Source organism: Sporomusa sphaeroides DSM 2875 (genome assembly GCF_001941975.2).
Taxonomy (GTDB): Bacteria; Bacillota; Negativicutes; order Sporomusales; family Sporomusaceae; genus Sporomusa; species Sporomusa sphaeroides.
In genome coordinates this window covers 807,501-865,171 of record NZ_CP146991.1, presented here as the reverse complement: position 1 = coordinate 865,171, position 57,671 = coordinate 807,501, and the positions used below count along the sequence as shown (strand labels likewise).

The following is a 57,671-nucleotide window of genomic DNA, read 5'->3' as shown; positions in this document are numbered from 1 at the left end:
TAATGATTTCACCCAATAATGCCGCAATGATGATCGCCAGGACCATCGGCCAGTAAACGCCCAACAGCAAGAGTACCGTTCCCTGTAAAATACCGCTGAGCAAAAATGTGCCTGTTTTGGCAACCTTGGCCATCAGCAGCATAAATACCGTTCCCAATGGTACGGCCACCGCCGCCGGCATAAACAGATACATGACCGGAAGCACACCAAGGAGCATCCCGCCAACAGCAAAAATAACAATAAATACCGTCGTAAGCACACCTAAGGTAACCAAATCCTTAACCTGAAGCCTGTTATTTCCTCCTGCAATCATAATACAATCCTCCATTATAGAAATTGATAATCATTTTCATTTATATTATTATAGCGAATCCTGGTTTGATTGGCAACCCTTTCCATTTGACAGGTCAAAAAAAGCCGCTGAGGTGCGCAAAACTTATACATTCTGTTAGGACAAAAAAAGTACTGTTTGCCGATTGGTAGACAAACAGTACTTTTCTTTTGTAATTCCGCCGCTAAATTCCTTTTGCCTACCCCAGCCGCCACCCTTCGGCAGCCTGCCGGACCGATAAGAAACGCCGGTATACACCTTCCTGCCGGCTAAGTTCGGCATGGGTGCCGCGCTGAACGATACGGCCATCGTCGACGACAAGGATCTGGTCGGCGTTTTGAATGGTGGCCAGCCGGTGGGCGATGATAACCATAGTTTTGCCCGCTACCAGCGCGCCGATGGCCTGCTGGATCATATGCTCATTCTCCGGGTCCACGCTGGCAGTGGCCTCATCCAGAATGATAACAGGCGCATCTTTCAGGATAGCCCTGGCAATGGAAATGCGCTGCTTTTCCCCGCCGGACAGCGTAGAACCACCCTCGCCGATAACAGTTTCATACCCCTGAGGCAGTTTGGAGATAAATTCATGACAGCAGGCCTGCCGGGCCGCCGCCACCACTTCTTCCATGCTGGCGGCAGGCTTGCCGAAGTGAATGTTATTCAGCACCGTGTCCTGAAACAAATAGACTCTCTGAAAAACCATGCTGATATGTTTCATCAGACTGTCGCTGGTCAGGTTCTTCACATTGACGCCGCCGATCAGCACACTGCCCTGATTCACATCGTAAAAGCGGGACATCAGACTGCAAATGGTCGATTTACCACTGCCTGACGGACCGACAATGGCGGTTGTCGTATTGGCCGGAATCAGGAAAGATACTTCTTTCAGGACAGGCTGCGCTTCATAGGCAAAGGTCACATTCCGGAATTCAATATCATAGGAAGACAGAACGATATCCCGGCCGTCCTTGTCAATAGGTTCGGCTGTGGTGATAGAGCGCAGCTTATCCTGCGTCTGATCAAGAATCTCCAGGATATGGGTCCCTTCGTTCAGGGGTTTGACCGGATCAAAAATACTGAACGAGAAAATCGCCACAAGCAAAAATGTCGGAAGCGTCATATCACCCTGCAGGGTAAAGAGCGCTGCTGTCAGCATGACGGCCACCGAGGCGGCTTTCAGGAAAAAGAGATGCAGGCAATTATACGGAACATAATTTTTTTCAATTTTGATATTAATGATTTTGCTGCTCCGGCAGGCGGCGCAAATGCCTTCCCGGGCCGCACCGGCCTGTTTGAAGGCCTTGACGACCGGCATGCCCCGGATATATTCGATGACGGCCGCCGCAAGGCGGCTATGCGCCGCCAGTTGCACCGGCGCGTTGGCTCTGCTTTTGCTGCCCAGCAGTTGCAACGCCCAGGCCGACCCCAGCAGCCCGGCCAGCGCCGCGACGACTACCGTCCCGTTGTAAAACAGCAGGCAGACCACTATGACCAGGGCGCCAACGTAGCCGTTGACAATCAGATCAATCATTTTCATGCCGAACAGTTCTATAAAAGATAAGTCGGTGGTAACGGCCGCCGTGATTTCACCGGTGTTCCGCCGGCGGAAAAATCCCAGGGAAACCCGCTTCAAGACTTCGCCGATAGCGATACGCTGTTCGGCCGCCAGTTCATAGCCAATACTCTCCTGGGCAACGGCCCGCAGATAACCGAACCAGAACCGGCCGGCCACCGTCAGGAGCATAAAGCCCAGCATATAAAACGCCCTGTCCGGGGTCAGGGTAATAAGTCCCTGCCGGTCGGCCAGAATCAGGTGCAGGCCGTAAACAGCCCCCAGCACGGGCAAAGCTGTAAACAGATTATAAAAAAACGAATAAACAAACCCCAGATATAAGCGCCGCCGGTAGGGGCCGGTCCAGTCTATCAGCCGCTTAACCGCACGAAACATGTTCCCCACCTCCCTGCTGCCGGCCAGCAGCCCAGCTTTTGGCTCCCGTATGCGCCGCCCACATCTGCCGGTACAGCACGCAGCCTGCCAGAAGCTCGGCCTGGGTGCCGGCCTGGACGATCTGCCCGTGGTCCAACACGACAATCCGGTCGGCCCGGGCGATGGTGGATAAACGGTGGGCAATCACCAGCAGCGTTTTCCCTCTTGTCAAGGCGGCAATGGACTGCTGGAGGGCGGCTTCATTCTCCGGATCGGTAAAGGCTGTCGCCTCATCCAGAATCACAACCGGCGCATTCTTTAGGATGGCCCGGGCAATGGCCAGCCGTTGTTTTTCTCCCCCGGACAAACGGCCGCCGGCCTCACCGGCCAGAGTGTCATAACCCTGTTCCAGCCGGCTGACAAAGCCGTCGCAGCAGGCCGCCCGGGCGGCGGCCCGCACTTCCTCATCTGTCGCCAGGGGCTTGCCCAGCCGGATATTATCCTTAATCGAACAATTGAACAGAAAATTATCCTGAGTAACAAAACTTACCGTGTCAGCCAGCTGATCGAGCGGCAGGTTTTTGATATTTTCCCCGCCGATAGTGATTTCCCCGCCGGTTACGTCCCAAAAGCGGGCAATCAGCCGGGCGACGGTGGACTTGCCGCCGCCCGACGGGCCGACCAGCGCCGTAAACGTTCCCTCAGGCAGTGTAAGATTCAGGTTGTGCAGCACGCTGTCTGCTCCTGGTTTTGCGCTTTTATTTCCGTCACCGTAAGCAAAACAAACCTGTTTGAGTTCTACTGTGTGATGGGCCAGCCGAACCGGCTGACCGGCTTCGTCCAGTACCGGCAGTGCCAGCAGGGTGGCTGCATCTTTCACGGCATATTCAATCGACTTGGCCTCATTGACGAATATCGCGAAGTTTCTAAGCGGTGTCACCAGCCCCAGCGACAGGATAAGGCACATCGTCAGGTCGGCCGGCGTCAGTGACCCACTACTGTATAGATACATGCCCAGCGGCATGGTGCCTAACAGGGATGACGGCAAAACCGCGCCGCCCAGATTCATCAGCTTCCAGGTGCTGTGGAACCAGTTCAGCGTATATTCTTTAAAAGTGCTCACAGCCTGGACATACTTTTCATAGGATGAGGCCGACTGATTGAAAGCCTTAATGACCTCGATTCCCTCCACATATTCGACAATGACACTGTTCATATGATTGCTGGCCGCCATGTAATCGGCGTACTGCCGGTTGAAGGCCTTCATCATGACGGCATAGATAAAGGCGGCGGCCGGGATAGTGACCAGGGATGCCAGTGCCATCCGCCAGTCGATCAGCAGCAAGTAAATAAATACACCGACCGGCAGCAGCAAGCTGGAAATACCTTCCGGAATCATATGGGCCAACGGCACTTCAATGGCTTCCACCCGGTCAACCATAATGTTTTTCAGGCGGCCGGCCGGCTCATTCAGCACACTGCCCAGCGGTGCCCGCATCAGCCGGTCAGCAATATTAAGCCGCATATTCTCCAGGATACTGTAGGCCGAAAAATGCGCCAGCATGGTGGACAAAGCATAAAACAGCAGCTGACCGGCATGCCCGCCCAGGCATACCGCCGCCCAGAACCAGATATCTCCGGGCGTCGCCGCCCCGTTCAGGAATAAAAGCAGAATCTGGTATACTCCAAGATACGGTACCAGCCCGCCGGCTACACTAACAATGGCAAACAGCACCGAAGCGGCCATTTTCCCTTTGCACTCCGCCGCAAAGGTGAATACAGTTTCCGGCCAGGAAATTGTTTTCATCAACTCATCCTGCCTTTAGAGCCGTTGCTCGATGCCAAAAACAATCTGCCGGCCTGCCATTGGATAAAGACCGGTAAAACCGCTGGCATCCCCGTACGAGCCATGCAGCTCATACGCTTCATTGGTCAGGTTATAGGCTTTCACATAAACACGGGTAAGGGAATCAGGCCGGTAATTGACCCCCAGGTCGGTCACCCAGTAATCAGAGGCGGAAAAGGCCTGCCGGCTGCGGCCGGTTGCGCCCCGGAGTGAAAAGTCGGCATTCCATTTGTCCTGGCCGTACTGCAGTCCCAGTCGATAGCCATGCGGTTCATTATTACTGAACTCATCCCGCCGGGTCGCCCCCTCTTCCTTGACATCGGTGTACGAATAGCCGGCTGTTACCTGCCACTGCGGTGATAAACGGTGTTTCAGGCTTAAATCCAATCCCTTCCTTTTCAGTTCATTGACATTTCGCCACTGGTACTTGTTCGTGCCGACCATGATGTAGTCAAGCGCGTCGTCCAGCCGGCTGCTGAACAGGCTGGCCTGAAGCTCGGTCCCGGACGCCAGACGGGTGTTCAGTCCAAGGGTAATCACGTCACCGGTTTCCGGCTTGAGGTTCGGGCTGGGCACCATGAACCCGCCGCCATAGACATCGGCGATAAACGGGGTTTTGAATATCTGCCCCCAGGAGGCATAAACATTGGTAAACTCATTAAGCTTGCGGTTGGCCGTAACCCGGGTCGTGGTTTTGGAGCCGAACAAGGTATAATCGTCATAGCGGGCCCCGGCGGATAGTGACCAGTCCTTGGGCAGACGCCAATTATTTTCCAGGAAAAAAGCCCGGTTGGAAATCTTTTTGTCACTGTAAGTATAGCCGGGAACATTCATAAAGGGAATGGCGTACTCCAGCGAATCGGCGGTGACCTGGCGCCAGGCAGCACCACCCAGCAGGGTGTGGCGATCACTGATTTTCCAGGTCTGCTGCCATTCCGCCCCGTCGGCCTGATTGGTATAGGACAGGCCGTTGAAGTAATAGTCCGGATAAGTCATATCCATATGGTTATTGTAGTCATAAGTCAGATAGTTGCGATACAAGCGGATAAAATTATTGGCCTGTTCGCCCTGGTTCCAACTGTAAGTCAGAGAAACATTATTCTCCACATAGGTCTGGACAATGTTGGCGAAATAATTGGTACCACCGCCGGAATCCAGAAAAGCATGGTAGTCCGGCATGACGTTAAAACCTTTCCTGCCGTCGGTATGGTCAACGGTCAGGGTAAGCGACCGCTCTCGGCCAAAGTCTTTATCCAGGCGGAAGTTCAGCTTATCCTGGTTCAGGTCCGTGTTGACGGCCCTGGCGTCCTTGTCGCCGCTGTAGCCGCTGTGATAGTAATAGTCATCCTGGCGTTCCCGCTCCAGATTGAGCCGGAAGCTCCAGTCGCCTATTTTGTCCTCAGTCGCCAGCTTATAGCGGCGCAGCCCCCAGCTGCCGGCTTCCGCCGTATAGCGGACAGACGGACCTGAAGCTTGCCGTGTAATAATATTGATAACGCCGCCGACCGCATCGCTGCCGTACAGGGCGGAAGCCGGCCCCCGCACGATTTCAATCCGTTCGATGCTGTCCACATTGGGCAGATAATCGAGATTGGCACCCGACTGGCCCATATGCATGCCGCCGCCTTTCCAGTTGACTTCCCGGCCGTCGACCAGGACCAGCACGCGCACATCGCCGTTAAGAGTCGGCACGCTGGCCGTCCGGTCATTCTGGATGGTCACGGTGGTATTTTTTAGAATATCGGGAACATTGACCGCGCCGCTCCTTTCAATCTCCTCCCGGGTGACCACCGTTACACTGGCCGCCGTTTCCGTCTTTTTCACCGGCATCCGGCTGGCCGTCACCACATATTCGTCCAGGCTGAACTCCTGTTCCTCGGCATACGCCGCCGGCGCGGCCGCCAATAAGGTGCCGCTTAGCAGAATGCCGACAAGCCGCTGCTTTTGCTTCTTCTTCAATAACCTCACCTCATTCATTGTGTTGATGCAACTTCCACCCGATAATGATCAGGCAATACCGGCTTTGGTAAAATGCGTGCGTAAAAGCCGCCTGCCCCATACGCAGCCCGCATAGGCTGTCAGTACGGTAGTCAGGCAGACCACGGCAAACATGGCCGGATTCATCAGCGCCAGGCACTGCTCTAATATAGCCAGTTGTTCCGCGCCTTTGGTTGCCTCCTGGGCAAGATAGGCTTCCTTCATAAAGACCAGCGGAAACCCTTCGCCCACGGCAAAGCCCAGCATGTAGCAAATAAAGCCGCCGACCGCCGCGGCAAATTTTTCCCGGCCCAGCCAGTTAAATACCAACTCACCCAGGATGCCGCCCCCCAGAATGCTCAGGCCGAATATGCCGGCCGGAGCCATATTCAAAAAAAATAGTCCCAGCAGAGCGCCGCTAATGACGAAACTGCCGCGCAGCGGCGCTTTGGCCAGCATCAGCATAAAGATAATGCCGCCCGGCACCGCCAAAATTGCCGGCATAAAGACTAAAACCGGCGGAATCAGGCCGATGGTAAAGCCTAAGAGAAAAAAAACTGCAATCATCAGGGCATTGAAAACCCCGATGGTAATCAGATAGCGAACAGTCTGGCTGCTATTCGGTGCCGCCTTAATAGAAATCCCCTCCTTATATGCCGGCCTGCTCAGGCCTGCCGGTCAGTGTGCCGTCTGCGCCCATAAGCAGGATGATGTCACAGGTAGCGGCGGCAAAGGCGGCATCATGGGTAATAACAAAAATGCAGCGCCCCTGCCGGGCCAGCGCTCTGATCAACCGGCTGACTTTGTCCATATTGTCCCCATCCAGGCCGCTGGTCGGTTCATCGAAAAACACCAGCTCCGCCCGACTCATCCAGGCCAGGGCCACAGCCAGGCGCTGCTTCTGCCCGCCGGACAAAGCGGCCGGATGGCACTCCCGGTAGTCGTCCAGTTCGAAAAACCGCAGACAATACTCTGCCTGCACCTCCCTGTCCGGCGACACCGGCCCGCCCAGCAGCAGTTCTTCCCATACGCTGGGCGCAAACAGCTGATAATCCACATCCTGCATAACATAGAACGACCTTTGCCGGCGTTCCCGGCGGCCGGCCGCCCGGCCCGCAAGGCAGATTGCGCCGCTGCCGGCTTTTTCCAGTCCCATTAGGATTCGCAATAGCGTGCTCTTGCCCACACCGTTTTGCCCCATAATACCAGTAACCTCCCCGTGTCCGGCGGTAAGGGAAACTGCATGCAGCACCGGCTGGTCCTGTTGGTAAGCAAACGATATGTTCGCGGCCTGCAAGAAGGGAACCGTGGCGGCCATACGCCGTCCGGCCGCCGGAGGCGGTGACCCACTGGTCGGAGGCTGCAGGCCCTGCTCCCGGAACCAGCCATCCGGCCTGGCAAAAAAATCCTGACCGCTGAATTCTGCCTGGAATTGTCCATCCTCCAGGAAAATGACCCGATCCGCCAGCCCCTGCAGGTAGCCGAGCCGGTGTTCGGCAATAATAACCGTGCAGCCTTTGCTCTTAAGCGCCTTAAGCACAGCCCGCAGTTGGGCACTGCCGTCGCCGTCCAAATTGGCGGACGGCTCATCCAGAACATACATGTCCGGATCCAGAGCATAGACCGACGCCACGGCAACTTTTTGTTTTTCCCCGCTGGAAAGCGCAAAAATGGATTTGGCGAGCAGTTCGGCCAGTTCAAGTTCCTGAGCTGTTCTGCTGATCCGCGCCTGCATAATGTCCGGCGCAATCCCGTAATTTTCACTGGGAAAGGCAATTTCGCTCCGCACATGCAGAGTGAAAAACTGGGAGCGCGGGTCCTGAAAAACAGACCCTGCCTTGCGGGCAAGATCGCGCAGGGAGGCTGTTTTGGTGTTCAGCGCACCAACTGCAATCTCGCCCTGCAGGTCGGCATCAAAAAAATGTGGGATCAGACCGTTGATCAACCGGGTCACGGTCGTTTTGCCGCAACCGCTTTTTCCGGTCAACAGCACAAACTCACCCGGCCTAATCGCCAGGTTGAAATTGCGTAAACTGGGCCGGCGCCTGTGCCGGTAAGTTACCTGGACATTCTGAAACTGAATCACGGGTGTTAGGGATTCCCCTTTCTAACCGTTCAGCAATGTGAGCGGATAATAGTGAAAACAGAGTAGCGCCGCGGCCACCGCTCCGCACAGCACGCACCAGGCGGCGTCCTGCCGGCGGAAGCGGACATCGCTGCAGGAACTTCGCCGCTGCCCGGCGTCCAATCCCTTACACAGCGCTGCTGCCGCCAGTTCATCGGCCAGTTTGCCGCTGCGAATCAGCAAGGGAATCATAAACCTTTCGACAGTGGCCACCGGCTGCAACATCAGGCCGACCGGAGAGAACCGCAAACCTCTCATTTTCAGACTGTCACTGATATGCCCCATTTCCCGCCGCAGGGTGGGAAGATAACGATAAACCACCGCCAGGGGGATAATCAGCGCGGACGGCACATGCATTTGTTCCAGAGCGGTGATAAGCTCGTTCATCTGCACTTTCTCCAGCAAAATGACGCAGGCCATATAAACGGGGATAAGCCTGCCCAATAACAGCGTCAGCATACCAACCAGCATTTCGGCCGGCGGCCAGGGGATAAACCGGCACAGTTCTGCCGCCAGCAGCAACAGGGTATATATTGCCGCAAAACGGACAACCGCTGCCGTCATTTGCTGTCCGAGCATAATCAGAGCCAGCAGGGTAAACATAATAAAAAGTTCCAGTCGGCTCCCGCAGGGAAAAGTCAGCAACAGTATGCAGACAACCAGAAACAGCCATACGCGCGGATCCGGCCTGGCCGCCTTAAACGAAATTATCCCCGGTTTCATCTCCACCTCCTGCAGATTATTTCTCGAATTGATAATGATTCTCTATCTCGTACTAAAGCATACTACACAAATTTATTTTATCTCTACCTGTAAGCGGATTTTATGAACAGTAAACGGATTTTTTATAAAGAAAACACGGCTTGCACCAAGCCTTTGGCGAAGGTGGAAGCCGATGTTGATCCTGCTTTTAAAAAAGTTATACTTTCTGTTAGGATAAAAAAGGCTATACCCCTTATGGGTACAGCCTTTGAAAATCTGTTCATTTTTTCTGCGCCAGATATTCGCTCGGACTCACGCCGAATTTCTTGCGGAAGACCGCGGTAAAGTAACTGGCATTGGCATAGCCGATATAAGCGGCGGCTTCGCCGACATTCAATTGCTTTTCTTCAAACAGATACCTGGCCAGTTCCAGCTTCTTGCTGATAACGTAGGCATGCACCGTCTGGCCGAACAGCTGCTTAAAGCCATGTTTCAACTTAAATTCATTCAGGCAGATGATTTTGGACAAACCGGCCAGAGTCGGCGGAGCGACAAAATGCTGATCCAGAAACTGCCGGGCTTCATGAATACTGGCGATATCCTGGCGGGAAAGGCCGGGATAACCGCCGGGCGCCGTCTGCCTGTACAAGATTTCATCGGCATAAACGGCCAGCAATTCCAGCAATTTTCCCTGCCGGTAAACGGTTCTTACCGGCTCCCGGCAAGGAGAGTGGATTAACTGGTACAGAAGGGTTTTCAGCGCCGGCGACAGCTTGTAGGTGGAAAAAGCCGCCTGCGGCCTGTCGGCGTCCGGCAGGTATTCGCCGGTAAAGGCCCGGAATATTTCCGGATAGACTTCCACCGTGACAATCCGGTACTGAAAGTTGGGTTGGAAGGTAACCCGTCTGATACCGTTGGCGTTAAACGCCAGAAAATTCTCGGTATCCACCACAAGTTCTTTCTCTTCCAGCGCGAAATCCCCTGCCAGGCAAAAATACAGCAGCATGCGCGGCCCGCTGAAATCAGCGCCGCCGCATATTCGCTCGGGAAAAACAAATTCCGATTCTTTAATCTCCGCAAAGGGACAACGCAGCAGCTGTTTCACCTGTCCGCTGCCGAACCGGTGGGAAACCTCGCTGCTGCTGTCTGCATCCCGTGGAGAGTACAGGAGATATTTGCAATTGTTGTACAGTACCCAGTGTTCTTCGGCCCGGTTATTAACACCTGACGGGTTCCATCCGTTCATGTCCTGTTCCCCCCGTATGCGGCTGAAACAATTAAGCTAGTCGCGTCATGTGATGAAATGATATGTAGTATATATAAAGATTATCATTCTCATTTATCGATTATAGCTTATATCTCTCAATAACGCAATTATTTCCGAAAAAATTCCATTTTGCAAAATATAAAAGACCTGCTGTGTGTCTGCAGCCAGACGCACAGCAGGTTCTAATGAAAACAAGATACAACAACTTTCTGTTCACACTACCTGAACCTTATACTCGCGCAGCCAATGATCTGCCTGGATAAGGTAGGCAAACAACTGCGGCCCGCTCATCAATTGACCAAACCAGGGAATATTTGCGGCAGTCATAGGAGCCTGAGCCAGTTGTTTAAGCTTTTCAACATTCAGAATTTGCTGCAAGGGGGATGCCGGGTCGTGCAAAATAGCCAAGGCCTCCCCAACAACCAGCTCGGTATAGGCAGGGTTATGCGTTTTGGGGTAAGGACTCTTTTTCCGCCATAGCACATCGTCCGGCAAAACTCCCTCCATAGCGTGGCGCAACAGGCCTTTTTCTCTATTTTGATAATGCTTCATGCTCCAGGGGACATTCCACACATATTCCACCAGCCGGTGATCGCAGAAGGGTACTCTGACCTCCAGGCCAAAGGCCATACTCATGCGGTCTTTGCGGTCCAGCAGGGTGGGCATAAATCGCGTAAGGCTGAGATAAAATATTTCACGCATTCTGGCCGAACGCGCATCCTCTCCCGGCAGGCACGGCACTTCCGCCAGCGCCTCCTGATACCGCTGAGCTACATAGTCGGCTGGCTTAATTCTGCTGTGCAGGTCTTGATTTAGCCAGGAAATGCGAAATTCCGACTGGAGCGACCAGGGAAAAGTCGTTGCCTGAATCATCTCTTCCCGTTGAAACCAGGGGTAACCGCCAAACACTTCATCGGCACATTCACCGGATAAAGCCACTGTGGCTCTTTTTTTGATTTCACGACAAAACAAGTATAGTGAAGTATCAATATCGGCCATGCCCGGCAGGTCCCGGGCCAAAACAGCAGGCTTCAGACTGGCTGCCAATTCCGGATTATCTAATACAATATTGTGGTGGCAGGTGCCAAAATGTTCGGCTACTCTTGTGACCCAAGGAGCATCCGCATTGGGCTGAAAGCTATTTGCCTTAAAATATAGATCATTGTCCAGATAATCTACCGAATAAGTAGGCAGACTGCCTAATCCTTCCTGTTTAAAAGAGTTGGCCGCTAACGCCGTAAGCACACTCGAATCAAGGCCGCCGGACAATAATGTACAAACAGGTACATCTGACACAAGCTGACGTCTGGCAGCATCAAGCAAAAGCTCCCGAACCTGAGCCGCCGTTGCGGCGAAATCCTCGGTATGAGGTTTGGATACCAGCTGCCAGTAGGGTTTAATCCATTGTCCCTGCCGGTTGTAAACCATAAAGTGTCCAGGCTTTAATTCCCTGACACCGCGGAACACGCCATGTCCCGGTGTCCGGGCCGGCCCAAGCATAAACACTTCCGCCAGTCCCTCTTCATCAAGCTCCGGCCGAATCAGAGGATTGGCAAGCAAAGTTTTTAACTCTGAACCAAAGATAAAACTGCTGCCACGTTCAGCGTAAAACAACGGCTTAACTCCAATACGGTCACGGGCTAAAAATAAGCTTTGCCTGGCTTCATCCCAAATACCAAAGGCATATATACCGTTAAACTTCTCAAGACACGCCGGCCCCCATTCAATAAAAGCCTGCAGCAGTACTTCCGTATCACAATGGGTACTGAAGGTATACCCCTTTGTTTCAAGTTCCTGCCTGATTTCCGGCGTGTTGTACAGTTCACCGTTATAAGTAATGACAAATTGCTGCGCACCGCGACAACGAATCATCGGCTGCGCACCTCCCACAGGGTCAATAACGCTAAGCCGCCGATGCCCAAGTGCCGCATGTGGCGTAATATAGGTCCCCTGCGCATCCGGCCCGCGTGCAGCCAGTGTAGCAACCATAGCTGATACAATATGGCTTTTCTCTGTTAGATTTCCATCCCAGTCAATCCAGCCGGTAATCCCGCACATATATTCATCATCTCCCTAAAAAAGTATTGCCTGTGGCGCCAAGCCGGTAAACCGGCACGCTCCACAGGCAACTTTGCCTCACATATTACATTACCTGCTTATAGATATGCATTAAGGCAAACAATTGTCACTATCGGTAAAAAAATATGTATGGTACGGCGTATCCGCGGATACGCTAGTTTTAATCACCCGATTCAATTAGGGAGGAATTGCTATGAACGAAACCAGACAAGCTTCCGAAGCAGTCACAACATCACAGACAACTGCACAGTCTGATGTTCAAGGCGCTGATATTGATAATGCCGGTAACCTCTACCAGGAAAGCGGTCTTGACGCCACCCAGGATACCCTCCGGACAAGCCATCTAAAGGCAGGCAATCAGCATGCCACAAATAATTTAGTAGCCAGAATGCTGTGGGGACATGAAGAAAAGGTCAATCTTAATATGCGGGTGTCCGAAGATGGCTCCTTAGATTTAAATGATGATGTAAGGTAAAGAAAACACGGCTTGCGCCGAGCCTTTGGCGGGCCGAATTGCTATGCCATCCAGGCGCGTCGCAGCGGAAGCCGATGTTGACCCTTATCCTGTTCTTAAGAAATACTTTCTGTTAGGGTAAAAAAGTCGGAAAAACAGGCCTGTACGGCCTGTTTTTTCCGCGAACAGTGACTTTTGTCACAGCTTATAGTGCATTTATTTGCTAAACTAAGTACAAAGATAACCAAAATCCCCAAATATAAGGAGGTTCTTTGCATGGAAAAGCAATTCATAAAAAATATCGAATTCAGTAAAGCCCTGGATATGGTCAACCTGGTAGACTATCAGCCTGGCAAAGTTGTGAGCCTGACCTTATCACAGAATAAAACCCTCAGTATGACACTGTTCGCCTTTGCCAAAGGTGAAGCCATCAGCAGTCACTCGGCTCCCGGCGATGCTATGGTGTACATCCTTGACGGCAAGGCGGAAATCACTATCGGTGGCGAGACAGTCACTGCAACAACCGGGCAGGTGGTTGTTATGCCAGCCGAAGTTCCTCACGCATTAGACGCTGTCGAGAACTTCAAAATGCTGTTAGTACTTGTTATGTAACGTCAATTGACAAAAACCCGCATTATTTCCCAGGAAATAATGCGGGTTTTTATGTTGAAATAAGGTTACTGTGACAAAACGTCGGCCAGGCGGTACAATTCCGGGTCAATATCTTTCTTCTTGCCGACAGCATCTGCAATCGGCACTTCCACACATTGTTGATTATGATAGCCAATCATAATACCACTCTTCCCGGCTAGCAGTGATCTGACAGCTGTTTCGGCCAGCCGGCTGGCCAGCAGCCTGTCGGCAACCGTGGGCGCCCCGCCGCGCTGAATATGGCCAAGTACCGATACCCTGGTTTCCAAACCGGTTTTAGTACGAATGTATTGACCTAATTCAATAGCACTGCCTGCCCCTTCGGCAACCACCATAATGCTGTATTGCTTGCCCTTAGCTCTCGATTCCAGCAATTGCTTGCAAATGTCCTCCCGGGAAAATGGCACTTCCGGAATGAGGATACTCTCAGCACCGCCCGCCAAGCCGGCAGTAAGGGCAATCCAGCCGCAATTTCTCCCCATAACCTCGACCAGCATGACCCGGCCATGGGCAGAGGCTGTATCCCGTAATTTATTAATGGCTTCAAGCGCAGTATTTACCGCCGTATCAAACCCAATAGTATAATCGGTGCCCCAGATGTCATTATCAATACTGCCTGGGAGGCCCACCATCTTTATTCCCATGTCGCCCAACTGCTTAGCGCCGGTCAGAGAGCCATCACCGCCAATTACAATAAGCCCCTCAATCCCATGGGATTGTAAGTTAGCCACCGCTTTCTGACGTCCGGGTAATGTTTTAAATTCCTCACTGCGGGCTGTTCCCAGGAACGTCCCGCCTTTTTGAATAATATCACCCACTGAGCGCGAATCCAATTTTGTCATATTATCCGCAATCATGCCGGCATAACCGTTTCTAATTCCCCAGACTTCAACCCCATGGGCTAAAGCCACACGAACTGCCGCACGGATAGCCGCATTCATTCCCGGGCAGTCGCCGCCACTGGTAATCACTGCAATTTTTTTCACATTACCCCTGCCTCTCCATACCAAATTGCCGTGGATATCTGTTGTATTATTTCTGCAAGCCGGTTCTGATTGCCTGCTTTTCCGCAAAAATGTACAACTTATTTTATCCGTTATTTATATATGTATTGCATGAAATGAGAGGCTTAGTACTGGTAACTGTTTTATACTTTGAATTTATTAACCGCCTGGATTAATTCTTCAGCCATTTTTGCCAGTGCCTGACTGGAAGCGGCGATTTCTTCCATGGACGCCGATTGCTCCTCTGTTGCGGCAGAAATAGTTTGGACCTGAGCCGCCGCTGCTTTACCTGCCTCATCTATATGGATAGTTGCCGAGCTAACCGTTGCGCTGTCCGTCGACACGATTGCCAACGCCTCGTTTACCTGATTTATATTGGTTACTATATTGCCGACAAGGGCTGTAATCTCCGCAAATGCGTCCCCGGCTTTATTTACAGCCTCGGTACTGTTATTTACGATTACGCCGGTTTCGGACATTCCTTCTACAGCCGCCTTAACATCAGCCTGATTGGCATTGATGAGCTCTTTAATGTCTTTTGCCGCATTGGCAGACTGCTCTGCCAGTTTGCGTACCTCATCGGCAACTACGGCAAAGCCTCTGCCATTCTCGCCGGCACGGGCGGCTTCAATAGCCGCGTTCAGTGCCAGCAGATTGGTCTGCCCGGCAATATCTGTTATGACATTAACAATTTCGCCGATTTGTTTAGAGCTTACTGCCAGCTTGTCAACAGCCATCCCCACATGCTTGGTGCTTGTCCTCACAAGCTCCATCTCTTGTACGGCATTTGTTACGAATACAACTCCGTTTTTAGTGGCAGCCAGTGCAGTATCAGCCCCCGTGGTAATGGTTTGGGCCGATTCGGCTACCTGGTCTAAGCTTGCTGCCATATGCCCAACCGCGACAGCGGTCTGATCCAAAGCTTTACTCTGAGTTTCAGTGCCTGCAGCTACTGCCGAAATAGACTCAGCCACATTGTTAGCTGTTTTGGCTGTTTGATCAGCACTGGCAGTCAACTGCTCCGACGAAGCAGCCACCTGTTCTGCAGCCTGCGATACTTGCCGTACCAAGTTACGAATATTTCCTGCCATTTGCAAACAACTGCCAGACAACCGCCCGACCTCATCATTACTATTAATACCTGCTTGGTTTACATTAACTTGTAGATTGCCATTAGCCATTTCCTGCATAAATCTGCTTAGCGCATTCAGCGGGTTGGAAATCCTGCCGGCAGCCAGAACGATTATAAATCCGAGAAGCGCAATAGTAACTATGCCAATACCTATACTGTAGTTGCGCATAGTTACCAAATCTTCGAAGAATTCACGCGTTGGAGCGGTTGTTACAAACAATAGCGGCGTCCCTTCGATAGCCGTCGCACAATAGGACTTGTCCTCACCTCCAAAAGCACCTGTTACAATCGTGCCGGGTTCAGCCTTGAGGTGATTGTAAAGCGACTCCAACACACCGTTATCAAGCTTCTGCATATATTCACCGGCTTTTACTGTCGGATGAATAACAAACATTCCGTTGCTGTCCAGAATAAAACCATAGCCGGTCTTAGCCACCTTTGTCGCCAATACCAGCTCCTTAACCTCATCAAGATTAACCTCAATAGCAGCAACACCCACGGTCATGCCGTTACGGACAACCGCCTTGGCAACGGTAACAATCATCTTGCCGGTTGTCTGACTTACATAGGCGTTGGTTACCAAAAATTTATCCGGGTTGGCAACCGCATTCGTATACCAGCCTCTCACCGTAGGGTCGTATCCGGGAGGCATAGAGCCTGGCGCCGATTTGATAAAGCGCTTATCCGCATAACCGACACAGACGTTATCAATATTGTCGGCGCTCTTATGTATGCGCTTGAATAATGCCTCCGCTTCGTTATCAGGCACAGGTACAGCCAATACCTGCACCAGCGTCATCGCCAGCCCTTTTATCCGCTCGAATTCGGCTTCGGCATCCTTAGCCCGCTGGAGACCGTCAGCAGTCATAGAGGAGTTTACATACTTGACCACTGCCTCATCGGCAATGTAATAGGATACTACGGAAGATAAAGCAAAGAAAACGATCACCGGAGTCAGTACAAACAGCAACATCTTCGACCTAATTGAGTCAAGCTTGATGATATTATCCAGTTTGCAAAACATGAGTCCACCCCTTTCTTATACGTTTGATATAGGTTACAGAACACCGCTGTTGCAGTAGACGACCTGGCTGCAACAGCGGCTCTTATTTTGCAGCTTTAAGGTGTGTGAGGTTTAATAACAAGGAGTATAAAGGAAGTTCCGCGCTCCGCTTGGAACTAAGCGATTCACACAAGTTCCAGCGTCGCGCTGCTCCTAATAACCTGGTTTACTTATGCTTGGGATGATAATGGGTATGCAGCAGCTCATGGGATTTGTGACTTAAGGGTTTACCCAGGAACTCATCATACAGCGCCTTCACTGCCGGATTTTTGTGCGACTGCCTGATAGGCAGCTCGCGGTCAGCCTGATACAGACCGGCCATCCGGGCTTCCTTGGTAGCCTTGGTGGTGCCCCAGGGCTGACCGCCGCCGCCAATGCAGCCGCCAGGACAGCACATGATTTCCACAAACTGATACTCACAGTCGCCGGCGCGGATTTTATCCAAAATGACCCGGGCATTTTTCAGGCCGTTGGCAATGGCCACTTTGACTTTCTTGCCGTCAAGGTCCACTTCGGCTTCTTTAACGCCGGTGAGGCCGCGTACGCCTTCGAAATCGACGTTGGCCAGTTCTTTGCCTGTGACTACTTCGTAGACGGTACGCAGCGCGGCTTCCATAACACCGCCGGAGGTGCCGAAGATGACGGCGGCACCGGTGGACAGGCCAAGGGGTGCGTCAAATTCTTCTTCGGTCAGTTTATTAAAGTCAAAGCCGGCTTGTTTGATCATTCTCGCCAGTTCACGGGTGGTTAAGACGATGTCGACATCCCGGTAGCCGCTGCCGTTCATTTCGGGACGGGCGCTTTCATATTTCTTGGCGGTGCAGGGCATGATGGAGACAGATACGATTTTGGCGGCGTCGATACCGGCTTTTTGAGGGTAATAGCTTTTGGCTAAAGCGCCAAACATTTGCTGCGGCGATTTACAGGTGGAGACGTTGTCCAGCAGGTCGGGATAGAAGGTTTCGACAAAGTTGATCCAGCCCGGGCTGCAGGAGGTGATGAGGGGCAGGGTGCCGCCCTGGCTCATTCTTTCGAGGAGTTCGCTGCCTTCTTCCATGATGGTGACGTCGGCGGCAAAGTCGGTGTCAAAGACTTTGTCAAAGCCTAAGCGGCGCAGGGCGGCTACCATTTTGCCGGTGGTGATGCTGCCTGGCGCGAGGCCGAATTCTTCGCCGAGGGCTACCCGGACAGCGGGGGCGACTTGGACGAGTACATGGTTATCGGTGTCGGCAATGGCTTGCCAGACTTTTTCGGTTTCGTCGTTTTCGTAGAGGGCGCCGACAGGACAGACGGCTATGCACTGACCGCAGTAGACGCAGGTGCTGTCCTGGAGCGGCCGGTCGAAGGCGGTGGTGATTTCGTAGTCCACAGACCGGTGGGCGGTGTTGATGGCGCCGACGGTCTGGACTTCCTGGCACATTTCGACACAGCGGCCGCATTTGACGCATTTGGACATGTCGCGGACGATGACGCCGTTGGAGGCTTCGACAGGGATTTGTTTGGGCTGGTTTTCAAACAGGGGCTTAGCTATGCCAAAGTCACGGGCCAGCTGCTGGAGTTCACAGTTGGTGTTTCTGATGCACTGGAGGCAGTCCTGGGGATGTTCGGCCAATATGAGTTCAAGCACGTCTTTTCTGGCCTGGCGGACAGCCGGGCTGTTGGTGATGAATTCGGCGCCGTCCCAGACTTCGTTGCTGCAGGCGGTTTTGAGTTTTTTCTGGCCTTTAAGCTCGACTACGCACAGGCGGCAGGTAGCTCGCACTTTAAGGTCCGGATGGTAGCAGAGTACGGGAATGTCGATGCCGACCATTTTGGCGGCATCTAAGATCAGGGTAGTTTCAGGACATGATACGGGGATGCCGTCTATGGTAATGTTGACGATTTTGTTGGGATCGGATGCATGATGACCCACACTACTCACCTCTTTCCTGTTCAGTAAAGCAAATTTGTGCCGGACATTTCTGGTTCAGGTGATCTTCGAATTCGGCTTTAAAGAGCTTCCAGCAGGTGTTGAGGGCTACGGCTGCCGATTGGCCCAAACCACAGAAGGAGGCATTGGTCATGGTGTCAATTAACCGCCGCAGCACGGTCATGTCGTGCTGGGTTGCCTGACCTGCGGAAATTTTGCCCAGTATCTCATAGATTTGCTTGTTGCCTTCGCGGCAGGGGGTGCATTTGCCGCAGGATTCATGGATGAAGAATTCGGTTACGCCTTTGAGGTAATCGATGACGCACACGTCTTCGTCCATAACGACGACGGCACCGGAGCCAACGCTTAAACCGGCATTGCGGAGGGCTTTGTAGCAATAGGGGGTGTCAAGCTGGGCTTCACTGCCAATGGGGCCGGACTGGCCGCCTAAATGGAAGAATTTAAGTTTTTTGCCGTCAGGGATGCCGCCGCCCAGTTCAGGGTCATAGATGACATCGCGCAGGCTGACGCCAAAGGGGATTTCGTATACGCCGCGGTTAACGACGTTACCGGACAGACAGACGAGCTTGGTGCCGCCGCTGTCTTTGGTACCATAGCTTAGGTATTTGTCGCCGCCTTCTAAGACGATGGTGGGGATGTTGGCAATGGATTCTACGTTGTTTACGAGGGTGGGCAGGAGGAACAGGCCGACTTCGGCCAGATGGGGCGGTTTGATGCGCGGGCGGCCGGCCTTGCCTTCGATGGAGTTTAGGAGGGCGGAGTTTTCGCCGCAGACATAGGCGCCGGCGCCGGTCATGATGTGGATGTTGAATTCAAAGCCGCTGCCCAGGATGTTTTTGCCCAGATAACCGGCTTTGACGGCGTTGTCGATGGCGCTTTGGAAGACTTTCTGAATGGCGCGGTATTCGCCGCGAATATAAATATAGCCGTCGTGGGAGTTGAACACATAACCGGCAATGGTCATGCCTTCGATGACCCGGAGCGGATCCTGGCCTAAAAGGATTTTATCCTTAAAGGTGCCTGGCTCGCCTTCGTCGGCGTTAATGACAATGTATTTGGGGAATTCGGGGATTTCCAGCAGCTGTTCCCATTTGGAACCGGCCGGATACGCCGCGCCGCCGCGGCCTAAGAGCTTGGCCTTTTTCACTTCGCCGATAATGTCTTCCGGTTTCATGGTAAAGGCTTTTTTCAGACCTTCATACCCGCCGGACTTTACATAGGCTTCGGTACAGTCAGGACGAATGACGCCGCAATTGCCGGAAATGAGTTGGTTTATTTTTGACATGACGACACCCCCCGGTAACTTGTCACAATTTCGGCTACCTTGGCTGCGGTCAGGTTACCATAGACTTCATCGCCGATTTTGGCTACCGGACCAATATCACAGGCGCCTACACAGCTGGTGTGCAGCAGGGTAAACTGATTGTCAGGAGTGGTCTCACCCAGCTTAATGCCCAATTCTGCTTCAAACAGGGCCACTACGGCATCGGCTTTGGTTACATGGCAGGGTGTGCTTTTACAGATTTCAATGACATATTTGCCCCGGGGCACCGTACTGAACATGGCATAGAAGGTAAGAACATCATGGATTTTGCTGATGGGCACATCCAGTTGGCAGGCGACGACTTCGGCCCATTCTTCGGCTACGTAGTTTTCGCCGGAGGTTGCCTGAATATCTAATAGTATTGATAACAACTGCTCTTTGGCTTTACCATATTGATTGATAATGGCCAAGACTTGCTCGTATCTTCTGATGATTTCCAATGCCTGATCTTTTGTTACTTTTGAACAACACATGCTTGTTATCTCACCCTTTCCTGAAACTGACTGGCACCCTAGCCAGACTGGCTATTAAAAGAAGCCGTTCTTATGCAAAAAGGCCCCAGGGTTGTCCGATCGTTTAGCGACTGCATAAACCCAGTGGCCCGCCTACGCGGAAATCATAATGACTTCACGGGACTTTTCCCGCAAACGCCTTTACCCTTTCAACGCAGGCGGACCACTGAAACCGCTCTGACTATAATGGCACTATCGCAACAACGCCCCGGAGATGACCATACGTTGAACCTGGTTGGTTCCCTCGTAAATCTGGGTAATTTTCGCATTTCTCATTAAACGTTCAACAGGGTATTCGCAGATGTATCCATAACCACCAAAAATCTGAACAGCATCTGTGGTTACTTCCATAGCAATGTCGGAAGCATACATTTTAGCCATCGCCGATTCCTTAGAATAGGGCAAGCCTTGGTCCTTAAGCCAGGCAGCCCGGTAAACCAGGAGACGTGCTGCATCAACTTTGGTGGCCATATCGGCAAGCATGAAGCCGATTGCCTGATTATTGGCAATTGGTTTGCCGAACTGTACCCGCTCTTTAGAGTATTTTACTGCGGCATCAAGCGCAGCCTGAGCTATCCCGAGTGCTTGGGCGGCTACCCCCAGCCGACCGCCGTCAAGAGCAGCCATGGCAATTTTAAAGCCTTCGCCTTCTTTGCCCAGCATGTTCTCTTTCGGCACTTTAACATCCTGGAATACTAATTCCATCGTAATGGAGGAGCGAATGCCCATTTTATGTTCCTTTTTGCCAAAGGTAAAACCGGGCATGCCTTTTTCCATAATAAAAGCGGTGATGCCTTTTACACCTTTTGCCCTGTCGGTAATGGCGAAGACAATGTAGGTTTCGGCTTCTCCGGCATTGGTAATAAAAATTTTACTGCCATTGATCAGATAATGGTCGCCTGCCAAAACGGCTACTGTCTGCTGTCCGGCAGCATCAGTACCGGCATTTGGCTCTGTAAGGCCAAATGCTCCCATATGCTGGCCCTCTAACAGCGGGCGCAGGTATTTCTCTTTTTGGTCTTCTGTGCCAAAAGCAAAAATTGGCCAGGCACATAATGATACCGTAGCAGATAAAGTAATACCGATACCGTCATCGACTTTCGACAATTCTTCAACAGCCAGGAGATAGCTGAGATAATCGCCGTCTGCTCCGCCATACTTTTCCGGGAAACAAATGCCGTTTAATCCCATTTCTCCCATAGCATCAATTAAAGAACGGTCAAACAGACTCTCTTCATCCCGTTTGACAACACCTGGCGCCACTTCTTTCTCGGCAAATTCCCTCACCATTTTTCTCATCATTTGTTGATCTGCATTTAATTCAAATTGCATCACATAACACTCCTATAACCTAATTTATCTTGTACCTTTATCAAGGTTTTTGCTGGGCACAGACCCACTGGGTTTTGGGGAATATAAGCGGGTATTCAGGTGAGGAGTATCCCCACCTGAATTAACCAACCCAATCTATGCAGTAAGCCCTATTGTCCTTTAAAAACAGGCTTTCTTTTTTCAAGGAATGCGCTCATTCCCTCTGTCTGGTCATCGGTGGTAAAGCACATACCAAACAGCTCGGCCTCAAAAGCATAGGCCTGCTCAGAATCCAGTTCCACACCCCGGTTAATGGCAGTCTTGGCTTGACTGACAGCAATGGGTGCTTTGGTTATAATCCTTCCGGCCAGGTCTTTGGCGGCAGTCAAAAGTTCTGCATGCCCAACTACTTTATCAACCAGGCCAATGGCCCGCGCTTCCTGCGCGTCAATGATGTCACCGGTTAAGATAAGCAGTTTGGCCTGGCTTTTGCCTGCCAGTCTTGCTAACCGCTGCGTGCCGGCAAATCCCGGGGTAATACCTAAATTCACTTCCGGCTGGCCAAACCTGGCTTTTTCGGACGCCACCCTGATATCACAAGCCATGGACAGTTCGCAGCCGCCGCCCAGAGCAAAGCCGTTAATGGCGGCAATTACTACCCGGGGGAAGTTCTCGATCCGGGAAAAAACCTGCTGACCTAATCTCGCCCAATCCCTGGCGGCAACAGCAGATATATTTGCCATCTCGGCAATATCTGCACCTGCGACAAAGGCCTTTTCACCACTACCGGTAAGGATAACCGCGCCTACTGCCGAATCAGCCTCTAACGCTTTAAACACACTGTCAAGTTCCAGCACGGTTGCCCGGTTAAGAGCATTCAATTCCTTGGGCCGGTTAATAGTGATGACCACCACGGCCCCGTCTCTTTCAACAATCAGGTTGTTATATGCCTGCATGGACGAACCTCCTCCGTTTTAGTTGTATGTATAAAAGCCGCGGCCGGATTTGCGTCCTAACCAGCCGGCGTCAACATACTTGCGCAGCAGCGGGCAGGGTCTGTATTTGGAGTCACCATAACCTTTATACAATACTTCCATAACATACAAAATAGTATCAAGACCAATCAAATCCGCCAGCGCCAACGGTCCCATCGGGTGGTTAAAGCCTAATTTGGCTACATTATCAATATCTTCTACACTGGCAACGCCTTCCATGAGCGCATATACCGCTTCATTAATCATAGGAACCATGATTCTGTTGCCGCAAAACCCCGGGAAGTCTTCTACTTTTACCGGTGATTTCTTCAGAGTAACCGCGAACTCGCGGATGGTTTCATAAGTCTCGTTCGAAGTAGCCAGGCCCATAATGATTTCCACTAACTGCATCACAGGCACCGGGTTAAAGAAGTGCATGCCAATAACTTTGTCCGGGCGCTTGGTTACGGCAGCAATTTGTGTTATCGGCAGCGAGGATGTATTGCTGGCAAGTATTGTATGCGCAGGGCATACCGCATCAAGGGTAGTAAAAATCCCCTTTTTGATTTCAAAGTTTTCTACAGCGGCTTCGATGGCGAAATCCACATCGGCTGCACTGGCTTTTAAATCAATACTGCCACTAATCCGGCCCATAATTTCCTGCTTTTCAGCTTCCGCCAGTTTACCCTTTTCCACAAGTTTGCTCAGATTTTTCTCAATTCCCTTAAGACCGCGTTCAACAAATTCAAGCTTAATGTCGTTAATAATTACTTCTATTCCTGCTGTCGATGCTATCTGGGCAATACCGCTGCCCATCTGACCGGCTCCGATAACCAACAACTTTTTAATGGCCATATGCATATCCTCCTCCACACAATCCTATACAGTTAAACCTTTTCAATAACAGTTGCTATCGCCGGGCCGCCGCCCACACACAGGGAGGCCAGACCATACCGTTCGCCTCTGCGTCCCATCTCATAAATAAGCGATACAATAATCCTGGCTGCGGTACAACCTACCGGATGCCCCAAACCGATACCTGAGCCATTGGCGTTAACTTTGCTCATATCCAGTTTGAGCTCCCTGTTTACGGCCAAAAATTGGGCGGCAAATGCCTCGTTCAGTTCATAATAACCGATGTCTGACGCCGTGAGCCCGGCGTAACTAATGGCCTTCGGCACAGCATATGCAGGACCTATACCCATAATTTCAGCTTCAACCCCCACACTTGCGGTAGAGAGTAGTTTAGCCAGCGGCTTTATTCCAAGCTCATGCGCTTTTTCCGCACTCATAAGTACCAAAGCGGCTGCCCCGTCATTTACGCCGGAGGCGTTGCCGGCGGTGACCGTACCTCCTTTTTTGAAGGCAGGTTTCATAGACGCCAGTTTCTCTAAGGTGACATCGGCGCGAGGATGCTCATCGGTGTCAACAAGCATTGCCCCTTTTTTAGTCTCTATGGTGACAGGTGCAATTTCATCCTTAAAAATTCCGTTTTGAATGGCTGTGACCGCTCTTTGGTGGCTGTTGAGGGCCAATTCGTCCTGCTCTGCCCGGGTAATGTTATAGCGCTCTGCGAGGTTTTCAGCCGTAAGCCCCATATGATAACCCATAATCGCGCAGACTAGTCCGTCATACAGCATAGAATCCTGTACATCGCTTGGCCCCATACGGTACCCTTCTCTTGCTCCTTTTAACAGGTAAGGAGCCTGGGACATGCTTTCAACCCCGACTGCAACGGCAATTTCGGCTTTGCCCAGCAGGATGGATTGACTGGCTAATTCAAAAGCCTTCATCCCTGAGCCGCATTGCTGATCTACGGTATAGGCATACCCTTCTGCCGGCATACCGCATTTTAACTGAATCTGCCGGCCGGGATTTCCTTTGACACCTGCTTTATAAATCATGCCGCAGGCTAATTCCTCAACTTGGGCCGGTTTGATTTGCGCCTGAGCCAGTGCTGCATTTACAGCCGTTATTCCTAGTTCAACCGCGTTTACGCCTTTCAGCTTACCAAGAAAATCACCAATCGGTGTACGCTTTGCTCCGACAATTACAACTTCACGCATATCATTACCTCACTTTATCAAATGACTTTTCTGGCTCGCAGTTCAGCTATTTCTTCCCCGCTCATCCCGGCATACTCTTTCAGCACGGCTTCAGTATTGCCGCCAAGCAAAGGAGGCGCCTCATTATTAATTACACTGGTCCCGGAAAAGCGCATCGGCGTTGCCGGTAATTTTACTTTGCCAAAAATGGGATCCTCGACTTCTACAATCATATCTCTCATCAGGAATTGCTGATCCTGCATCAATTGTTCTATATCCAGCACCGGAGCCGACGGCACGCTGCTGGCTTCTAAAATGTCCAATGCTTCGTTGACATCTTCAAAACCCTGCAGCCATTCTTCAATGATTGCCACAGTTTCGTTTAAGTTCTGCGCCCGGAGAGTTGTGGAGCTGAACCTGGGATCATTAATATACTCCGGCCGGTTCATTGCGGTACAAAGCCTGGCCCATATTGCCTCATTGAGCGCTCCGAGGACAATATATCTTTCCCGTCCGGCGTCAAAAACGCCGTAGGGACCCATAGTAGCATGGTGCGGACCCGAGCGGCCCGGTTTATCTGTGCCACCACTCATCGTGTAACGGGGAATAGCCGTTTCAATAATGGCACTCAGGCAGTCTCGCAGCGAAATATCGATATACTGTCCTTTACCGGTCTTTTCGCGATAATATAAGGCGGCTAAAATAGCGCCAAGGGCATGAGAACCGGCATTTACGTCACCAATGGAAGTACCGCTGCGGGCCGGCCGGCGGTCCGGATCACCGGCCATCCACATTAAACCGCTCATGGCCTGAGCGATAATATCATAACCTGCCCGCTGCGAAAGCGGGCCTTTTTGACCAAAGGTGGAAATAGAACACATGATGATATCAGGTTTTACTGCTTTGAAAGCCTCATAGGAAAACCCGAGCGATTCCATAACACCTGGCTTGAAATTTTCTGTAATGATATCAGCCTGCTTGGCAAGCTTAAAGATAATTTCTTTGGCCTTGGGATCTTTTAAATTTAAGGCAATTGATTTTTTTCCCCGGTTAAGCATCATAAAATAACCGCTTTGTCCGTTGACAATCGGGGACATCTGCCGCTCATCAGCGCCCTTGCCCGGCTGTTCAACCTTAATGATTTCGGCTCCCAAATCCCTGAGCATTTGCGTTAAATAGGGCCCGGCCAATACGCGGGTAAAATCCAGCACCCGCAGTCCGGCCAAATTTTTTTCTGCCATTTTCACCACTCCTGTATGGTTAAGGGTGCAGTGGTTGCTGCACCCTATTTTATTGTTCTGTTAATTCAATTACTGAGCATCCCGAATGGCATCCAGTATAGCAGCAGGTAAATCTTCCTCCCGGACAGGCCAATTCCGGACACTTTCACTGGTCACGGCAATACGTGGCCCGGTGAATTCCGGAAGGGTTGCACAACCCACCTGACAGCTATTGAGAACCAGCAACACTTCATAGCCACCCGGGTCATCCCAGCGGACAAAGTGTACTTCCTCTGCCGCTGCTTCTACGGCCAGTGCTTGGAAAAGTTCCGGCATATCCAGGCGAGGATTGCAGTTTCCGCAAAATTTGACGCCTATCCTCATGCTGCCTGTCCTGCTATTTATCTTTGTTTGCAGCAACCCCGGCAATATGCAGGGCTAATTTCTTTTTGTGTTCAAGGTTGCCCAGCTTGGAATACATAACTTTTTGTGCCTGCGGCGAACCGGCGCCATGCATACTCTCTACCAGGGCAGTACCGCCTGTCATATTCTCGATCAGCCGGGCCACCCTCATTCTGTCCTCTGTCGACACACCGGCTACTCCTTTGAAATATTTATCCACATACTTCCCGATTTCTGGATGCCGCAAATCAGATTCTGAAGGCAAAGTGGCAGTCAGGCCGCCGCCGATGTCCTGTGCCAGCCGGTCAATATCATAAATCAGACGGGTGACATTGTGTTTACCCACATTGGCCAACAGCGGATCGACAAAGTAGCCGCCGGAGGCTGTCGGTTTTCCTTCCGCCGAGCAGGCAATGGAGCAAGCATACAGGCTTTCTGTCAAATGAATCATTTCATTGATTTTTTCTTTGACATGTCCGGCTTTGCCATAACCGCTCATATCGGCCATGACGGCTGCCGCACCAATAACCACGTCTGAAACTCCGCCTTTGCAGCCACCATAGTTCTGACGATGATAGCAGGCAAATCGCTCTACCAGCAAACCGGAAAATTCCGTTTCCCCACACATAAAGACCTTGTCCCAGGGTACGAAGACGTCTTCCAGCACAGTCAGGCATTCGCCGCCAACAATACCATACCGGGCATTGCCTTGATCGATGTCACCTTCACATTTGCGGTCATCGTTGGTTTGGCGGCCAAAGATATGGATTACTCCCGGTGCATCTACCGGTATGGCGCATGATACGGCATAATCGCTATCATCAGGCGCCATTCCCATTGTCGGCATAATCAGCATTTCATGGGAATTGACCATACCGGTCATATGGGCTTTAGCACCGCGGACAATAATGCCTTTGTCATTTTTTTCAACAATCCGGACAAACATATCCGGGTCCGGCTGTTGCCCGGGACGCAGGCTGCGGTCGCCTTTCGGATCAGTCATGGCGCCGGCTACCATCAAGTCATTTTCCTGCCAGTTGATCAGGTATTTTTTCAGGCGTTCATGATATTCGGTGCCTAGTTTCTTATCCATTTCATAGGTAACGGTATAGAGAGCGTTGATGGCGTCAAAGCCTACGCAGCGCTGATAACAGGTTCCCGTCTTTTGGGAAATCATCCGCAGCATTTTTACTTTCTTCAGCAAATCATCCACACTTTGGTGAATATGGGTGAACCGGTTGATCTTTTTGCCGGTAAGATGCGAGGTGGTGGTCATCAAATCTTCGTATGCCGGGTCATGGGCCAAATCAAAGGTCAGCGCCGCTGAATTTACATGCCCGCGGATAAAGGGATGGTCGACAACCTCTTCACTTTTAAGCAATTGGCCTTTGATATATACTTTGATATTCCGTTGTTTTAGACTTTCTATATACTCTTTGCCTGTTCTCATGTGTTTGCCCTCCTGTTTCGTTCGTTATTTATATTTGATCCGGCGCAGAGCCGGCGGCTTACCTGGCCGCCCACCCGCCGTCAACTAACAGAGTGTGACCGGTTACATAATTTGACCAGTCAGAACTCAGGAAAACAGCCGGTCCGGCTACCTCTTCGAGGGTGCCGATTCTGCCCAGCGGCGTGCTGTCTAAGATCGGCTTCAGTCTGGCTTCGTCATTCAGCCAGCCTTCGGTCATCGGGGTACGGATATAGGCCGGAGCCAGGCAATTGACATTAATGTTGTATTGAGCCCACTCTAAGGCCAGCACCTTCGTAAGCTGGACAACGCCCCCCTTGCTGGAGCAATAGGCTGCAAGCCACGGCATGCCGATTACCCCCATAACGGAAGCAACATTAATTACCTTACCACCGCTCTGTTGCTTAATCATCTCTTTACCCACACGCTGCGCTACCAGAAAGACACCTTTCAGATCGGTGCCAATTACTTTGTCCCAATCCGCTTCTTCCACATCGACTGCCAGCTTGCGGATATTCATGCCGGCGTTATTTACCAGAATATCAATTTTGCCAAAGGCGTTTACGGCTGTCTGCACCATGTTGTCAACCGAGCTGACAGAGCTCACATCACAGGATATAGCTATAGATTTGCGTCCTAATGCCTGTATTTCTTTGGCAGCTTGCTCGCCTTCAGACAGATTTCTGCTTACAATGACAACATCAGCGCCTACCTGAGCCAGCGCCTGAGCAATGCCCAAGCCGATACCCTTGCTGCCACCTGTCACTATTGCCACCTTACCTGTTAGGTCTGCACTCGGAAATTTCATACTATTACCCCCATTTTATAAATTTTATAAAGAAGCAGATGCCTCTTGTTTGTTACCATCATCCTCTTTGATAACAAATGGCTCTTCCTTCAGGAAGAAGGTTACCAGGGCCGCGACAGCCGCGAAACCGGCAAACATGAGAAATACATTGTCATAAGAAATTCCGGCGGCAGTCTTGTGTACCAGATAACCGGCAGCCAATGGCGATATAAATGCACCTAATTGACCAAGACCATTGGTCAAGCCAACAGCCGAACCAATTACTTCTTTAGGATAACGCATTTGCGGGTAGGCATAGATTACACCCCAAACCATATTAACAAAGAAACCATTGAGAATTAGCATCAGAATCAGCAGGTTGGTGCTGCCTTTAGGGATTTGCCCCATGTAGATAAGAATGGGAATGGCAGCTAAGAAGGAAATCAGGGCTACCGGTTTGGTACGGTGGAACACCTTGTCCATCAAGGTTCCGCCAAGCATTGTGGAAATAATGGCAACAGCATACGGTAATGATGCCAGCAAGCCCATGGTTTTGAGACTGAAACCATGTTGTTCAAAGAGAAAAGAGGATATCCACGAGGTACTGCCCCAATAGATTGCAAGCAAACAGAAAAGTTGCAAAGAGTAGAGCCACAGGCTGGGATCTTTGATGATAACGCCGATACCCAGTTTTTTTACATTATCTTCATCTGCAGTAACAAGTCCTGATTTAATGTAATCATATTCTTCCTGGGATAAGCGTCCTTTGGCCAGCATCTCTTCCGGCTTATCGGATACGAAATACCACAGAATTGCTATGCCGACAAGCCCGGGGATAGCCAAAACAAAGAATATTTCACGCCAACTGCCGCCCATAGCCGCGGCAATATAGGTTATCAATACGGGAATAATGGCCGGAGCAAATGCCCAGGTAGTAGAGAAAAACGCAGTGGCCCTTCCCTTTTCACTTTTGGGAAACCAATCGGAAATAGTTTTATTTGCCGGAGAAAAGTGATGGCCTTCGCCTAAGCCCAAGCCTAAACGCAGCAAAATAAACTGAGTGTAGTTGCGAACCAAACCGGTGACAAAGGTAACCGCGGTGAATACCACAATCGCAAGATACATTACACGTTTTGACCCGATTTTATCTGCCAAATAACCGGCGCTCACTTGCGCTACTGCATAAGCAAAGAAGAAGATGGAGGCAGCAAAACCTATTTGCTCATGGGATAAATCCAAATCTGCCCTGATAAGCGGCAGGAAGGTCAACACACTGATTCGGTCAAAATAGTTGATGATGTAGACTAACCAAAGAACAATCAAGATAACATGACGGTATCCCCACATTTTTTTGGCTCCAGTTTGTACCAGACTCATTACATATCCCCTTTCGCTATTACTGCTTAACCGATGGCGCCATCAGGTTTTCAATTACTATAATATGCAACTTCCATGCCAACCCCCAAAAACCAACGCTTTGCGCTTCGCAAGCCTGCAATCAGCAGGTTCCGGTGATAATATTCACCATTTTTTGAAATTTTCAGAAGATATTGTCGAAAAAAGCGGTGAATATTGTCACCGTTGGTGACAATATTCACCGCTTTTCCTCTGAGCATCGCACAACTCTGCAAACAAAACGAAGATTTCAGCATTAAGTTATTAAATTAATTTTTACCCCGGTTTTTGCGATAAGCTTAGCTCATATTTGGCCGCTTTTTTTACTACCGTAGAATGGTCCACCGCTAATTGTTCGGCTACACGCCGGGAAGTCTTATATTTCGCTATTGCCTGCCGGAAGAACTCCTTTTCGAATTCTTCTTTAGCTTCCTTATAGGTTTTTTGACTACTTTCTCCCGGTATAATAACCGGTGGGGCTCCGGCTACAGTCTTTCTTAGCTCTTCCGGCAGATATTCACCCGTAATTTCATCACGTTCACATATAACTACCAGCCGCTCAACAAGGTTTTCCAGTTCACGCACATTCCCGACCCAGGTGTAGTTGGTCAGAATCCGGTATACTTCACCGCTAATCCGCTTTTTTAGCGAATATTTTTTATTATATTTCTCCAGGAAAAAGTTTGCCAGCGGGATAATATCCTCTGCCCGCTCCCGGAGCGGCGGAATGGTTATCTTAAGAACATTCAGCCGGTAGAACAAATCTGAGCGAAACAGTTTTTGGCTGACCATCTCTTGCAAATCCCGGTTGGTGGCGGCAATAATCCGCACATCAACCTGGATTAATTTTTTGCCGCCGACACGATAAAATTCACGCTGCTGGACAAACCTGAGCAGCTTAACCTGCAATGCCAGCGGCAGCTCACCAATCTCATCCAGCAATACTGTGCCGCCGTGAGCTGTTTCAAACAGACCTGCCACACCATCCCGCTTAGCCCCCGTGAAGGCTCCCCCGACATAACCAAACAGTTCTGATTCCAGTAAATTCTCCGGAATTGCACCGCAATTAATCTTCAAAAACCGGGCATTGCTGCGCGAGCTGTTTTTATACACAAGATCGGCAATAACTTCCTTACCTACTCCCGATTCCCCGCCAATTAAGAGCGGGGCATCCACTTTGGCAAACTTCAGGGCAGCATCAGTAACTATCGACATCTTTCTGCTCCGGAACACGAGGCTATGAGCCAGTTTTTGTTCTGCCGTAAGGGTCTCCAGGATTTTTGTGTACTCATCCAGCTTTTCTTTGGACTGGGCCAGTTCTTCCCGCAGCCGGTTAATCTCAGTCATGTCACGGACATTGGTCACTACCCGGAAGATATTGTTATTCTCGTCAAAAATCGGCGTAGACGTCACTACACTCTGCCTGCCGGAACGGAAAGTCTGGTGGATGGTATATGGCTGACCTGTTTTTAAGACTTCCAGCGTACCCGAGTCGGAAACAATTCCTTTTTTGACGATCTCGGCAGCTGTTGAACCAATAATATTTTCTTTTGCAATACCGGTAATCTGCTGATAACTATTGTTGATGCGAACAAAAAGCCCGGTCCCATCTGCAACCACGATCCCATCATGCGACGATTCAAAAATGGCCTTCAAATCTCTATGCTCTTCCTCAAGCTGGCCAATGGCATTCTCTCGAACCCTGTCTTTGCGCAAAATCCCGATAATTCCTTTAAAATAGCGGTTATCCAAACGGTACAAGTCAAAGACGCCATGTTGCTCATCTTTTATAACCAGTGTCGTATCTAACTCTTGTTCTCCCTGATCCGGCATCGCAAAAATCGGTGACCCCACTGAAAAATCCTCTTGTGGAAGCATCGGATGGGCATAAATGATGGTTCCGTCCTCTGTACTTAAAAAAAACTTGACAGTATTATCTTGCGAAATGTTCACATCATCCCTTCCCTTTTCTCTGTTTTAGTCCACATTTGTTTCACTAATCAGAAAACAACTTAAATAAAAAAAGAGCACTCCTGAGCTTTGACTGCAACATCACCTTATGATAATTGTATGGTTTTCGACAAATTAAGTCAATCATCTGTCGCATTATGTCATCTTACATTTTGTAGTAATTTGCTATATAAAAAGCCCGAACACTCATCCTGTAAGTGTCCGGGCTTCACCAGCTTACTGCTTAGCTTTTTTAAATTCTTCGGTAAGCGCCGGCAACACTTCCATAACATCACCAACAATACCATAATCAGCTACTTTGAATATCGGAGCATCCGCATCTTTATTAATGGCGATAATTGTATCTGACGACGACATTCCCGCCACATGCTGGATGGCACCGGAAATGCCACAGGCAATATATACTTTCGGACCTACTGTTTTACCTGTTTGGCCAACCTGGTGCGGGTGCGGCTTCCAGCCGGCGTCAATGACTGCCCGCGATGCACCTACGGCACCACCCAGCACTGCGGCTAATTCTTCAATTAATACGAAGTTTTCCGGTTTGCCCATTCCCCGCCCGCCTGAAACAATAATTTCGGATTCTTCCAAATTACAAGAGCCGGTGCATACTTGTACGGCTTCAATTACCTTAGTCCTGACAGCTTCCGGCTTAACCGTACTGCTTACCCGTATAACCTCACCGGTTCGCCCAAAGTCCGGCTGCGGTCTTTTAAATACATTCGGACGTACTGTTCCCATTTGCGGACGATGCTCCGGACAAAGAATTGTTGCCATAATATTGCCGCCAAAGGCAGGACGGGTCCAGGCAACCAGCCCTGTTTGTTCATCAATGCCAAGGTCGGTACAATCGGCAGTCAGGCCGGTACCCACCCGGCAGGCAACTCTCGGACCAAGGTCTCTGCCATTAATTGTAGCGCCCATAAGAATGACTGAAGGCTTGTAATCAGTAATTAGATCAGTAAATACGGCGGTATAGGCGTCTGTGGTGTATTTCGCAAATTCTTTTCCTTCAACCAAATAAACCTTATCCGCACCATTGGCAAATACAGCCTTAACCAGTTGTTCCACTTTATCGCCGACAATTATGCCTGCCAGCTTTTGCCCCATGCTATCAGCCAGTTTCCGGCCTTCACCCAATAGTTCAAAACCGACATTTCTAGCTTGTCCATCGGCATGTTCAATGTACACCCAGACATCTTTGTAAGCCGCCTTATCAATCGCAGTTACGGCCTCTTCCACATCCCGGATAATGGCTGTTACCGGACATGTCGATACACAAGCACCACAGGCGGTACAGGCTTCCGTAATTACCGCTTTATCCGCTTCCATAACAATCGCGCCAAATGGACATGCACTTTCACAGGCTCCACAGGCAACACACTGTTCTTTGTCTACCCAAATTGCCATTCTAATTACCTCCGTTATACAATCTTTGCTTCTATCAATTTATTTACCAAACCGGCTGCCGCTTCCCGGGCAGTATCTGCCTGAATAATTTGTCCTTGAACGCGCTGCCCGGGGGTAAAAATGCGGCGTACCTGGGTAGGTGATCCTTTTAGGCCGATAGCCCCTTCTTTAACATCCAAGTCAGCGGCAGTCCACACGGGAATTTCTTTACGATTGGCTTTCATTGTTCCCTTTACGGTAGGCAGGCGCGGTTCGTTGATGGATTTAATTACTGTAATAAGTACAGGCAATCGGGTTTCAAGCACTTCATACCCTTCTTCCTGTTCACGCTCTAAGCGCACAACATTTCCGGCTACTTCAATCTTGGACACGCAAGTTGCCTGAACCATATTGAGATGCTCGGCCATCTCAGGACCTACCTGCGCTGTGTCACCGTCGATTGCCTGTTTACCGCAAATAATCATATCAACATTACCTAGCTTTTTGGCAGCAGCCGCCAAAGTATAGCTTGTAGCCAGCGTATCAGCCCCGCCAAAGGCTCTGTCACTAACCAGCAAGGCCTCATCAGCCCCCATGGCAATACACTCTTTCAGTGCCTCTTTAGCCTGGGGCGGCCCCATGGAAATAACCGTGACACTGCCGCCATGTTTTTCTTTAAGTTGCAGCGCCGCTTCCAGGGCATTCTTGTCAAAAGGATTAACAATACTTGGCACCCCTTGACGAATCAGCGTATTGGTAACCGGATCAATCTTAACCTCGGTAGTGTCAGGTACTTGCTTGACACAAACTAAAATATGCATTTTTCAGTCCTCCTTATATAACTTGTTACGGAATACCTTAGAAACAGACTATCATTTACATGATTTAAAAATTTCGTACCTGTGCCGTTAACCTCTCCCGGAATTCAGGATGACTTACAGCAATTAAAGCTTGCGCGCGCTGACGCAGGCTGCGGCCTTTAAGCTCGGCCACACCATATTCTGTTACTACATAATGAACCTCATTGCGGGAAATGGATATTGCAGCTCCGCGGTCAAGTTCACAACAAATATTGGATATCTGACCATTGGCAGTCGTAGATGGGAGCGCAATAATAGACTTCCCGCCAAAGGAGCGTGAAGCGCCGCGAACAAAATCCGCCAGACTGCCAGCACCGCTTACCTGTTTGGAATCAATGGTTTCAGCATTAACCTGCCCTGTCAAATCTACCTGTAGAGCCGAGTTGACAGCAATAAATTTTTCATGCTGACCAATGATATATGGATCATTAATATACTCCAGCGAATGCATCTCAACATCTGGATTGTTATGAACAAAGTCATAGGTTTTGCACGTTCCCAGCAGAAATGCGGCACAAAACTTTCCGGCATTAATTGTTTTTTTCCGGTTAGTGATAACTCCGGCTTGTGCCAGTGAAACTATATGATCAGAAAAAACTTCAGAATGAATGCCTAAATCCTTTTTATCCTGCAAAAACAGTGTTACTGCGTTGTCGACGGCTCCTATACCTAATCGTAAAGTAGCTCCGTCAGGAATAAGTGCGGCAATATTTTTCCCTATCTGCTTCTCAACTTCACTGATTTGCACCGGATTTAACTCAAGTATCGGTTCATCCTTTTCTACAATATAGTTGATAGCTTCCAATGCTATCTTTGCGCCACCGGTTCGCGGCATATTACCATTTATTTGCGCAATTACTATTCTGGCACATTCGGCAGCCGGCTTAGTATAGTCAACCGCTATACCATAACTGCAAAACCCTTGTTCGTCGGGCGGAGTAACTTGAATCAATGCTACATCTACCGGCAATACCTTATTGCGGAATAAACAGGGAATCTCGGAAAAAAAACAGGGCGTATAATCTGCCGACTGCTCTTCCAGCATATTAATGATAGAAGGGCTAACGAAGAGAGTATTATAGCGAAAGGTTTTCTCCATTCCCAGCCGTACATATTGATTTGCTTCCATCGCTGGTAGTTGGACGATTTCAACAGCCTTCAATTCAGAACCTCTGGCAGCTAATGCTGCCATAAGTGATTTAGGTTCGCCACAGGCACTGCCTACGACCACGCGGTCTCCGGAATTAACCATCTGCATAGCTTGCTCTGCTGTAACCAGCTTAAAATCGTGGATATTCCTCCAGCTAGTCTCGATCTTCATATCTGCCTTCTACTACCTTGCTTTCCTGCTGTCCTACACTGCCGATATAATCTTTGTCTCTTCTCATAAAATCGCCCTCCCGGTTAGTATGTATCTGCGACTCTTGCCATCACCCCCGTTAAACCTCTTTTATACGGAAGCAGCTTTGAAATACATTTTTGCCTTTTCTGCTTTTGTTTTAATAACATGCATTTTTTATGCCAATCTCAAAAATCCAGGGATTTCAAGTCTTTTTAAACATAAACCAACAGTCATGGTGCTTTTTTTCACCATGACTGTTGGTTTATTCACAAAGTGTGGTTTATTTTATCACCAATTGGTGCTTTTTTTCACCATTATCCACTATTTCCCCTAGCCACCATTACACGAGATACTTTTTTTACTAACGCTCTCCAGGCATATAAAAGCCCCTTAACAGCAAGTTGTACGTTTTAATCATACTTCCTGTCTGCTAAAGGGCTAGCATATTTTGTGATGGCCTAAAGCCAATTATTCACTAAAACGGCGTAAAATTCCTTCTAACATCCTGGCATGTCTTGCTTCATCCTTGGCCGACTCATTAAAATAATCTCTTGCTGTCTCCAGGCCCAGTTCCTGCGCTTTCTCAGCTGCTTGTTTCTTGCCCTGGTTGGCAAAGGTTTCTCCTTCCAGCATTTGCTTGATATTTTCAAACAAATCTTCCTGAATCATACCGTTAAACTCGGCAAAGCGGGCGGCGTGCTCTGCTTCTTCCCAGGCGATAGTCTTCAACACTTCGGCAATTTCCGGGTAGCCTTGCCGCTGAGCCAGTCTGGCCATAGCCAAATACAGTCCGGCCTCGGTAGTTTCGCCGGTAAAGTTTTGTTTAACAATCCGTTCGATTTCAGTTCCTTTCGTTTCACCGATAATGTTCTCCACTGTCAATTCTCTTTTCATACTGCATACCCCTTCCTATTTCCGCTGTTGAACACTTTGAAAAACTTGATCTGCTACCTCGGGATTGACATTTTTAATATCTCCTAAGTACAGCAGCATACTGCCTTTGTATTCCTGAACTTCGCCTAACAAAATAATTTCCAGGCTGGAGCGGATGATATTAATAATACATTCCTCATCATGATACACATTACAGTTACGGCATTGGTTCAACAAAAAACCGATAGCGTTCACCACCGAATCAGTATCATATACCTTGGTGTCGCTATAGGGAATATCCCGGAGGCCGTCGGTTATGAATTCATCCTTTTGTTTAAGTACTGTCATCAGCGATTTCTTGCAAAACCCGATTAGACATTTTTCCTTTTTGCATGTCAAGCAAAACTCTTCTTCCAGACAACAGTGGCCTAGTTCCGATATAAGAGCATCAATCTGCAAAACCCATTCCTCCTCTAACTTCCGCTTGTACCTATTTCTATCCAGGTGTTAGGTATATTCTAACAATAATCATTATTTCTTGCAAGTCATTTTTAGAAAATTTACTCATACAACAAGAACATCTCTACGGCGCAAGCGGCCGTTATCCATAAGCGAAGGGTACGTCAGCGGCGCCGCGTTGTATGACGGTAAAATGCCACAAATGCAAAAAAGACCATGTTGAACTTTTTCTTTCAACATGGTCTCTTTCGCATTTACAGACTATGAGCTAGGAAGTTGTTTTTACCGGCGACGGCTGCCGTACATATTTTTGCTGGTACATGGCATAATCGGCTTTATGCAACAGGCTCTCGACATCAATATTCTCGCCGTCCGGTACCGCGATCATGCCCACACTGACTTGCATAGTATAAGGTTTTTCCAGGCGCGAAGCCGTCAATTCCAATTGCTGCTGCATTTTCCTGATACAAACTTCTACCGTCTGCTGTGAACATTTGGTAAAGACTATGGCAAATTCATCGCCGCCCACTCTGCCAACAAAATCGTTTTCACTAACTCCATTGCGCAGCAAGGTTGCGAAAATATTAATATACCAGTCTCCCTCCCGGTGTCCGTAAGTATCATTAACTTGTTTCAAACCATCCAGGTCCATATAGGCCAAACAAAGTCCACGTTTTTCCTCACCGGCAGCCTTCAGCGCCAATACCAGTTTTTCCTGAAAGGCCTGCCGGTTCAACAACCCGGTCATGCCGTCGATGGTGGCAAGCTGCTCCAGGCGTTTGGCCTCTATATGTTTTGCGGTAATGTCGGTCATACTAAGAATCAGATGAGGCTTACCCATCAGACTGACATTGCCGGTCACTGCCATCACCAAAGCAACCCCGGTGTGGCGGTAAAGGGGAAGTTCCTCCTGCACGACACCGTAATGAAGCAGTTCACGCCAGGCAGACCAGACTTTCTGGTCTGTACCGAAAAAATCGGTCATATATTTTCCCGCCGCCACTGCCGGCGCAAGAGCAAACAAATCGGACGCCGCCCGGTTTAGCTGCACCAATTGCCAATCGGCTTTGGTTATCAGCACCACCGGGGTAGGAACCAGGTTAAGCAGCCGCTTAATCTCATCCTGACTGTAGGAACATTCACGTGATGACTGCTCAGTATCCTCCATTCCCTGGAAATAGAGGATACTGAGCAGTATAAGCATCAATAGCCCGGGAATAAAAATACCTGCCCATGGTTGTTTCACACTAAAAGCAACCCCAACGATGCCCAATATACCGACGGGAATACATTTATCCTGGAAAAATTCTTCAAATTCAGAGAAAATCAATATAGCAACATCACCCGCCTTACACGATCATTTCTCCCAAAAGTCGGGAAGGCACCATTTTTTTGTATATGGTATAATCATGCCAGATATCTGCCGCAAAATCCATTGCCTGCGAAGATAAAAAATATCCTCCGACCTATCATCGGAGGATATTTTCACGAAACCGCAGCAAATGCAGGGCTATAGATATATTAAACCGGACATCAAAAGCATCCAGTGAAATTCCTAAAATAGTTTCGATCCGCTGTTTCCGGGACACTATGGTTTTGTGGTGCAAATACATTTCCTCCGCCACCACCTTGAGGTTGGGAGATTGCAGGATTTTTTCCAGCGTTGGCAGCAAATCGGTACCATTTTCCCGGTCAAACACCAGCAGATTGCCAATCATTCTTTCAATAAATTCCTCAGTATCCTGACTATCGGCCAGTGGATACAGCAATTGATACGCCCCTCCATCCTGGTAATGGTAGACATCCATACCCGGCCAAAGGCGGCACCCTACTGCTGCAGCCGCCCGTGCCTGCTTGCAGTAATGGGCGAAACGGTCGAATGCGCCTAGTTTCCCGGCAATACCGACCGCAATCCCGATCCGGGGAAAACGGACAGCCAGCTGCTTTTTCAGAGTCGTCCCGATAGCCAGTTGCTGTTCTTTAGTGTCTTTCGGTAAAGCAAAATGCAAGAGGCCGATACCTTCGTCCCATTCCCAGGCGACAATGCCCTGACACCGATTCAGATTGTCTACCATCGCATCAATATCGGTCTGCACTTCGGCGGCATTTTCCGCCGTCCAGTTTAAGGATTTGCCGCACCAACCAGTAAACCGCAAATAAAAAACATGAAATATTGTGGGCAAGTATAACATCAGCTGCCTGGCCGTATTCCACGCCGAATCATCAAAGACCCGATGTCCCTCCGCCAGGTCGAGCAGGAACTGGTTGCGCCGGTGCCGTTTATAGGACTCGGCCAATTTTTCTTCCACCTTAATCCGCTCTTCAATCTCACGTTCCAGTTCCTGCTGTATCTCCTGTAAATATAGTTGCTGCGAATCGCTGATTTTTGTCATCTTCATCATGGAGCGAAGGTTTTTTTCAAATATCCTTGCCATATCGGCATAGTGAACCATCAATGCATTCCCCTGATACTGTTCATCACTGCACCGGCTTTTAAACTGCTCCAACTGCTCCAGTTCCTCCTGGAACAACCGGCTGATTTCGTCGCTCACAACAACACCTCAATAGTAAAAGTACTCGCAATAGTGCTGATCATTGCCCGGAGTTCTGGGGAATTAAATTAAATTCCATACTCAGCTCTTCCCGGAATTCTTCCCCGCATTCAAGCATACTTCTGTTCTTTGCGGAATAATACCAATTGATGCAAATATCGCTGCCTTCAGCAAATGCATCTTCCAACATATAGATAATATCCATCAGGCATTTGGTACTGCTGGTATTCATATAGGAAATATTAAGTTCCATGACAACCCTGCCGTGGTTAGCTGTTAGATAGTCTTTCAACCAAATAAAAATGTCCTGATAAAACCCGGAGGCATTTTCGGGATAAGACTGACCAGATACCTTCAATATGCCGGTACCGGGGTTAAAGTCAACCTCCGGCGAAGATTTTGTACCCGCCCGATATAACCTTTCCATTAATAAACCCTCCTTGCCGGCTACAGACTGACTTTTAAAGTGAAAAAAGAATACTTCTCATCGCGCGATACAAACATATAATCGAGCGGAGCCGTCGCTTTGCGAGCCATATCAATAATCCCCAGACCGGCGCTATCGTAGTTACTATCTGACCTCCTGGCTTTAAGCTTTTCTTTATAGTATTTTTTCAGCTGGTCTTTATCCATTGAGTTAATATAATCAATCTTTTCCTTTAACACTTTGGCATCTTCATGGCTGACCAGATTGCCTGAACAAACAAAAAAGCGGTCTGTCTGACGACCGATGACAATGATACTTTCAAAAGCCCTGCGGCTGATTTCGTGTTTGTCCGGTCCGTCGCTTTTCAGAAAATAATTTTTGATATTCTGAGACTGCTCAATATAAACCGAAAATACATTATGAATGTCTGTCTCTTCCGTATTCTTTTCTTCCTGCAGATAGGATGTAATGGCTGTTCCGATTTCCTCAATAATTCCCTGAGTAAAAGAACCGTTAAAACTGACAATGATGCCATAACTGCTTAACTCGCCAATAAGCCGATGTAGTTGTTCATTGATCATACTTATTTCCCCAACCTCCTTAAAACTTGAGCCCCATAACGGTAATGTCATCCCGCTGTGCTTCCATCCCCATATAGGCTTCAAGACTCTGTAACAATGCCGTTTTCTGGTCTTTCATGGCCAGCGGGAAATATTCTGCTACTAGTTCGGCAAACCTGTCGATGCCGAAAGGATCAGGGTTCTCTCCATGTTGATCAAAAAAACCATCTGTAGATAAATACAGCCCGTCTCCGGGCTCATAATAGAATTCCCGGTTCTCAAAAGGAACACTCCGGGCTTTTCTGCCCAGGCGGCTCTTCTTTTCATAACCTACACTACGGCGCGATCCGGGAATTTCCCTGAGGTTCCCGTCGTGAACATGAAAAAGCGGCAGCCTGGCACCGGCAAATACAACCTTTTGCGCAACCGTATCCACCTTCACCAGCCCCATATCCAAACCGGCGTACAGCCGCTCTTTGGTCACAGTATTCGCGTAAAAGGTCTCATGAAATTTTTCATCCAAAAAAGTCAGGACAGCAGACGGTTGATAATCCCGGTCTTCATCCAGCAGTTGTTTTAACATCTGATTAACGGCCAGCGTCATAAAAGCTCCCGGCACTCCATGGCCGGTGCAGTCAATGACGGCAGCCATGAAGCCGCCGGCACAGGGCGCGTACCAGTAAAAATCACCGCCGACAATATCCCGGGGCCGCCAAATAATAAAAGACTCGGCAAGATAATTGTGCAAAAATGCCGGTTCAGGCAAGACTGACTGCTGAATAACAGCCGCATAATGAATACTGTCGGTAATCAGTTTATTCTGCTCCCGTACCTCGGCTTCGGCCTGCTGGCGGACCAGAATCTCTTCCTTTAAGCGCAGTTCGCGTTCTTCCAGCTTGCTAACCATGGAGTTAAACGCCTGGGAGAATTCTCCCATAAAATCAACCCGCTGTTTATAGTCGCCTTTTTCAATTTGCTGCGCCTGCCAGGTTAAATGGTTGAGCTTGGAATGAAGCTCCTTCAAACTGCCTGCCAGAAAGTTGGTTTTACCCGGCCGTTCCACTTGCAGATTGCCGCGTGCCAGCGGCACGGCATATTCATATAATTCCTTGAAATGTCCGGCTATCTGGTTGAACAGGTAAACAATCTCTCCTACCAGTTCGCTGCAGCCATCGGCAGAAACTGTCTCCGGATACCTTCCTTTTGCCAATAGCCGTATGCCAGCCCGCAGTTGTTCTAATGTATCTAATTCTGCATTCTTCATATCCTTCACCCAGACTGCTGCTCAATTATCACAGGTAACGCGGAAACGGCAGGTTCGATCACCGGTAGACCAGCAGTCAATTTCCTTTACTGTGAAACTTTTTCCCGTATATACATTTAAAATTCCGGCAATAAACCCTTCATCGTAATCACAAACCGATTCCTCGGTAATGGGCAGCCCGGAACAATCCAAATCCTCCTCCACCGTAAGGACAAATTCCATTTTTTCCATATCGGCTGATTCCAGGCGCAGGATCCCGATTTTTAAATCAGATAATTTCTGTTGCAGCTGGGCCACAAACCCTTCGAAATCAAGGCTTTTATCCAGCAGATTTTTGCAGAACTCCTCACCGGCCAGCTTGCCGGCGGCGCGCAGCAGGGAACTTGCCTGCTGTGCTCCATATGTCCGTGTCAGCACATCCCGCAAGGTAAATTGAAACAACCGGTACACCAGCACCGGCATGTCGGCCCCCAGATTAGCTCTGCCGATACCAACATCACCAAGCATTTCCCAGTTGAAAGGTTCGGTTTGATTGTCGGCTTTAAATTTATACATACAATCCACTCTCCATCCTCATAATTTGATTGGAAGTGTCAAGAAAAACCGGACACAAAGTTTTTTTGGCATTAATCTTAATTATAGAAAAATACTATCATTACTGTCCATTATCCGTGCGGATAAAAAAGTACCCTAAAATAGACCCTGCCATTATCCCTGTGATCCATATCCGCCTAATATTGGGATAAAAAGCATAGGAAACAACAATTGGTCATGACTCTCTCCCCATTTCCTGCCGGCAACATTTATCCGATGGCCAACTCGCTCTAAGACTCCCGCTTCTATAAGCGGAAGTTATACCCCTACGGGCACAGGCGAGCGAGTAAGCCCCTGGATAATTCCGACTAGGATTCAGCTGGAGTTAAGACTCCACCTGAATCAAGTCTGCATTTATCAATCTGCAAAGCCGCTCCAAGAGTCATCCGCTCCTCAAAGGAATCCAATGAAATGTTTAATATTTGCTCAATACGCTGCTTGCGGGCGGCAATCGTTTTAGGATGAATATGCATCATGTCCGCAATCTCCCGCAAAGTGCCCCGCGATAATATATGGCTCAGCGTTTCCACCAGCTCGGTGCCATTATCCCGGTCATAATCATACAAGGGTCCCAGAACCCGGCGGACAAAGGCTTCGGCTTCCCGGGTACCGGCGAAGTTATCAAATATCTCGTCAATGCCGCACTCTTCATAGTACTGGATACAACTGTCTTCCCGGCGCCGGCGGCCGATCCTGGCGGCAGTGACAGCATGCCGGAACCGGTTGTTAAAGTCCGCCAGGGAAGTAGAATAGTCGGCTACGCCGATGCTGAAACGCACGCCGGGAAACTCCTCCAGCAGCAGCTTCAGACAGAGGGCGGCCTCTGCCTGTTCTGACTGCCGGCCGCCATAAGGCAGGGGCAGGCGGCATATTACCCCAATGCCGCCGGAGAAGTTCCACGCCGCCAGACCGTCCTGCCGGTTCAGACGGTCAGCCACCTCATCCAGCAGCATGTCCTGTCCTTCGGAGCCGGCACTGTGCCGGCTGTCTTCCACCTGACAGAAACATACAGCGAAAGATTGCGGCAAATTCACGCGCAATTGACGCGCGCGGTTATAGATATCCTGCTCAAAAGGCAGTACGCCGTCCAGTAGATCGTTGAAGAAGTGGTTGAGCCGCTTCCGTTCATAGGCAAGCGACAGCAATTTCTCCGTACGTTTTCTTGCCGTGATGTCGCGGCTGACTCCCAGAATGCCCAGAGCTTCCCCGTTTTCGTCATAGGCGATATTCACCGTTGATTCAATCCAGATCAGGCAGCCGTCCCTGGTGCGTTTCTCTTCCTCCAGCACCACCGGGGTATCCCGTTTTTTCCCCTGCCGGTATGCGTCCCACACCTCATCGACAGCTGCCTGCAACCGCCGGTTTTTCTCTTTAAGCAGCGGCTGCCGCAGGTATTCGGTCAGCGTATACCCGGTCAGTCGTTCCAGCGAGGGACTGATGTAAATCGGCCGCTGATCAAAATCTATCAGCCAGACGACGGCGTCGAGATTTTCCGCCAGCAGCCGGTATTTGCGCTCACTGTCCATAAGATTGCGCTTGGTCAGAGCCCACCGCGAAATATCCCGGTAGACGGCACAAACGCCGGTTTCACCACTCTCCGTGACAAATGGAAACGCCGTAAGCGCTATGGCCACTGAATTACCGTCTTTATGCCGCCGCACAATATCCAGCGGAACGCCCGAAGCCCGGTCCGGACAATCAAGAATATGTTCTTCCGCCGGTGTATCGCCTGGCACACACAGCAGCCGGCCAATGCTCCGGCCTTCCGCCTCCCGGGCCGTATAGCCGAACAGGGCGGTAAACGCCGGATTGACCTTGGTGACCCGGTACTCTGGATCAAGCGTGACAATGGCATCAGGCGAGTTGGCAAACAGTTGTTCCAGACAGGCTTTTTGGATGGATAACTTCTCAGTGCGCTCGGTCACCTTAGTCTCTAAAGTGGCCGCAAGCTCTTCCAGTTCCTGTGCATACCTTTGCAGGCGGCTGCGGGTGCTCACGTAGCGCAGCGCTAAAATGGCAGCCAGACTTGACGTTTCAGCCAGTTGCCCCAGCCAGCCAATGAGCAGGTGTGCATGAATAACACCCACGATATTAAAAGCGTCAACCGTACTTGCCGCCATCCAGACCGATATGCCGCCGGCATAAAGCTGCGCTTCCCGGTTAAAGCGCAATTGCGAGCGGCAGAAATACAACACAGCCAGGTAACAGCCAATACTGTATACCATATTAACAACCATAACGCTTTGTATCCACAGCGGATTCATGACTGCGGCCGCCATCTGCAGGCAGGAAAAAGCCACTGTCAGCCAGACCAGACGCCGCACCGTCCGGCGCCAGACATCTGTTACGATATACATAAGAAACTGTAGCCATACAATCTTCCAGCTTAGGCTGGTCACAATAATCCAGTTATTCCAGAAGTCAGGATTCGGATAAAACAAAAATGAACTATAGGTAGTGCAAAAAAGGATGCCGGCCCCACACAGAGCATTGGCGGCAAAGGCCAGATACACCGTCTTTTTGCGGTCATACAGGTAGACAATCAGCGACCACAAGCCTGCCGCCGTGAGCAGCGAGAACACGCAGAATTTCAGAAATTCAATCATATTTTTATATTTGTACATGCCCCACATGGGACCATATTCCACACCGCCGAAAATGCCGATAGACGGAGAGGACGAAGAAATACGGAAATACAGCATTTTACCGGGAGCATCGTCCGGCAGCGGGATAATATGATAAGGAAGCCAGAGGCGCAGCTTTTCTCCCGGCGGGACCGGCATAGGGCCATATTGATATACAGCCGTGCCGTCTACATACACCTGCAGGCTCTGGTGTACAAATTCCGTAAACACAGTAGGAGTTTTGACCGACGCCGGCGGCAAAGGCACACGCAGCCACAAGTAGTTTTGACCGTTGTAGCCCTCCGGCCGGCCGGAGCCCTGCTTTGGCAGCCACTCACCGGCTTCCGGGTGCTGTGGATCGCGGTCCCCCCATGAATACTCCCAGTCATTTGTTAAAAAACGGTGATTCGCCGGGTCCACTTCTCCGTAGAAAGCAAGCAGGATCAGTCCGGCCACCAGCGTCAAACAGATAAAAACCGGCATAAGCCAACTTTTTCTCATCTTTATCTCCGATCTTACAGTGTGCCTTTAGTTTACCAACTATAAAAAAAATATTCAATAAGCTAAGCAGAGATACAAAAGTAAAGGGGCTTCTGTGACGGTAGGAAATACAGTCACAGAAGCCCCTTTGCCGGTACCGGTCGGTCAGCTGGTTCTACGTTTGGTTAACCAAATCAGTTTATTTCGTGAAGATCAATATTGCCGCCAAGACGCCAAATAGTAATATTTGCAATGCCCTGTTCATTGGCAGTGGCTGCCCAATAACTCAGGGTTTTGACATCCGCGTACCATACCTGATAGGAAACACCGGCTTTCGTGTACGTAAATACCAGACATTGGCTGGCTTCATCTCTGACAGGTTCAACATCATAGACTGCGGCCAATGTCTTGGCTTCCTGCTCTGTTATAAATTTTTTCTCACCGTTATCACCCCAACTGGCGCCGCCGGTCGCCAAAGCAATGGCTTTAGGGCCGGGCAATGCTTCCATACGATTGATTGTTCGCTTGATGAAAGCGGGGTCAGCTTTAGGGCCGGGGTCACTGTGAATGCCGTAAAGGTTATAGAGCATGACCACATACTCAGGTCCTTGGGTAAAAGCAGCCTCCTTAAAAGGTATACCCGGTTCAAGCACCACCCTGAGCGGGATATTTTGCTTTGATGAAGCAAGGTACAGTTTGCTGATGAACACAGGAAATACCTGCCGGACAAAATCATCTTTCCATATCCGTTCATAGTCAATTTCAATGCCGTCATAGCCATATTGCCGGGTCAGACCAATGATCTCGGCAATATGCTTATCCATGGCTGCTTCGTCTGCCAACAAGCGGCAAAGAACCTCCGTGTCTTTGAGGATAAATGAACCGTCAGCATTAGTCTTGTCGTTGACAAAGGTTAGATAGCCTTGAGCTTTTACCTTGTCTTTTTTATGCTTCTCCCTAAGGGCTGTCAATTCTTGTGGTATAACAAGCCTGTCATCCTGATCAAAAGCTGCGGCAAAATAGGACAGCTTGTCCAATTTCCTGCCTATGCGACGCAGGTCTTTTTCCCCAGCGGGAATATCCCAATAGGCAATCCAGGCTGACAGTTTTAGCGGTGCCTTGGGGACAGGCGAAATTGCCGATGCCGGATTGCCAACACAGCCTGCCAGCAAGATCAGCGGGATAAACAAAAACAGCATTATAAATGCCGTTTTCCATTTAGTATGTTTCACGTTACCACCTCCTGCCTATCTTTTACAAATTGACAATAATGCAGCGTCCCCTGTTCGATGTACAGTTTATCACCTATTTATCCTGTTCATCAAACGGGGTACGGGGCATAAACCAGTCGAGCACTATATTCCAATATTGTTTGGCCTTAAATATCATGCCATCAAAGCTTTTACGGCGGCTGTCAAACACGACGGCTTCCTGCTCAGCCCCGGTATTTTCCATAATAACAAGCTGTTCAAACACACCATCATAAACATCATCGGCCAGATTCCGCTGGCTAAAGCCCCAGCCGCCCCAGGCTGTTTCGAGATATACCAAACCGGTATTTAGCGCCGATACCTTCACGGCAGCGGCTTCCTTCTCATCAATTACAACGCGCAGGTCTTTCCCCTTAAGCGTCAGATTTACATTTCTGTTGCCTTTTTGATGCGGACTGATGACAGGCACGTACTGATCGGCACCTTCATCAACTGTTGGCGCATCCTCCCCGCTCTTTTCCTGCAGGCGTTCAGTATATATTTTTGCCTGGCTGGCGGAAGGCGCATATCGGGCAAAGACTTCCAGTGCTTTCATTTCTGCAGCTTTTTTATCCTGGGGAATGGAAACAGGGATTTTCCCATCGTGGCTGTCAAGATCTAACTTATATAGCTCTTGCTCAGCACCACCGGTTTTCTCGGTGACGTACAGGCTATTGTTAAAAATGGCAACAGCAACATAATGGGTTAAATCTTTATCAGCACGTAAATAAATCTTCTGCATTCCCAGCCTATTTCCCTTTAAATTTACCGACAGGCTGACGTTCCGGAAGGTTTTGTCGTTTTTCAAACGCAGTAAGCCTCGATCCTGCGGCAGGGAAGTAAGAACAATGGTTTCATCCATCATCTCGGCTGCGCCCTTGATCGTTTCCCAGTTCCGATGCTTATCAGCATCGCCCTGGACAAACTCGACATTCTGATTGATGTCATATTTAATCCGCATCAAAAGATGATTAGTATGCCAATAGGCCTGGGGCTGCATCCGGGTCAAGTCATATAAGCTGCTGCCCTGCTTGTTAAATGAATAACCCTCACGGTTGAAATTCATAGTAAATAGCTTATTAATCCAGTACTCATTTACAGCACTTACCCGATCATTGTTGCCAAAACTGCCGGTGTTGGAATGCATGAGAATATACAGGCGGGGCACATAGCCAAGCTGTTTTGCGTAAATATCCTCCAGAATTTCATAATCATAGGAAATGCGTTCGCGCATTCTGGCGTAGCTTTCCTTCGGCACGCCGTATTCATCCCGGATATAATCCATCAGATAATGGTTATATTTGCGACTAAGATAAGGCGCGACCTTAGCGTGCTTTAAGGGGTCAAGCTCGCCCAGATAGTTGTCATACCGGTCAAAGACATTAATAAAGGCCAAGCGGTAGCCGTTTGTACCCATTTCCCAGAAGGTTGTCTTTTCTAAATCAATCAGATCATCAGGCACCAGGAATTTCGGGTCTTTTTTCTTAAAATTTTCGGGATAAGTGAGCATTGTCCCTTTAAAATTAAGTTCTTCTAAAATTTTTTGCGAAAAAATAGCCGTATCACGCCGTCCGTCTTCAAACATCAAAAACAATGCTTTCGCCGGCAGCGGCTTGCCTGACTGATAATATGCAAGAATATCAGCCTGAGTTATGGTGACATAGCCCTGATCTTTCAGTGCCTTAAGATGTTCATGCAGCCGATCTATGCCAATCAGGGGCTGTTCGCTTTTACGCGCTACCCCGAAATAGGACAAAGCGACAAAACCTGTATCCAGCGTGGAGGACATGGCGACGTTTTGCTCGGCATATGGCTTGTATGTTTTTAACGTTAGCAGGGCATTGATGGAAAAAAATGCAATGATAAGCAAAATACCGACCTGCACAATGACACGCCGCCGTTTTTGCTTTTGTTTTTGCATTGTCCAGTTTTCATTAGCTAACATAAGGCTAACCCCTCATTTTCGCTTTGGGATTCTTTTTTATTTTTTCGAGCACATCAGCAGGAGTCAGCCGGGTTCCCCAGTTGGATTTCCAGAAAGTAAACCAAGCGATCGGCATCTGCCAAAGCAGCACTGCCTCATAATATACGCAAAACCACATGCCGTAAATCCAGGTGGAGCTTTTCCTGAGCAATAGCTGAGCCATACTCATGAGCAGAGCCATTAAGAGAATGCCAAGTAAAAAGTTGCTGGGAAATACCCGGTGCAACAACGGAATATAGATTAAGTTATACAGCACGATAATGGGTGCGAGAAACGGCACTATGACCCCCATATAAAAAGATAAGGCCATAAACGGCTCTTTTTGCCACATGAACCGTGAAGCGATCAGCGACTCTCTGAGCCAAGAACGTTTCCAGCGCATTTGCTGCCGTAAAAAGACGTTGTATTTGTTGGGAACGATGGTGTAACAGATAGCCGAATCTTGATAACCGGTGTGATGATGGCGCAGGATGAAGTTGGTCATGCTGCGGTCATCGCCAAAAGTGGCCTTTTCTCCTAAAAAGGTTTGCTCTAGCCAGGGTTTCATATATTTAAGAATTAAATCCTTGCGGTAACAGGAAAGGGGACCTGACAGGCAGGTGACTGCATCAAAATAGCTTTCCGCTGCCTTCATGATACGAAAAGCAATGTAATACCGCACAGACTGCATTTTTGTCAGAGTATTGGTGTAGGTGTTGGCTACGTCAGTCCTCCCGGAGACACCACCCATCCTGGCGTCTTTAAACGGCTGGACGATATGGCGGACAGCAAATGGATCTAAAAAGCTGTCAGAATCAACAAATACCAGGAGCTCATGCTTGGCCATCAAAGCACCTCTGGCCATTGCCTCACGCTTGCCGGCATTTTTTTCCTGGCGGACATATAAGAGCCGTTGGTCAATGTCATAGCGTTTTTCCTTGAGCTTCAATTCTTCTACAAACTCTTTAATTCGCTCAAACGATTTGTCGGTGGAGCAGTCATCCACAACGATGACCTCCAGGCGGTCAAGCGGATAATCCTGGTTGATGCAGCCGGTAATTGTCCGCTGAATCCACTTTTCTTCGTTAAAGCAGGGAATGATAATAGTAACGCCTGGTGTGTAATCCTTGTCAATAGGCACAGACCGGTAGAAGGAACCGAAAAGATAACGGGTAAGAAGAAAGGTGGCGGCAATAATGCTGTAGGTATACAAGACTTTGTTGAATTTGAAATAAACGATACTTTCTGTCCGCATCAGCACTATAGCGGCAGTAATAAAAAATAAAAATAGCGAAGCTAAGGTCAGCCGGTATCGCCCCCGTCTGCGCTGTGTATATTCAGCCAGTGTTTCGATAAATTCAAACGCAATATATGTTTTGTCACCGGCCTGGACAGTACGAACATATTGGGCGGCAATATTGTTGACCTTCATTTCATAGCCTTCCGGCATAGAGCCGGGAGTAATTTCAAATTTTAAGCTGATCTGAACCGCCCCGGTGAGCTCAGCGGCGACAGATGGCGAAACATCGACTAAAATACCGGTGGAGGAAATATCCAGTGCTTGACCGTGCGCAACGGTTTTTCCATAGGCGGTCTGGTAGATAAGCAACACCGGATAATTGACAACATAACGTTTCCCCATATTTTCGGCTGTGATCAAGTCGCTCATGTCCTGTGAAATATCGGCATTTTTAGGCCGGCGCCTGTCGAGATTGGAGCGACCGCCTTCCTTATCCGGTACTTTGGATAGAATGCGCCGATCGGCTTTTGTTACCAGCAAAATATCCTTTTCTTCAGCCTCCGGCTGAGAATTTGGTTTCTTCATGCGCACCATCCTCGCACTTATATAGAATATTCCTTAGTGAGGAGCAGACAGTCTGAGCGAGCGGCTGCGATCCATCTGATAGTAGCCGTCCTTCACGTAGTCGGAAAGGCGGCCGGTCTTGAATTTAGTGGGATCGTTGTCAGGCTTGGCAGCATTGGCGGTTAAGATAATATCAAGCGCCATTGCTACATATACGGTGGTGTCACTCATATGCAATACCAGAACGGCTCCTTTTTTCAGCTTGCCATCCGGAGTGTAAATCCCGTTTTTAATGGTATGAACAAGTTCGGCAACACTCTCGGCCTTGTAATCATAGCTGCTGACCGAGCCGGATATAATATAATCATAACCGGCCTCAAACAGTTTTTCAAACCCTGGTTTACTGACAGCTAATGTTGGCGGACGGAAAAAGCGAGTGAGAGAAGACTTGCCGCCGACCACAACATCACCGGTGACACTGGCCAGTTTCTGATAAGAGGTAGTGACATCCTGAAAAAATTCAGCCGGAGACTGGGTGGGCTTTTGCCTACCGCTTTTAGGATCGCGGAAGCTCATAGGCTGGTGTTTGTCGGAGTGACTGCCAATATCATGCCCCTCTGCCGCAATGGCACGCAACAGGTTGGGATTATGCAAAACATTATTAGTAATAACAAAGAAATTGCCTGCCGCCCGATGTTTACGCAATACATACAGAAGCTTATTGATGGCGGCATCTGTCCCCCAGTCATCAAATGTCAGGAAAATAACCGGTTCCTCTGTATGGATAAGACCATTTTTATCCATACGGCGCTCTTCCATCTTGGAAAAGCCGTACATGCGGTCTTCCAGGTTTACTTCCGGGCTGCCGATATAACGTTTCATAGCTTCGCTCATAAGCTGTCCCTGCGGCGGAGGGCTGGCGGTATCAATCGGCCTGAGCCGGGGAACCATTTTGTCCAGCGGCACCGGATATTCATAAAGGAACGCCGTATTTTTCAACATGGCCCCAACCGGTTTGATACGATAGGCAGAATCATTGGCCGGATTGGTCACCGGATTGTCAAAAGATACCCGATACGCAATATTGTCAATTTTCCGTTGCTTAATAATTTCCAGCATATCGGCAGTCAGCTTGGGATTGGTGTAGAAGTCTGTGCGGAAATATACAATCTGCCCCCGGTTTAGGGAATGTACAGCCTTGCCAAATAGTTCGCCCATTACCTGTTCAGCGGTTTGATAGTCCTTATGTTTGGATTGTACGGCATTGAAGGATTGGGCGACTAATCTGCCGCCCACGCCGGCGACTGCCTGCCGGGTTGCATCGGTAATTGCTCCTGAGGACTGATGAACAAGCGTCGTTTTGATGCCAAACTGGCTTGTGAGCAGAGTAAAGCTCCTGAGCAGGGTCTGCCGGGTTGCCGCCTCTGTCTCCTCGTCCTTAGGGCGAATGGAGACACCTATTTCATGGCCGCTATGGATAATTTGGCGTACCAGTTGGGGATAGCGTTTCATTTCAAGTTCAGTAACAAAAAAGGTGGCTTTAATGTTAAGCTTTTGCAAGCGCTCTAATACATACCGCGCCGAAGTTTCATTGGTCAAGCCGCCGAAAGTATAAGCAATCGCAGGCTCGGTGGTATACACTGTTTTGATTTCCTGAGGCGGAGCTTCTGCCGCATAAGCAACCGCCGGTCTAAACAAAGCGGCTAACATCTCGCGGAGTGAGCCAAGCGGCGACACGAAGCCGGTCTTGGGCGGAGCAGTCGGCAGGGAGGGTGCACGATAGGTCTCCATATCAATGGTTGTATAATTGGCTTTTTTAAGGGCGGCTAGCAGATTGTCAACAGCAGTAATAATCTCTTTTTTGTCAGTTTCCGCAACCTTAGGAAGAACCTTTAGACCAGGCTGTTTGTCATAGGCAGGGCGTTCATCTGTTTTTCCTGCCTCCGGCGTGATGGGTTCCTCCATGGAACTAAGCTTCACCGACACAATACTCCCCGGGGAGAGACTTCTGACAAATTGATCGGCAGCAGGCGCGGCTGTTATCTTTTTGACATTCAGATAAACAGTGCTTTTCACCACGCCGGTAATGCCGCAGGCACTGGCTGCTTTAAGCACAGTGTCCGTATAGGCAGTGTCATTTAACTTTAAGAGGGTCGGCGCCCGGTCTGTCGTGACTTTAATAATTTTTTGCGATTTGGCAAAATCACTGACAAGGCGTTCGCCAGGCAACCTTTCCTGTTTGGCCATACCGAACATGGAGTAATTTTCAATTTCATGTCCTGCCTGCTTAATGCCAACGACAATCTCCGGTTCTTGTGCTGTTTGCAAGCCTTCAACAAAGAAAGTGGCCTTAGCATTGTATTTTTGCAATATATCTAGCAATTGCTGGATGGTGGTTTGATCAGACAAGCCATCAAAAGTCAGCGCAATCTGGCGCGCGTTTTTTTTAGCCGGGGAAATAACGGCAGCCTTGGTCTCGTCTTGGCCTAGCTTTTCAAGAGCAAGGGCAATCTCGGTTGTGGCATCATAAGCATCGTCTAAGTCGGTAATATTTTTGTATTTGTCTACATGCCGCGGTGATGCATCATTGTCCTTTTGCCAAAACCAGAAGGCAAGACCGGCACTTACAAGGATTAGAAACACTATCATAATAATAATTCTAGGTTTCACTCTATTGCCCTCCCATGCAGGCTACAAACTCCAATAGACATAGCCATTTTGCTCCATTTCCTTACGGGAGAATATGCTTTTCACATCAATAATTATACGGGATGAGTCCCTGCGCTCGCCGAACATACGATCGAAATCAGTTGCTGCAAGCTGCCTGAACGCATCATGTGCCACGAGAAAAACCAGGCAGTCGGCATCGGCGACTTCTGAGAGACTTGCAGGATTCATAGCAAGCTCCCGGTGAAACTCGCCGGTATCAACAACCGGATCAATAATCTTCAGATTCATTCCATAGGCGGCTAGCTGATGGTAAATCTCCGCCGCCTTGGAATTGCGCATATCAGGACAGTTTTCCTTGAAGGTGACACCAAAGATATACACATTGGCCTCTTGCACATTTTTGCCGGCCAGAATCAGATGCCGGATGACCTTGTCGGTAACGAAGCGGCTCATTACATCATTGATACGGCGACCGGCGCTAATAATCTGGGAGTGATAGCCAAGCATTGTCGCTTGATAAATGAGGTAATAAGGATCAACACCAATGCAGTGGCCGCCTACCAGCCCCGGCTGAAACCCGAGCGCATTCCATTTGGTATTCATGGCATTAAGCACTTCCTTGGTACTGATTCCAATTCTGTCAAAGGCCATGGCCAGTTCATTCATAAATGCAATATTGATATCCCTTTGCGCATTTTCCGCCAGTTTTGCCGCTTCCGCCACCTTGATACAGGAAGTCTTATGGGTACCGGCGGTAATAACCAGATCATAAATCGCTGCCATAACTTCGGTGGTTGCTGCATTCATGCCGCCAACAATCTTTTGGATATTTTGCAGTCGGTTCACCTTATCGCCCGGATTTATCCGCTCCGGGGAATAGCCAATAAAGAAGTCTTTGCCGCCAATAAGCCCGGAATTTTTTTCCAAAATCGGCAAACAAATGTCTTCGGTAACGCCCGGATATACCGTTGATTCGAAAATGACAATAGTTCCTGGCGACAGATTTTCGCCGATAATCCGGCTGGCATTGATGACAGGCGCAAGATCCGGGGTTTTATCGCGGTTGACCGGGGTCGGCACAGCAGTAATGATAACACCGGCCTCCTTGAGGCGCGAGGGATCGGCGGTAAAGTCCATAGTGACGGCCGCAAGCTTGTCGTTGCCCACTTCCTGGGTTGGATCAATCCCTTGTTTGTACAGGGCAATTTTTTCCTGAGCAATATCAAAAGCAATGGTGCGAACCTTGTCGGCAAAGGCAACAGCCAGCGGCAGCCCCACATAACCAAGACCGGCTACGGCCAAGGCCTTTTCGCCTGTTTGTAGTTTTTGTAAAATATTATAAGGCATATTCCGCTCCCTTTTTATTTATTAGAAAAGTAATGTGTCAGATATGTCCACCATGTATTGGCTTTTTCATTGGTCACTTTATCGGTCAGACGGTAATGTTCTATGCCGAAGATCAAGTCTTCTTGCAAGGTGTAATTGGCACCTAAACCCCACCCTTTAAAGCCTTCCATCCGGTTGCCCAGACCGTTCATACCATGGGAGAAATAAGTATAGCGCGGTTGGTCGTAATAGTTGGCAAATAAAGAATAGGTATGAGGCCGCCAGCTTTTCAATTCACCGTAATCAAGACTTAAGACATAGCCTGTCTTGTTTCCCTTTGCATCAGCCATATTAGATCGCAAGAGCCTTCCACCCAGGCTGAAATTACTGAAATTATATTTTCCGCTTACGGTTTTGATGGTATGCGTTTTATCACTATCCATCAGCTTTATACGAATCAAATCAGGAATCCCAACACCAATTTCTTCGTTAAGCCGTTGAGCGTAAACTCCGGCCTCCAGATCATAATCATAATCGCTGTAACGAGCTGTACCGATCGCTGTAAGCTCATTATCCTTGACATAGTCCAAAAAAAGCGGTATTCCTGCAACTGAACCCGTCCCTATTATAGACCTGGTCTTTTCATCGTTGGTATAGCCCAAGGCAGCAGTGTACTTTACCGCCTTGCCGAAGTCGGCACGGACACCGGTAAAACCGCTGTCGTAGATATTGCCGTCAGCCATAAGGTAGCTGAATTTCCCGGCCGTAAGCCTGGTTGCTCCCGTCTTGCCCTCAACATAGTAGCGGGTAAGATCAAACATGTTATCATAATTCTTAATGTTTTGCTTAGCTTCCCCTCTGGCATAGAAACGCCAATCCTGATTCAGGGCAGTATCGGCACCCAGATAGAACCGCAGGCCGGAATTATCCTTATCCAGGCGTTCAGAGCCGCTGTTTGCCGCATAATGGTACCGAAGCTCGGTTGAAAGATTCAACTTTTTGTCCACTGGCGGCTTGGTCTGTCCCACCTGCATCAAATCATCAATCAAAGAATTGTAGGTTGCCTGTGGCAGATCGTAAGGATTGACCACGCCGGTAGCAGTACTGCCAAACACTGGTGCAGGGGCTGACTGCACATAGGCACTTGACCTGTAGCCCTCCTCCAAGGGCGGATTGGCACTAATCGGGTTGTTCCTGGCTGGTGCACTATATGCCGCCTGTCGACTGGCAGGACTACTGGCTGCAGCCTTGTTAAAACAAACAGCGGCATTTGCCACATCCCTTTGCTCCATGTAGGCAATACCAATATATCCATAGGTTTCACCGGCAAAGGCGCGTGTACGGTTTTTCTCATAATATTGAATAATACCGGCATGATCGTCAAGCTGATTCAGCAGCCTTACAAATTCATCAGGTGAAGGAACCTCTGAACCTGAGTCCAACAATTCCTTCAAAATAGCTGCCGCTTGTGCGAATTTTTTTTCTGCCATCAACTTTACGGCAAATGCATAGACATATTCTTCCGCCTTTTTCGCTTCAGTGGGAGAAGAGAAAAGAGCCGGAGCACTTGTTGGCATCATTGCTGCCTCAACAGGAAGAGCCCCGGTTGCAACTAAAAAAAGGATTAGTGATTTAACGAAAGTTTTATTTGTCATCATGCGACCCTCTGTGATTTAGTAAAAATTTAAACATAGTTGACTCTGTCCTTATAGTTGATAGTACTTTCTATACGGCAGTTATCCTGGAATAATATGTATTAAAAAAACAATTGATTAACATAAGTACTATTCATTAATACTTTTTATCTTAATAATAACAGACACGAAAGTCAACTTCCATTACCTGGAAGGATAGTAAATATCCCCCGATTTGTCTTCGGAGGATATTCTAATTGGTGGCATTATACAGTAAATTTCGCTGCCGCCGCCTGCAAGTCATTGGCGAGAACGGCCAGACTTTGACTAGAGGATGCTACTTCCTGCATTGAGGCTGATTGCTCCTCAGTGGCTGCCGATACTGTTTGTGATTCTGCTGCCGCATGTTTACTCAAAGCATCAATTTTTTCAATGTCAGTCACCAGCTCCTGATTGCTGCTAGCCATCTGGCTGATGGACTGGGAAATACCTTTGATTTGATCAGATAACCGGAAGATATCGCCGGTAATCGTAGTAAAGGTTTCACCGGTGGCCTGCACCAGTGAAATGCCTGTGCGGATACCTTCTGCCCCAGCTTGCGCGGCCACAACAGCCTGATCCATATTAAGCTGGTTTTGTTGAATAAGTGTACCAATCTTCTGTGCGGCCTGGTTCGACTCTTCTGCCAGTTTCCTGACTTCTTCGGCAACTACTGCAAAACCGCGTCCCTGCTCTCCGGCTCTGGCTGCCTCAATAGCGGCATTTAACGCCAGGAGGTTGGTTTGTTTGGCAATGGCGGAAATCAAGGTTACAATTTCACCAATTTCACTGGAGCCTTTACTCAGTTCTGTTATCGCCGTTTCCAGCGCCGCCGATTCTCTGCCAATTTCATTCATTTGTGCTACCGTCCGCGCAACTGCCTCCCGCCCCTGTTCTGCCGCCTGTGATGTTGTAAGTGCAATAGTATTCACATCCTGGGCGGCAAGCGAAATCTGTTCCGTCCTGGCGGCTGTTTCCTGCGCTACGGTAGTAATATTACCGGCAAAGGATGACTGGCTTGCAGTATCTTCGGCAATTTGGGTAATCGATCCGGCCACTTGGTTAGCAGCCTCTGCCGACTGCTGCGCACTGGCAGTCAGTTCCTCACTGGCAGCAGCCAATTGTACCGATTGGGATAACACCTTGGTTACCAACGTGTGTAAGTTAGTACGCATAGCTTGAAAACCTTGTGCCAGCTGGCCGATTTCATCATGGGAAGTAACCGCTGCCTGCCGTTCCCTAAGGTCACCATCTGCCAATCGCAGGCATTCATCACGAATCAGTGTCAATGGCGCAGCCAGGCGGTTACTCATAATACTGATAAAGGCAATAGCCAGCCCAAGGCAGACCAGTGCCCCCAGCAGCATGGCCTGTGTCAGTGATGATACTGCCTGATTTGCTTCGGCTTCCGGTGCAGTTACAACCATGACCCAGCGTTTTTCTCCCGGCAGGTCGATGGGTGTAAATACGCCGATTCTGGTAACACCGTCCGCAAACCGGTAGATACCTTTAACCTGCTGTCCCTGTTTAGCGGCTGCTGTGAACAGGTCAAGGAAGCGGTCGTCTAGTTCGGTTTCTTTTAACTTAAGTTCAGGATTAACTTTTTTCTCGGCAAAATTCATTTTACCTACAACTTCCGGTAACCGGGGATGTACAAGGATACC

At 49.3% G+C, this 57,671-nt stretch carries 45 protein-coding genes (2 of these 45 cut by a window edge); 2 read left to right on the top strand and 43 right to left on the bottom strand.

The window, feature by feature from the left end; all coding sequences use genetic code 11:
- The 9 genes from SPSPH_RS03825 to asnB form a co-directional block, all read right to left on the bottom strand.
- A protein-coding gene (locus SPSPH_RS03825; protein ID WP_075753397.1) for an MptD family putative ECF transporter S component crosses the window boundary here: on the bottom strand, positions 1 to 313 show its 5' portion. The gene continues 287 nt to the left of window position 1, outside the view; only the first 313 of its 600 coding nucleotides appear in the window; the start codon lies at positions 311 to 313; its stop codon lies beyond the left edge, outside the window.
- Positions 314 to 530: 217 nt separating this feature from the next.
- Entirely contained in the window at positions 531 to 2,279 is a 1,749-nt protein-coding gene (locus SPSPH_RS03820; RefSeq protein ID WP_075753395.1) for an ABC transporter ATP-binding protein, read from the bottom strand.
- Positions 2,263 to 4,065, bottom strand: coding sequence for an ABC transporter ATP-binding protein (locus SPSPH_RS03815; RefSeq protein WP_075753393.1), 1,803 nt, complete (start codon positions 4,063 to 4,065; stop codon positions 2,263 to 2,265). The genes SPSPH_RS03820 and SPSPH_RS03815 overlap by 17 nt, the downstream gene beginning before the upstream one ends.
- A gap of 15 nt (positions 4,066 to 4,080) precedes the next feature.
- Positions 4,081 to 6,072 (bottom strand): TonB-dependent receptor plug domain-containing protein, encoded by a 1,992-nt coding sequence (locus SPSPH_RS03810; protein ID WP_233138876.1) that lies wholly within the window; start codon positions 6,070 to 6,072, stop codon positions 4,081 to 4,083.
- 39 nt (positions 6,073 to 6,111) lie between these two features.
- On the bottom strand, positions 6,112 to 6,675 hold the full coding sequence (locus tag SPSPH_RS03805) for an MptD family putative ECF transporter S component (protein WP_269147937.1): 564 nt from the start codon (positions 6,673 to 6,675) through the stop codon (positions 6,112 to 6,114).
- 55 nt (positions 6,676 to 6,730) lie between these two features.
- Complete coding sequence (locus SPSPH_RS03800) at positions 6,731 to 8,167, bottom strand: ABC transporter ATP-binding protein (protein ID WP_075753387.1); 1,437 nt, start codon at positions 8,165 to 8,167, stop codon at positions 6,731 to 6,733.
- Positions 8,168 to 8,188: 21 nt separating this feature from the next.
- On the bottom strand, positions 8,189 to 8,929 hold the full coding sequence (locus SPSPH_RS03795) for an energy-coupling factor transporter transmembrane component T family protein (protein WP_075753385.1): 741 nt from the start codon (positions 8,927 to 8,929) through the stop codon (positions 8,189 to 8,191).
- A gap of 259 nt (positions 8,930 to 9,188) precedes the next feature.
- The gene (locus tag SPSPH_RS03790) at positions 9,189 to 10,154 is read right to left on the bottom strand and encodes a helix-turn-helix domain-containing protein (protein ID WP_075753383.1); all 966 of its coding nucleotides are present in this window, start codon (positions 10,152 to 10,154) and stop codon (positions 9,189 to 9,191) included.
- A gap of 234 nt (positions 10,155 to 10,388) precedes the next feature.
- A complete protein-coding gene (gene asnB, locus SPSPH_RS03785; protein WP_075753381.1) occupies positions 10,389 to 12,233 on the bottom strand; it encodes an asparagine synthase (glutamine-hydrolyzing) in 1,845 nt (614 codons plus the stop codon).
- A 214-nt stretch (positions 12,234 to 12,447) separates the two neighbouring features.
- Between asnB and SPSPH_RS03780 the strand changes: the two genes are divergently transcribed.
- Both SPSPH_RS03780 and SPSPH_RS03775 read left to right on the top strand, forming a co-directional pair.
- Positions 12,448 to 12,729, top strand: coding sequence for a hypothetical protein (locus SPSPH_RS03780; RefSeq protein WP_075753379.1), 282 nt, complete (start codon positions 12,448 to 12,450; stop codon positions 12,727 to 12,729).
- Positions 12,730 to 12,984: 255 nt separating this feature from the next.
- Positions 12,985 to 13,320: a cupin domain-containing protein gene (locus SPSPH_RS03775; RefSeq protein WP_075753377.1), complete on the top strand. Its 336-nt coding sequence runs from the start codon at positions 12,985 to 12,987 to the stop codon at positions 13,318 to 13,320.
- Between the two features lie 65 nt (positions 13,321 to 13,385).
- On the opposite strand, the gene pfkA is transcribed toward SPSPH_RS03775, so the two are convergent.
- The 34 genes from pfkA to SPSPH_RS03605 form a co-directional block, all read right to left on the bottom strand.
- Positions 13,386 to 14,345, bottom strand: a complete 960-nt coding sequence (gene pfkA / locus SPSPH_RS03770) for a 6-phosphofructokinase (RefSeq protein ID WP_109298207.1) — start codon at positions 14,343 to 14,345, stop codon at positions 13,386 to 13,388.
- Between the two features lie 161 nt (positions 14,346 to 14,506).
- Entirely contained in the window at positions 14,507 to 16,519 is a 2,013-nt protein-coding gene (locus SPSPH_RS03765; RefSeq protein WP_075753375.1) for a methyl-accepting chemotaxis protein, read from the bottom strand.
- A gap of 205 nt (positions 16,520 to 16,724) precedes the next feature.
- Positions 16,725 to 18,470, bottom strand: coding sequence for an NADH-dependent [FeFe] hydrogenase, group A6 (locus tag SPSPH_RS03760; protein ID WP_233138648.1), 1,746 nt, complete (start codon positions 18,468 to 18,470; stop codon positions 16,725 to 16,727).
- Position 18,471: 1 nt separating this feature from the next.
- A complete protein-coding gene (locus tag SPSPH_RS03755) occupies positions 18,472 to 19,773 on the bottom strand; it encodes a complex I 51 kDa subunit family protein (RefSeq protein ID WP_083945380.1) in 1,302 nt (433 codons plus the stop codon).
- Positions 19,761 to 20,285 carry a complex I 24 kDa subunit family protein gene (locus SPSPH_RS03750; RefSeq protein ID WP_075753373.1) on the bottom strand — a complete coding sequence of 175 codons (525 nt, stop codon included), beginning with the start codon at positions 20,283 to 20,285 and terminating at the stop codon, positions 19,761 to 19,763. Before SPSPH_RS03750 ends, SPSPH_RS03755 begins: the two co-directional genes overlap by 13 nt.
- 231 nt (positions 20,286 to 20,516) lie before the next feature.
- Positions 20,517 to 21,656, bottom strand: a complete 1,140-nt coding sequence (locus tag SPSPH_RS03745; protein WP_075753371.1) for an acyl-CoA dehydrogenase — start codon at positions 21,654 to 21,656, stop codon at positions 20,517 to 20,519.
- A 149-nt stretch (positions 21,657 to 21,805) separates the two neighbouring features.
- Positions 21,806 to 22,591 (bottom strand): enoyl-CoA hydratase-related protein, encoded by a 786-nt coding sequence (locus SPSPH_RS03740; protein ID WP_075753369.1) that lies wholly within the window; start codon positions 22,589 to 22,591, stop codon positions 21,806 to 21,808.
- 18 nt (positions 22,592 to 22,609) lie between these two features.
- Positions 22,610 to 23,464 carry a 3-hydroxybutyryl-CoA dehydrogenase gene (locus SPSPH_RS03735; RefSeq protein WP_075753367.1) on the bottom strand — a complete coding sequence of 285 codons (855 nt, stop codon included), beginning with the start codon at positions 23,462 to 23,464 and terminating at the stop codon, positions 22,610 to 22,612.
- Positions 23,465 to 23,496: 32 nt separating this feature from the next.
- Complete coding sequence (locus SPSPH_RS03730) at positions 23,497 to 24,675, bottom strand: thiolase family protein (protein WP_075753365.1); 1,179 nt, start codon at positions 24,673 to 24,675, stop codon at positions 23,497 to 23,499.
- A gap of 17 nt (positions 24,676 to 24,692) precedes the next feature.
- The gene (locus tag SPSPH_RS03725; RefSeq protein WP_075753363.1) at positions 24,693 to 25,895 is read right to left on the bottom strand and encodes a CaiB/BaiF CoA transferase family protein; all 1,203 of its coding nucleotides are present in this window, start codon (positions 25,893 to 25,895) and stop codon (positions 24,693 to 24,695) included.
- A gap of 69 nt (positions 25,896 to 25,964) precedes the next feature.
- Positions 25,965 to 26,258 carry a hypothetical protein gene (locus tag SPSPH_RS03720; protein WP_075753361.1) on the bottom strand — a complete coding sequence of 98 codons (294 nt, stop codon included), beginning with the start codon at positions 26,256 to 26,258 and terminating at the stop codon, positions 25,965 to 25,967.
- Positions 26,259 to 26,271: 13 nt separating this feature from the next.
- Positions 26,272 to 27,726, bottom strand: coding sequence for a 4-hydroxyphenylacetate 3-hydroxylase family protein (locus SPSPH_RS03715; protein WP_075753359.1), 1,455 nt, complete (start codon positions 27,724 to 27,726; stop codon positions 26,272 to 26,274).
- Positions 27,727 to 27,784: 58 nt separating this feature from the next.
- Positions 27,785 to 28,552 (bottom strand): SDR family NAD(P)-dependent oxidoreductase, encoded by a 768-nt coding sequence (locus tag SPSPH_RS03710; RefSeq protein ID WP_075753357.1) that lies wholly within the window; start codon positions 28,550 to 28,552, stop codon positions 27,785 to 27,787.
- Between the two features lie 24 nt (positions 28,553 to 28,576).
- Positions 28,577 to 29,908: an MFS transporter gene (locus SPSPH_RS03705; RefSeq protein WP_075753355.1), complete on the bottom strand. Its 1,332-nt coding sequence runs from the start codon at positions 29,906 to 29,908 to the stop codon at positions 28,577 to 28,579.
- 294 nt (positions 29,909 to 30,202) lie between these two features.
- The gene (locus tag SPSPH_RS03700; RefSeq protein ID WP_075753351.1) at positions 30,203 to 31,879 is read right to left on the bottom strand and encodes a sigma-54 interaction domain-containing protein; all 1,677 of its coding nucleotides are present in this window, start codon (positions 31,877 to 31,879) and stop codon (positions 30,203 to 30,205) included.
- Between the two features lie 234 nt (positions 31,880 to 32,113).
- Positions 32,114 to 33,307 (bottom strand): electron transfer flavoprotein subunit alpha, encoded by a 1,194-nt coding sequence (locus tag SPSPH_RS03695; protein ID WP_075753349.1) that lies wholly within the window; start codon positions 33,305 to 33,307, stop codon positions 32,114 to 32,116.
- 14 nt (positions 33,308 to 33,321) lie between these two features.
- Complete coding sequence (locus SPSPH_RS03690; protein ID WP_075753347.1) at positions 33,322 to 34,107, bottom strand: electron transfer flavoprotein subunit beta/FixA family protein; 786 nt, start codon at positions 34,105 to 34,107, stop codon at positions 33,322 to 33,324.
- Between the two features lie 64 nt (positions 34,108 to 34,171).
- A complete protein-coding gene (locus SPSPH_RS03685) occupies positions 34,172 to 35,467 on the bottom strand; it encodes an acetyl-CoA hydrolase/transferase family protein (RefSeq protein WP_075753345.1) in 1,296 nt (431 codons plus the stop codon).
- 489 nt (positions 35,468 to 35,956) lie between these two features.
- Positions 35,957 to 36,382, bottom strand: coding sequence for a ferritin-like domain-containing protein (locus tag SPSPH_RS03680; RefSeq protein ID WP_075753343.1), 426 nt, complete (start codon positions 36,380 to 36,382; stop codon positions 35,957 to 35,959).
- 15 nt (positions 36,383 to 36,397) lie between these two features.
- Positions 36,398 to 36,820 (bottom strand): hypothetical protein, encoded by a 423-nt coding sequence (locus SPSPH_RS03675; RefSeq protein WP_075753341.1) that lies wholly within the window; start codon positions 36,818 to 36,820, stop codon positions 36,398 to 36,400.
- Positions 36,821 to 37,088: 268 nt separating this feature from the next.
- Entirely contained in the window at positions 37,089 to 38,066 is a 978-nt protein-coding gene (locus SPSPH_RS03670; protein ID WP_143558957.1) for a GGDEF domain-containing protein, read from the bottom strand.
- A gap of 223 nt (positions 38,067 to 38,289) precedes the next feature.
- Positions 38,290 to 39,372 (bottom strand): PucR family transcriptional regulator, encoded by a 1,083-nt coding sequence (locus SPSPH_RS03665; protein WP_075753337.1) that lies wholly within the window; start codon positions 39,370 to 39,372, stop codon positions 38,290 to 38,292.
- A gap of 40 nt (positions 39,373 to 39,412) precedes the next feature.
- Positions 39,413 to 39,799 (bottom strand): DUF1987 domain-containing protein, encoded by a 387-nt coding sequence (locus tag SPSPH_RS03660; RefSeq protein WP_075753335.1) that lies wholly within the window; start codon positions 39,797 to 39,799, stop codon positions 39,413 to 39,415.
- Between the two features lie 20 nt (positions 39,800 to 39,819).
- The gene (locus tag SPSPH_RS03655; RefSeq protein ID WP_075753333.1) at positions 39,820 to 40,380 is read right to left on the bottom strand and encodes a SiaB family protein kinase; all 561 of its coding nucleotides are present in this window, start codon (positions 40,378 to 40,380) and stop codon (positions 39,820 to 39,822) included.
- Between the two features lie 19 nt (positions 40,381 to 40,399).
- On the bottom strand, positions 40,400 to 41,623 hold the full coding sequence (locus SPSPH_RS03650) for a SpoIIE family protein phosphatase (RefSeq protein WP_075753331.1): 1,224 nt from the start codon (positions 41,621 to 41,623) through the stop codon (positions 40,400 to 40,402).
- A 21-nt stretch (positions 41,624 to 41,644) separates the two neighbouring features.
- Positions 41,645 to 42,178 carry a V4R domain-containing protein gene (locus tag SPSPH_RS03645; protein ID WP_075753329.1) on the bottom strand — a complete coding sequence of 178 codons (534 nt, stop codon included), beginning with the start codon at positions 42,176 to 42,178 and terminating at the stop codon, positions 41,645 to 41,647.
- Positions 42,179 to 42,525: 347 nt separating this feature from the next.
- Complete coding sequence (locus SPSPH_RS03640) at positions 42,526 to 45,342, bottom strand: PAS domain S-box protein (RefSeq protein WP_075753327.1); 2,817 nt, start codon at positions 45,340 to 45,342, stop codon at positions 42,526 to 42,528.
- Positions 45,343 to 45,515: 173 nt separating this feature from the next.
- Positions 45,516 to 46,553, bottom strand: coding sequence for a glycosyl hydrolase family 18 protein (locus SPSPH_RS03635; protein WP_223226165.1), 1,038 nt, complete (start codon positions 46,551 to 46,553; stop codon positions 45,516 to 45,518).
- A 73-nt stretch (positions 46,554 to 46,626) separates the two neighbouring features.
- The gene (locus tag SPSPH_RS03630) at positions 46,627 to 48,516 is read right to left on the bottom strand and encodes a glycoside hydrolase (RefSeq protein ID WP_075753325.1); all 1,890 of its coding nucleotides are present in this window, start codon (positions 48,514 to 48,516) and stop codon (positions 46,627 to 46,629) included.
- A gap of 4 nt (positions 48,517 to 48,520) precedes the next feature.
- Positions 48,521 to 50,368 (bottom strand): glycosyltransferase family 2 protein, encoded by a 1,848-nt coding sequence (locus tag SPSPH_RS03625; RefSeq protein ID WP_075753323.1) that lies wholly within the window; start codon positions 50,366 to 50,368, stop codon positions 48,521 to 48,523.
- Between the two features lie 24 nt (positions 50,369 to 50,392).
- Positions 50,393 to 53,008, bottom strand: coding sequence for a polysaccharide deacetylase family protein (locus tag SPSPH_RS03620; protein WP_233138646.1), 2,616 nt, complete (start codon positions 53,006 to 53,008; stop codon positions 50,393 to 50,395).
- A 21-nt stretch (positions 53,009 to 53,029) separates the two neighbouring features.
- Positions 53,030 to 54,355 (bottom strand): nucleotide sugar dehydrogenase, encoded by a 1,326-nt coding sequence (locus tag SPSPH_RS03615; protein WP_075753321.1) that lies wholly within the window; start codon positions 54,353 to 54,355, stop codon positions 53,030 to 53,032.
- Positions 54,356 to 54,369: 14 nt separating this feature from the next.
- On the bottom strand, positions 54,370 to 55,914 hold the full coding sequence (locus tag SPSPH_RS03610; RefSeq protein ID WP_158027042.1) for a hypothetical protein: 1,545 nt from the start codon (positions 55,912 to 55,914) through the stop codon (positions 54,370 to 54,372).
- A gap of 320 nt (positions 55,915 to 56,234) precedes the next feature.
- Positions 56,235 to 57,671: the 3' portion of a methyl-accepting chemotaxis protein gene (locus SPSPH_RS03605; protein WP_075753317.1), read on the bottom strand. The gene runs 597 nt beyond the window's last position; 1,437 of the gene's 2,034 nt are visible here — the last part of the coding sequence; its start codon lies beyond the right edge, outside the window — the gene reads right to left on this strand; it ends in the stop codon at positions 56,235 to 56,237.

Excerpts from the sequence above, each read along its gene's own strand:
- SPSPH_RS03820 (WP_075753395.1), bottom strand. The coding sequence starts at position 2,279 with ATGTTTCGTGCGGTTAAGCGGCTGATAGACTGGACCGGCCCCTACCGG.
- SPSPH_RS03815 (WP_075753393.1), bottom strand. The coding sequence starts at position 4,065 with ATGAAAACAATTTCCTGGCCGGAAACTGTATTCACCTTTGCGGCGGAG.
- SPSPH_RS03795 (WP_075753385.1), bottom strand. The coding sequence starts at position 8,929 with ATGAAACCGGGGATAATTTCGTTTAAGGCGGCCAGGCCGGATCCGCGC.
- SPSPH_RS03790 (WP_075753383.1), bottom strand. The coding sequence starts at position 10,154 with ATGAACGGATGGAACCCGTCAGGTGTTAATAACCGGGCCGAAGAACAC.
- asnB (WP_075753381.1), bottom strand. The coding sequence starts at position 12,233 with ATGTGCGGGATTACCGGCTGGATTGACTGGGATGGAAATCTAACAGAG.
- SPSPH_RS03780 (WP_075753379.1), top strand. The coding sequence starts at position 12,448 with ATGAACGAAACCAGACAAGCTTCCGAAGCAGTCACAACATCACAGACA.
- SPSPH_RS03775 (WP_075753377.1), top strand. The coding sequence starts at position 12,985 with ATGGAAAAGCAATTCATAAAAAATATCGAATTCAGTAAAGCCCTGGAT.
- SPSPH_RS03765 (WP_075753375.1), bottom strand. The coding sequence starts at position 16,519 with ATGTTTTGCAAACTGGATAATATCATCAAGCTTGACTCAATTAGGTCG.
- SPSPH_RS03755 (WP_083945380.1), bottom strand. The coding sequence starts at position 19,773 with ATGTCAAAAATAAACCAACTCATTTCCGGCAATTGCGGCGTCATTCGT.
- SPSPH_RS03750 (WP_075753373.1), bottom strand. The coding sequence starts at position 20,285 with ATGTGTTGTTCAAAAGTAACAAAAGATCAGGCATTGGAAATCATCAGA.
- SPSPH_RS03745 (WP_075753371.1), bottom strand. The coding sequence starts at position 21,656 with ATGCAATTTGAATTAAATGCAGATCAACAAATGATGAGAAAAATGGTG.
- SPSPH_RS03740 (WP_075753369.1), bottom strand. The coding sequence starts at position 22,591 with ATGCAGGCATATAACAACCTGATTGTTGAAAGAGACGGGGCCGTGGTG.
- SPSPH_RS03735 (WP_075753367.1), bottom strand. The coding sequence starts at position 23,464 with ATGGCCATTAAAAAGTTGTTGGTTATCGGAGCCGGTCAGATGGGCAGC.
- SPSPH_RS03730 (WP_075753365.1), bottom strand. The coding sequence starts at position 24,675 with ATGCGTGAAGTTGTAATTGTCGGAGCAAAGCGTACACCGATTGGTGAT.
- SPSPH_RS03725 (WP_075753363.1), bottom strand. The coding sequence starts at position 25,895 with ATGGCAGAAAAAAATTTGGCCGGACTGCGGGTGCTGGATTTTACCCGC.
- SPSPH_RS03720 (WP_075753361.1), bottom strand. The coding sequence starts at position 26,258 with ATGAGGATAGGCGTCAAATTTTGCGGAAACTGCAATCCTCGCCTGGAT.
- SPSPH_RS03715 (WP_075753359.1), bottom strand. The coding sequence starts at position 27,726 with ATGAGAACAGGCAAAGAGTATATAGAAAGTCTAAAACAACGGAATATC.
- SPSPH_RS03710 (WP_075753357.1), bottom strand. The coding sequence starts at position 28,552 with ATGAAATTTCCGAGTGCAGACCTAACAGGTAAGGTGGCAATAGTGACA.
- SPSPH_RS03705 (WP_075753355.1), bottom strand. The coding sequence starts at position 29,908 with ATGAGTCTGGTACAAACTGGAGCCAAAAAAATGTGGGGATACCGTCAT.
- SPSPH_RS03695 (WP_075753349.1), bottom strand. The coding sequence starts at position 33,307 with ATGGCAATTTGGGTAGACAAAGAACAGTGTGTTGCCTGTGGAGCCTGT.
- SPSPH_RS03690 (WP_075753347.1), bottom strand. The coding sequence starts at position 34,107 with ATGCATATTTTAGTTTGTGTCAAGCAAGTACCTGACACTACCGAGGTT.
- SPSPH_RS03685 (WP_075753345.1), bottom strand. The coding sequence starts at position 35,467 with ATGAAGATCGAGACTAGCTGGAGGAATATCCACGATTTTAAGCTGGTT.
- SPSPH_RS03680 (WP_075753343.1), bottom strand. The coding sequence starts at position 36,382 with ATGAAAAGAGAATTGACAGTGGAGAACATTATCGGTGAAACGAAAGGA.
- SPSPH_RS03660 (WP_075753335.1), bottom strand. The coding sequence starts at position 39,799 with ATGGAAAGGTTATATCGGGCGGGTACAAAATCTTCGCCGGAGGTTGAC.
- SPSPH_RS03655 (WP_075753333.1), bottom strand. The coding sequence starts at position 40,380 with ATGATCAATGAACAACTACATCGGCTTATTGGCGAGTTAAGCAGTTAT.
- SPSPH_RS03650 (WP_075753331.1), bottom strand. The coding sequence starts at position 41,623 with ATGAAGAATGCAGAATTAGATACATTAGAACAACTGCGGGCTGGCATA.
- SPSPH_RS03645 (WP_075753329.1), bottom strand. The coding sequence starts at position 42,178 with ATGTATAAATTTAAAGCCGACAATCAAACCGAACCTTTCAACTGGGAA.
- SPSPH_RS03640 (WP_075753327.1), bottom strand. The coding sequence starts at position 45,342 with ATGAGAAAAAGTTGGCTTATGCCGGTTTTTATCTGTTTGACGCTGGTG.
- SPSPH_RS03630 (WP_075753325.1), bottom strand. The coding sequence starts at position 48,516 with ATGTTAGCTAATGAAAACTGGACAATGCAAAAACAAAAGCAAAAACGG.
- SPSPH_RS03625 (WP_075753323.1), bottom strand. The coding sequence starts at position 50,368 with ATGGTGCGCATGAAGAAACCAAATTCTCAGCCGGAGGCTGAAGAAAAG.
- SPSPH_RS03615 (WP_075753321.1), bottom strand. The coding sequence starts at position 54,355 with ATGCCTTATAATATTTTACAAAAACTACAAACAGGCGAAAAGGCCTTG.
- SPSPH_RS03610 (WP_158027042.1), bottom strand. The coding sequence starts at position 55,914 with ATGATGCCAACAAGTGCTCCGGCTCTTTTCTCTTCTCCCACTGAAGCG.